Raw genomic sequence first — 57671 nt, 5'->3', positions numbered from 1 at the left:
GCAGACGAGGGGGCCATTCCCGCCCGGTACAGTGCGGTCCGAATGACGCGTGAACACATCATCGCAACTTCTGCCGCAAAGGCAGGAGTTTCCAAGGCGTCGGACGGAACAGCCGAACCTGGTTCGTAGATGCTCGATCCAACTGATGAGTTCACCGTGCCGTGGACGATGGGTCCGTCGAAGCCGTCAGAAGCTGTGCCACGGCGCAAATCCGCGCGCCCGTTGACTCCTGCGACCGACGTCTCATGAGAATTACTATTGTCAGGATTCATCGTTAGGGTTGTACTCTCCGCGATAGTGCTCAAAACGCTACTGTCCAACGCGGCACTTCCGGCAGCTGCGCCAAAGGACGACGCATCGCACCCGGTCGTACCACGTGCTATTGCCGTACTGATCGCTTCTTTACTGAGAGGCTTCCCGTCATCCGCACCACGTGGGTCCTTCAATGGGTACCCCACAACTGCAGTTTCTGCTGCATCTACTGAGGGGTCATCGGACATCTGATGTCGAGGACCATTAAATTGTGGCGCAGTAACGGTGACAGACTTCATGTCAGTAAGTTCCTCCATGATTCGATATGGTCAGTGAGTTCAGCGAGACTCCCAGCGGGCCATGGTGACGCGATCAAGCGACCACCTAGCAACCACATGAATCAGTGAAGGTGCGATAGTACGTGTTCCTTGGTTAGAGGAACCTCACTTATTATTTCGCTTTTGCAGCTTTTTTGTTAACACCTGCAACCAATTTTTTGTGGTTAAGAACGGACTCCCCCAACATATTCTTACGAACCCGTGCGTGAGCCCTGTTGTAAAGCCAGGAACTCCACGAGTACGTGTCAGCTACAGGCAGTACTTTTGGAGTATCCCCCCTGAATAAAATTAACCATAGCACACAAAGACCGTTAAGGGGACCTACCTATGGTTCTTTTTTAGCCTCGTCACCGTGGCGCGCGCAGTGACCGTCATCGAGTCCGGCAAGGTCGCAATTCTCTCCTTTAAATCCTCCGGGCGAATATGACGGGCAGACGGACTCATCCCCACCTGAGCTTCAATAGCATCGCGGCCCAGATTCATCTCGAATTCAACCTCTTCAGGCTCGCCATCAGGGGTAAGGTGCCCCGACGCCTGCTGAATCATTCGGTGAACTTTGTTCTTTTCAACGTCAATAATTCCAAGGGGCTCGCGAAGCTCAACTAAATGACCGGGCGCAGCTGTCAAAACAACAACTTGACCTTCGTCGGTAAGAACTCGCGCAAATTCTTCCGCGTTACGCGGCGCGAAAACGACCGTAATCGTGTCGATCGACTTATCTTTGACGGGAAGCCTGGACCACGCGTCAGCAATAACAGCTCCCACACGAGGGTGGCAGCCAGCGATGCGCTTAGCAGCAGGAACGGAAACGTCAATTCCGATTCCGCGCGAACCGGGAACGGCGTCGAGTGTGTGGGCTAAGTAATAGCCGGTCCCCGCGCCCACTTCCATGACGACAGGATGCTCATGATCACCAACCCCCGCATCATCGAGAACATCCTGTACATTCCCCGTCACGGCCTCAACGAATGGGCCAAAGTGGCCACTGGCAAGAAATTTTTCGCGGGCCTGAATCATCGAGGCGTCATCGCCCTTATACCTCAGGCCGCGGCCACCCACAAGGGACACATACCCCTGGCGGGCAACGTCGTAACTATGGCCTGTATCAGAGACAAGGGTGGCTAAATTACCGCCATCGTGGAGCGAAGAGCCGTCGATGGGGTCAGATAAAACATCAAGAACGTCGGAGAGCAAGGTCTACCTCATCTTCAATCGATAACGTGTGGACTCTACTCTAGCCAGCGCACCAGACATCGGGCGATTACTGTGCCTAACCAGCAGCTTCTGATAATACCGAGGCAAGCTCACCGGCTTCCTCGTGGTTAAGTTCGACGACCAAACGGCCGCCACCGTCAGTTGGAATACGCATCACAATCTTGCGTCCTTCTTCAACTGCTTCCATCGGGCCATCACCGGTCCGGGGCTTCATTGCTGCCATGGGCGAAATCCCTTCACTATAAAAAGCTTGATAACTCCAGAGTAGCCCTGTTTTCCCGAAAGCGTTGCGACAACCGCCAATCCGGGCCTCTGCAGCCGTGCTCCTACCTCCCCCGATGCCACTGCCGACGTTGTTACCGACGCTTCGATTTCTTGCGCTTTTTCTTCCGCTTCCCCTGAGCACGGTTCGTCTTCGCGGAGTGCTGGTGCGCGGAGTTCCGGTGATGATCGTCGACGTGTGTGTCCCCGGACTGTGACACCTCTCCATGATCTGCAGCTGCAGCTGATCCATGCGTAGAGCGGGCCTCGTCCGGATGGAGTCCCACGGTTGCACTTCCTGCCTTCGCTGTACTCTCGGCAGCGTCCACGTCGTTGCTGGACGCCGTGCCCGCACCCGAGGCCTTCAACTGTTCTTCTGCGTCATCGGCACGACGTCGATAGCGATCGCGGTCGTGCTCCAGCTCGATCATGTGCTCCCTGGCGCGTTGCAGCGCCATATCAACTTCGCGCGGGGAATAACCACGGAAGGACAAGGAAAAGCGCATCGTCGACAATTCATCGGGGCCAACGGTGGCGCCGAGCTCTAAGTCTTTCCGCTCATCAGGGCGTTCGGCGGGGCCTAATTCTTCTCCCCGGCCGAACAAGGAGGAGAACACCCACCACAAACCGGCAGAGACAACGATGAGGACAATGAGGGTCACAATCCAATACAGCACGTGCATAGTCTACTGATTGCCGCGCGTTCGATATGTTCTCACTCCACACCGCGAGTCGTCGCATACGGCGGAATAATGCCTTGCACTGCCAATGCCATGCGGCACGCATCGAGGTTCTCGGCCACCTCGTGAACACGAAATACGGACACGCCCTGGGCCGCTGCCAGGGCAGTTGCCGCCAGGGTACCTGCCAATCGCTGATCCACCGGACGCCCGACGGTTTCTCCCACGAAGTCCTTATTCGATAGGGCCATGAGCACCGGCCACCCCGTCGACACGAGATCCCGAGCATGACGCACCAACGCCAAACTATGGAAAGTGTTCTTCCCGAAGTCGTGGGTTGGGTCGATGAGGACTTTATCCTCGGGAACGCCGCAGTTCACCGCATGTTCTGCGCGCTGTGTCGTGGAGCGGATAACGTCCCCGACTAGGTGGTCATAATGAACACGACGCGGCAACGTGCGCGGCTCCATCCCTCCCGTGTGCGAACACACATAGCCCCGGTGATAATGACCAGCGACTTCGACGAGCTCGGGGTCTGCCCCCGCCCACGTATCGTTAATCAGGTCCGCACCAGCGGTAATCGCGGCCTCCCCGACGGGGGCACGATAGGTATCCACGCTGATGTGAACCGAGGGGAATTCCTCACGCACAGCAGCAACGAAGGGCACTACCCTATCGATCTCCTCGGCGATCGAGACCGGATCACCCCGGCCCGCTTTAACGCCACCGATGTCAATGATCTCAGCACCGGCGTCGACGCACCTTCTCACCCGTGCCAGGGCTGCCTCGTCGGTAAACGTTGCTCCCTTGTCATAAAAAGAGTCGGGAGTGCGGTTAACGATCGCCATCATCGCTGGTAAAGCGCTAGATTGGTAAAAACTGCGGGGGCGGTCTCCAGGGTCCGACGCGTTACTCACCCCTTGGGTGGTGGCGGAATCCGACTCCCCGTGATCGGGCTCGGCACCACGATGATTATGCGTCACGGGAGGAGCCACCATCAGAGGGGTCTTGGTCAGACGCATCGCCGGTAGACGGCTCCGAGCTGGACGCATCGCCGTCCTCAGCGAGCTTCCCTACACTGCGCAAAATTCCAGCCCGCTGCGAATGGGAAAGACTGTTTTCCTCTAACCGACGCCCCAATTCCTCCACAAAGCCTTCGTGCTTCGTCGTAATGTAGCCCACGGCCTCCTCGACGTCATCCGTCACGAGGAAGAGATCTGGGTCGTCGGGCGACACCATCTTTTCACTAATCAGGCGATCCCGAATCCAGTCCACCAAGCCCGACCAGAACTCAGTCCCGATCAGCACAATGGGGTATCGAGTCACCTTCCCGGTTTGGACTAGAACCAGGGCTTCGAACAGCTCGTCCATCGTCCCGAAACCACCCGGAAGGCACACGAATGCCTGGGAATATTTCAAGAACATTGTCTTGCGGACGAAGAAGTAGCGGAAATTCAAACCAAGATTGACCCAGGCATTCAAGTTCTGCTCATGAGGAAGCTCAATACCCAAGCCAATGGACAATCCACCGGCCTCCGCGCAACCACGATTCGCCGCTTCCATCAGCCCCGGGCCACCGCCGGTAATGACGCCGTACCCGGCTTCATGCAGCGCGCGACCGACCTCGACGCCCTTCTTATAGTACGGCGAATCGACTTCAGCACGTGCCGAACCAAATACGGTGACCGCACGGGGAATCTCGGCCAGAGCGCCGAATCCTTCGACGAACTCACTTTGGATACGCAGGACACGCCACGGATCGGTGTGCAGCCAGTCCGCATCCTTCTGAACGTCCAAAAGGCGCTGGTCGGTGGTGGATCGTGCGTGCGTGTGGTCATGCGCTTTACCGCCGCGGTCGCGAAACACCACTGGGCCGCGGAACCGCAGATGGCCTCGATCGTCGTCCTTCCCGCCCATCATGCGGGATGTCTTCCGCCCCATCGTGCTGTCCTTCCCGTCACTTACTCGTCAGATAAGCCATGATCTGATCTGATACGTCGGTAATCATCTCTACCGGGCACTGCTCATCTTTTTTATGAGCAAAGGCCGGATCACCCGGGCCAAAATTCACCGCGGGAATCCCCATCGCAGCAAAGCGGGCAACGTCCGTCCACCCATACTTCGCGCGCACATTCCCACCGGTCACGTCAATGAGTTCAGCAGCGGCGGCATGGTGCAAGCCCGGTAGCGCACCCGGCGATTCGTCATCGATATCAAGGCGGAAACCAGGTTCCGAATTATCGGGAGTGCCGACGCCGATAATCGCGAAGGTCTCATCCAACGCTTGCTGCGTCGATTTTCCCGGCGCGAAACGGTAGTTCACGAACATCCACGCCTCGTCGGGGATCGTGTTCGTCGCCACTCCCGATTCGCACATCACGATGTTGAAGCCCTCGTGGTACTCCAAGCCGTCGATCTCAACGATTTTGTCCCCATCATGGGAGGCAGCGCGCGCGATGACCGGGGCCAGCTTGTGCATGGCATTGTCCCCCAGCCACGATCGGGCCGAGTGGGCGCGCTCCCCCAAGGCGGTCACTTTGACGCGGACACTGCCTTGGCACCCCGCCTCGATCACGGCACCCGAGGGCTCGCCCAAGATGGCGATATCGCCCTGCAACCACTCGGGGGAATGTTCAGCTAGTTTCCTTAGCCCATTTTCTGTGGCCGCGATTTCCTCCGCCTCATACATGATGATCGTCATGTCGCGGGTCAGGTCTGGTGACTCGGCTAATTGGGCAAAGGCGTGGAGGAACACCGCATTGCCCGACTTCATATCGACCGTTCCACAACCGAAGAGTGTATCGCGGCCGTCCTTGTCCGTGCCCCGCGTGGAGGGAACGTTGTCGGCAATCGGCACAGTGTCCAGGTGGCCTGCCAACACCACACGCGACGGCAAACCGCGGTAGGTTTTGGCCATCACGGTGTTATTAAAACGCTCAACCGTTATGCTATTCGCCTCGTTGGCGGACGCAGCAACGGCTCGCAACGCTGCCTCGACGGCGTCGGCAATATTTTTTTCATTCTTAGAGACACTCTCAATATCAACGAGCGCCCTGGTGAGATCAATAGGGTGCTGAGTCAGGTCAATCACGCCACCAGACTAACCGCCGGGGCGGACACGCGCATGCGCGATGTATTCGCGCGGGATTCCCGTGCTTGACCGACGCCGTGGTCACCCCTGAGTAACGAACCGGCTATTCTGAACAGATCGAATAGATGTATCAGCATGGGCGCGTAGCTCACTGCTCCCCCAATACCAAAGGGCACTTCATGACGAACAATGCTTCACAGGGCGATGAATCTTCCGATTCCACCTCGCAACTGGGACATGGGTTGAAAGTTCGGCACCTCACGATGATGGGGTTGGGATCTGCCATCGGCGCAGGGCTCTTCCTTGGAACAGGCGTCGGCATTAAAGCCGCGGGACCGGCAGTCTTGATTTCCTATATCGTTGCCGGATTCCTTGTTGTTCTGGTGATGCGGATGCTGGGTGAACTCGGTGCCGCCCGCCCCAATACAGGAACATTCTCTGCATATTCTCGACAAGCTTTCGGTCAATGGGCTGGTTTTTCCACCGGCTGGTTGTACTGGTTCATGCTGGTCATGGTCATGGGCGCCGAAATCACCGGTGCCGGTGCGTTTATTGGTAATTGGTTCGGTGTCGACGGCTGGATTCCAGCGCTTGTCTGCGTCATCATCTTCACCTTCATCAACATGGCTAAAGTCCGTGGTTTCGGTGAATTCGAATACTGGTTCGCGTTTATCAAAGTCGCGGTCATTATCTTCTTCCTGGTCGTCGGCATTCTTCTGATCTTCGGGCTTCTCCCCGGGCACCCCATGGTCGGATTTGAGCATGTGAGGGAATCCGGTTTCGCCCCGAACGGAGTGGGCGGGATCGCTGCCGGTCTGCTTGCCGTCGCCTTCGCTTTCGGCGGCATTGAGATTGTGACCATCGCGGCTGCTGAGTCTGAGAACCCCAGCCGTGCCATCGCCACGGCTGTGCGCTCGGTTATTTTGCGCATCTCGGTGTTCTACCTGGGATCTGTGCTGGTCATTATCTTCCTTCTGCCCTATTCGACACTGGGCCAGGCTGAAGGCGCTGCCGATTCCCCCTTCACTCGCGTCCTCGCCCAGGCCGACATCCCCGGTGTTGTTGGGTTCATGGAGATAATCATCACGTTGGCGCTGTTGTCGGCATTTAACGCGCAGATTTACGCTACCTCCCGCGTGATTTACGCCATGTCCAAAGAAGGCGACGGCCTGAAATTCTTCACCAAGACGAACCACGAGGGCGTCCCCACACGCGCGGTGTGCCTCTCGATGGCGCTGGCTTACTTGTCCGTGGCGCTTCAGATCTGGGGACCAGCGAACCTCATCGAGTTGTTCTTCAACATCGTCGGTGGTTCGCTCTTGGTGCTGTGGTTCATGATCGCCGCCTCAGAGATCAAGCTGCGGCCCGAATTGGAAGCAGAAGGCACACTCCCCGTGAAAATGTGGGGATATCCGTACATGAGTTATGTCGCGCTGATTGGTTTGCTCGCGTTGACTGTTCTCATGCTTTTCGACAACTCAGCGCGCCCGCAAGTCATTGCCGTTGGTGTGTTCTTCGCCGCACTGGTTGCCTTGTCGGCCGTCGCCCGTCGTCGGAATGCGGCGGCGGTTCCCGCGAAGTAGACGCTTCACCGGGGCCACTGCGCACCTCGGCGTCGTACGTCGCACCGCTTGGGTATTGTGGCCCCTATGACTTCATTTTTAACTACAGGTGCCGTTGCCGATGGTCTTGCCACCATCACCGACGACGGAATCGTGCTGGATTCGTGGTTCCCATCCCCGTCCCTCAGCGACGACATCAGCGAAACCACCACCACTGAGCTCGGTTCCAAAGCCCCCGAGGAACTCGCTGCGGCGGCACACAGCGACGAAGATCGCCACGTGCGTCGCGTCGCGATCCGCACTCAGATTAAAGACCTCTCAACCCCGCCGACCGATGCTTACGACGCCTACCTGCGCCTTCACCTTTTATCTCACCGCATCGCACGCCCCCACACCGTGAACGTGGAGGGAATCTTCGGCAAGTTGACCAACGTCGTGTGGACGAATTACGGCCCCTGCTCCACCGAAAACTTCGAATCGACGCGCGCGCGGCTATCAACCCGCGGCCCCGTCACCGTATTTTCCGTGGATAAATTCCCGCGCATGGTGGATTACGTCATGCCCAGCGGTGTCCGAATTGGCGACGCCGACCGCGTCCGCCTGGGGGCACACTTAGCGCCCGGCACCACGGTCATGCACGAGGGCTTCGTCAACTTCAACGCCGGAACACTCGGACACTCCATGGTGGAGGGACGTATTTCCGGCGGCGTCGTCGTTGATGACGGCACCGATATCGGCGGTGGAGCATCCATCATGGGGACGCTGTCCGGCGGCGGCAAAGAGGTCATCTCTATTGGGCAGCGCTGCCTCCTGGGCGCCAACTCCGGTGTCGGGATTTCCCTCGGTAATGACTGTGTTGTCGAAGCCGGGCTGTACATCACCTACGGCACTAAGGTCGTTGCCCGCGGGCCTGTTGCAGACGCGATGGGGCTGAAAGACAGCTCACCGATTAAGGCCGCTCAGCTCTCCGGTGCGAACAACATCTTGTTCCGCCGCAATTCCCTGTCGGGATCCGTGGAGGCCGTTGCATGGCAGTCCTCCACGGTGACACTGAACGACGACCTTCACGCGAATTAAGCCATAAAGAGTTTTGAAAAACATGGCGAAGCAAACTAAGCCCCCACGCCCCACTGAATTAGACCGAGCACAAACAACCAGTCTGATTGTTGTGCTGGTGGTGTGCGTGGCGTGTGCATTCGTCCCCTACACCGCGGTAAAAATTATCGCTGCGATCGTGATGATCAGCTTGGTCGTGGGGCTCGGGCTGCGGGTGTGGAGGGACCGGTCAGGGCGCTGGTGACCTCTACCTCTACCCCGCGATCCGCTGGGCTGCAGCGGTGATCTGGTCATCGGTGCCCGTCAGGGCAACGCGGACGTGCTTCACACCTTTCGGGCCATAGAACTCGCCCGGGGCCACGAGGATCCCACGCTCTGCAAACCAATCGACGGTGTCTCGGCACGGCTCGTCGCGAGTGGACCACAGGTACAGGCCAGCCTCGGAATTGTCGATAGTAAAACCAGCGTCGCGAAGAGCCGCGGCAAGGATCTCACGACGGTTCCGGTAAATCTCCCGCTGGAGCTGCTCAAAGCCGTCATCCTTCAAAGCGGCAACAGTGGCGGCCTGAATCGGCTGAGGGACCATGAACCCCGCGTGCTTGCGGACAGCCAGCAGCTCGTGGATGAGCTTCTCGTCGCCCGCCAACCAGCCCGAGCGATACGATGCCATGTTCGACGTCTTCGAGAGCGAATGAACCGCAATCAGGTTGGTGGTATCCCCATCGCACACATCGGGATGCAAAAGAGACACCGGTTGCGTGGGCCGTTCACCACGAACACCGTTGGCATTCGTCGTCCAGCCCAGGCCGAGGTAACACTCATCAGAGACGACGATGACGTCACGTTCCCGAGCCCAGGACACAACTTTCCGTAGGTGCTCAAGGCCCAAGACCTTGCCCGTCGGGTTTGATGGCGAATTGATGTACATCAGCGTCGGCGCCTGCGGGCCAAGCTGGAATGTGGAATCCGCCCGGACAATCGACGCCCCCGCCAACAACGCACCGACCTCATAGGTCGGGTAGGCGAGCTCCGGGATCACGACGGTGTGCCCTTCGCCCAACCCCAAAAGATATGGCAGCCACGCAATAGCTTCCTTCGTCCCGATCACCGGCAATACCTGCCGCTCAGGATCAAGCGGGATGATGCCGTAGCGACGAGTCATCGCCTCGACAATGGTCTGCCTTAACTCCTGCGTGCCGACGGTTTGCGGATAGCCGGGAGCCCCAGAATTTTCTGCCAGGCCCAGCTGAGCAGCAGGAGACACCGGATCGACGGGTGTTCCCATCGACAAGTTGATGAACCCATCCGGGTGAGATTCGGCCTTCGCGCGAGCATCCGCGAGGGAATCCCACGGGAAATCCGGAAGCAAAGACGAACGAACAATACGGGGCGGGTGCGCCATACAAAGCCTCACAGCAGAAACGGACGCGACACAGGGACGCGAGTGTACAGGAAGAAAAATACGATCATCGGACAGCCAGATACTATCCCAACAATAGCGTTCGGGAACCCGAGTGAAATCCTAGGCTTGCGGCGGAAGCTCTGCGACGAGGGGCGCGTCGAAATCCTGTGGCCCCAGCCGGGCAGCACCACCCGGCGATCCGAGATCGTCGAAAAACGCGGCGTTCGCGTCGTTGTAGTCGATCCACTCATCGGGGACGTCGTCCTCGTAAAAGATCGCTTCCACGGGGCACACCGGTTCGCACGCCCCGCAATCGACACATTCGTCGGGGTGGATGTACAAACTGCGAACACCCTCGTAGATGCAGTCAACCGGGCATTCCTCAACACATGCCTTATCCTTCACGTCAACGCAGGGTTCCGCGATGGTGTAAGCCATAGTCTCCTCCTCTTTCGCCTTTTCTTCCCGTTGTCTTCCTGTTGTGCAGCGTTGCGACGTCGTCACCGTCGGATCGTTGCGCCGTGGCTGGTCTTGCCATACCTGTTCTAGTTGTCCGAACTGGGATCAGGGGGCACCCAATGTCGTCAAGCGGTTCCATGATGCCACGCGTCAAACAAAAAATGAACCTATCTGTCTACTTTTCGTCTGTGGGGGCAGTGTTTTATGGCCACTACCAGGCTATTTACTTTTTCTTTGTGGGGTTATTTTTCTCCTTGGGACGTTTGCCACCCGTCGTCGTGGTGGGCGGAGGTGGATTGACCTGATCCATCGACGAGACCACCGACCTCATCAGCGGCCACGCCGCGCCCGCAACACCGGCGATCATGAACAGGACTCCCACGAGGTTGGGCACGATCCACGTTGTTCCCCGCGTTCCCGGCAGCGACGGCCACGTGACGGCAATGAAGTAGAGCACGATCCAGGTCACACCGGGGATGCTGGCCCACGTCAATTTTTTCGTCCACAGCAGCGCCGTCGTCCCGAGGACATAGTTGAAGCCGGCTGCGATGAGAATCATGTAGGGGAACGGATAGGTGTGGCCGCCGATGGTGATTCGGCTGCCCAGGTACACCATTTCCAAGAAGAAGGACAGCACAGACCCGACGGTCAACCAGGTGATGCCTGCAATGCGTTCACCCTTGCTCACGTCTTCACGCGGCTGAGAATGGTTGGGGTCTCCCCAATGTTTTTCCATAGTTCTTCCCCGCTTATCGACGCTGACCAGACTGCTCGGATGTATCGTGCTCTGCTCCCTCATCTGTCTGATCTAATGAAAACGCGCTCCGTCCTCGTGCGCGCACGACTGAGGAATCATACGCGGAGGGGGCAGGAGTGGTCTTCGCCCACGGGCCGCTTCCACCGTACGCCACCACATAGTGTTCTTCTCTCATCAGCGGTTGAGTAATACGGTTGGACAGTGCAAATACCTTCGGAGCCACAGTGGAGTCGCTGACAGCCCAAGCGGACTCAGGGTTCGTCCAGCTCTGCCGACCATCGGCGATCCACAATTGCGTGGCGTGAGCAGCCATCGCGTTCGCTTGCGCCTCGATATCCGCATCACTTAACTGCACTGCAAGGTCCACCAGATCGTCGGGGACGAAGGCAAGATCTGGCTCAGTGATCTTGGCCGGGGTTTTCTCCGGGGACGTAGAGTCGACGGCCCTCGCAGCGTCGTCGACAAAACTGAATTCCATCCCGCTGGGAGAAACCCATCCATCGGGAATACGGGAGATCGCACGTCCCGCCTGTTTGAGAGCTGTTTCGCCACGGACTGCCCAGAGAATAACGGGATCCGGAATGCCGTGGTCCGCAGAAGTCTCGCGGCCACCGTGACGGCGGGCCAGCACGGCAGAAAACAGATCCTCATCATCGCCACCTAATTCAGGTGCGGACCCATGGGGCAGCTCTGCAACAGCCGCATGAGTGATCTCATGAGCACGGATATGATCGGGATGCCCGTAGCCACCATCAGACCCATAGGTGACCACGATGTCGGGGCAGAAGTCGCTCATCAGGGCCTTGAGCGCGTCAACAGCTTGCTGCCCCGACTTCACGAATGCACGAGGATGGTCCGCCGACGGCGTTCCCACCATCCCCGAGTCCCGCCAGCGGCCCACACCGCCCAACACACAGGGGCGATGGTGAACACCATTCACCCCCAGGATGCGGAGCGAATCCTCGAGCTCCCGATAACGAAAGCCGCCCAACATATCGGCTTCATCAGCAATGAGGCCCTGCATCGGCTCTCCAATGACCTCACCTTGCTCCCCCAACGTACACGTGACCACGCGAACATCAGCGCCGCGCCGGGACAGGTGCGCTAACAATCCCCCCGTCCACAGGGCTTCGTCGTCAGGATGGGCATGAACGGCCATCACTCGGAGGCCACGCAAATCACTCATTACTGGAGGCATCCTCCTTGTCGTCCTTGTTCTCGTCTGCTTTATCGTTGTCGTTCTTCTTCTCGCCGTCCGTATCGCCTTTGTTGTCGGTAGTCGGACCGCTACCGGGCTGGAGCACCGAGTAGTCCTCGTTCCGCGTCCACAGCGGCGCAGTGACAAAAATTCCGCCGCGTTCCGTCGTCGGGAGCTCGCCCGACTTCAGTGGCAAACGAGGGGCCTCCAGGGCCGGCGTCGTCGCGAATACTTCGGTGTCTTGGAGGAGAGCAAGGCTAACGGCCTGGGAGTTCACCTTCTCAATGACCTTCTGCTTCGTGTCATTGACATCGGCGAACCCCTCGGCGGCTTCCCTCACCTGGGTATCGATCTCCGGATCACACAACCCCGACATATTGGCTGCTCGGGCGTACTTTTTCTCTATAGACTTGCGTGCGTCCCCGGTATCCGTGGCACTAGGCGCGGCACTATCCGACGTCGGTTGTGGTTCAGACGATGGCGATGACGGCGTTGAACTCTCCGGCTCCATCAACTCCGAACTCTTATCGGAATCCATCTCTCTCGACGGGCGATCAGCCGACGTGCAGCCGTAGTGGCTGGCTAACGCGGATGCGGTGGTATCACCCGATTGCCATGCAACGGTCGCGTCGGCAAGGCCGAGAGGGAGGACAGATTCGACGATGCCCAGCGCCGGCATAACAAGCGCTTTCGCGGGAAAACCGGCCTGGGTGAGCTGGTCCGCCACCGTGCGCGCGGCCGTCACTGCGGCGTCATCCGACTGATCAACGGCGATCCGGAAAGGCCTGGATAACGATGGGAATGCGGACTCCGACCCGGGAACAGAGGTGCCCGAAATCGTGGCCTCATCATGCGGTGCGCTCACTTCCATCCGCTCCCCGGCGATGCGGGCAACGGTATCCCTATCCACACTGTTGAGTATCCGCGCGCGCTCCCCCACATCATCCATATGCGGGGCGGCCGTGTTCAGCGACAACATGAGGTACCGGTTTTTCGGCGACAGCTGCACCACAGAATGCGGCACCGAATCCAGCGACAGCTGCGTGGTTGCTTTCGGACGCAACGCAGCCCCCTGGACCTGGCCATTGCGCAACATTTCCGCAGCCTCAGCAGCATTATCCTGGGCCTGGAGGACGATCTTGTCCGTCTTCGCGAGGTTGCTTCCCCAATAGCGGTCATTGCGCACCAGTGTCACAATGCCACGGCCACTATCAATCGACTCCACCGAAAACCGGTTGCCCGAGACAGGGACCGAGTCCCTCAACATCGTTTGGAAATTACTGGATGAGCGGTACAGGTGGCTGGGCAGCAGGTTAGTGAACAGCGACCGCCACGCCACGTACGGCCGATCAAAATGCACGTCTACCTGATGGCCACTCTCCGTCGAGGTCACGCTGCTGATCGCTTCATACCCCGCCGGGTCTTCCACCCCAGGCTGCGAGATCATTTGCTTCCACAAATACTCAAAGTCGGCTCCCGTGATCGGAGTGCCGTCCGACCACTGCGCATCCGACGCGATCGTATAACGCACCGTAAACGGCTGAGACGACGCTGCCTCAGAAGGCGCCGACGATTCTGATGATGGCGTCGATGCTGACGATGCTCCCCCATTGCCTTCCACCACGTCGGCAGAATCAAGCAGGTCCTGGTTCAGCTCCAGTTCACCGTCATCTTTTTCGACGAACGGGCTGGGCAGCACCAGTGAGGCCATGTGATCGACCAACGGGGTGTCGTCGGAAACCAAATGCGGATTAAACCCCGGGCTGACATCACTGACCGCAAACGTAATTTTTTCCGACTGCTGGGACACGGTGTCGGCATTGTTTTTATTCCCGTCGCCGGAATTGACGACGGGCGCCGACCCGGGGCGCGCGCTACACCCGGCCAGTAATGATGTGGACGCAACCCCCACAGCAACGCCCGTGGCCACGACCGCCCTCACGGCAGTGGACATCACACCACACGGGTGAGCATAAGAGCGCACCCGCATGGTGGATCGATGTCGTTTACGCGTTGTGTTCATTGTCCATCGCGGCCATAAAGGCCACCGTCGTTATTTCTTACCCTGCTTCGCTTTCTGCTTAGCGTGCGCAGCAGCACGTCCTCGCTCTTTGGCGTCCAAGATCACCTTACGCACACGGATGTTCTTCGGTGTGACCTCGACGCATTCGTCGCCACCACAGAATTCCATGGCCTCGTCCAAAGAAAGGGTATGCGCTTTGGCCAGCGTGACCGTCGTTTCCGCCGTCGCGGAGCGCATGTTGGTCAGCTTCTTTTCCTTGGTGATGTTGACGTCCATGTCTTCTTCGCGGTTATTCGCGCCAACAACCATGCCTTCATAGGCCTCAACACCAGGTTCGACGAAGAACTGACCCCGGTCCGCCAGCTGCTGCAAGGCGTAGGCGGTGATCTGCCCGGCGCGGTCAGCGACCAAGGATCCCGACGCCCGGTCCTTAATATCGCCGGCCCACGGCTTGTACCCGTCGCTGTAGGAGTTCGCGATACCCGTACCCCGGGTTTCCGTCATGAACGTGGTCCGGAATCCGATGAGCCCACGGGCAGGCACGGAGTATTCCATGCGGATCCATCCGCCAGCACCGTTGTCCATGGACAGCATCGTGCCCTTACGCGAGGCCATGAGCTGTGTGACGGCACCTTGATGCTCCGACGGAACATCGATAACGAGGTGCTCAAAGGGCTCATGCAGTGTGCCGTCGATAGTGCGGGTCACCACTTGTGGCTTGCCGACGGTCAGCTCGAAGCCTTCGCGGCGCATGGTTTCGACCAGCACGGATAGTGCCATTTCGCCTCGGCCTTGAACTTCCCACGCATCTGGGCGCTCGGTCGGCAAGACTTTTAACGAGACGTTACCGATGAGTTCTTGCTCCAGACGGGACTTCACCAGCCGAGCGGTGAGCTTGTCACCGCCACCACGACCGGCCAAGGGCGAGGTGTTGACACCGATGGTCATCGAGATCGCTGGCTCGTCGACGGTGATCGGTGGCATTGCCTCGGGGTGCTCTGGATCCGCGAGGGTGTCGCCAATCATGATTTCGTCGATACCAGCGACGGCTCCGATGTCGCCGGCGATGACCTGGTCGGTGGGGACGCGCTTCACGCCGTCCTGGCGCAGAAGTTCCGAAATTTTCGCGGTCTTGGTGTGCGGGTTGCCGTCGCTATCGTGGTGGATCCAGGCGACCTGCTGGCCCTTCTTCAGGATGCCGCGGAACACGCGCACGAGGCCGATACGCCCCAGGAACGAGGAGGAGTCCAAGTTGGTGACGTGTGCCTGCAGAGGAGCGTCGATCTCAGCAGAGGGCTCCGGCAACACGTCATACAACACGTTGAAAAGGTCCTGCAGATCCTCGGCCTCCGGGACATTGCCGTTGCCGGGGTTCTCCGTGGACGCCTTCCCGGCGCGACCGGACGCATAAAGAACAGGCAGCTCCAGGTTCTTTTCGGCGGCTTCCTGCGCCTCCGGATCGTCCAAGGACGCGGCCAGTTCGAGCAAAAGGTCCTGGGCTTCGTCGACAACCTCGTCGATACGAGCGTCGGGACGGTCGGTTTTATTGACGACGATGATGACGGGCATCTTCGCTTCCAGCGCTTTGCCCAACACGAAACGCGTCTGAGGAAGCGGCCCCTCGGAAGCGTCGATAAGGAGGACAACACCGTCAACCATGGACAGTCCGCGCTCAACCTCACCACCGAAGTCGGCGTGGCCGGGGGTGTCGATGACGTTGATAATCAAATCGGTGCCATCTTTGCCCATCCCCTTGCGATGGATAGCCGTATTCTTGGCGAGGATGGTGATGCCCTTTTCCTTCTCCAAATCCCCCGAGTCCATGACCCGGTCGACGACCTCGTCATGATCGCCGAACACGCCTGACTGCTGAAGCATGGCATCAACAAGTGTGGTTTTACCATGGTCAACGTGGGCGACAATGGCAACATTGCGAAACTCTGGATGGCTCACTGAGCAAAATCTCCTGGGGTAGAAAAGCTCACCGTAGGTCAAGGGCGATGAGCGAGCGTGACGCGGCATCTCCACCGGTCACACAATGGGGCACCCGAACGTGCGAATCGTGCTCAGGCTACCACCTCCCCCCCATCCCTTTCATCTTTCCTATGCTGTGTGGTGGTACAGCCTTGGTTCGCTCTCGGTTCGTTGTCACGCCAACTTCTTGTTAGGACACTGTCATGCGCATTCTTTTTCTCGGATTCGGTGGGTCCATTGCGCTCACAATGCACTCCGCATGGGACGAATTCCGCGAAAAGTATGCCGCAGACACTGCGACTCCCGACGACGAGACCGCTGCGGGCACGAGTGCCGACGCCGGGACTGATGCTGGTACGAGTGCCGACGCGACCACACCGGTTGATTTACGTCACCGGCCTTTCGATGCCGGGATGCTAGCAACGGCCGACGATCTTGATGCAGAACTGGCTGCTGCTGATGCCGTGTTTGTGCAAGGTCCGATGACACCGGAGGATATCGACGCTCTGGGTACGGCCCTTGACAGGGCCATTGAAGAAGCGCACGAGTCTGGGCGTGCGTTCGTCGTTTCCGCATCGGTTCCCTGTGCCGACCCCATTGTTGACCGCTCAACCTCACCACGGCCAGGAATCACAGCGCGTCTGCGGGAAGCGCTCCGGCAACTCACGCCCGGTGGAATGTGCCACGCCATCCGCCTGGTCCAAACAGTCTTAGCCGGGGCACCCGATCCTGGTTCTCTCGCGCGGTCGCGCCCACACGGCATCATTTCTCTTGACGACGATAACCTCTTGCGGGCCTGCGGATATTCCGTGGCTCCGGCCGATGAGGAAACTTCGGCCGACGGGGATGACCGCCCCCACATCGTTCACGCTCCTAAAGGCGTACGCATTGGAATTGCCGCCAGCCCGTTCCAAGTTGCCAGCCACGACACGCTCGCGGTCTCGTATATCGCGAAACTCGTTGAGTCCAGTGGTGCTACAGCCATCGTGTGGGCAGGCGATCCCACCGACGTACCAGATAGCGTCGAGCCTCCGCCAGACGTGGACGCATGGATGAACCTCACTGGTTTCACGCTTGCGGGAACGCACGCGAACCCCCGCGTCGATAATGGCGTCGAATTCCTGACAGACTCCGGTGTTCCCATGATCACCCCGGTCCCCCTCTTGCGGATGGCATTGGATCGGTGGCAAACGTCGGATCTGCCTGGTCTGACAGCGGGCCAGGTATCAATGAATATCGCTATCCCTGAATTCGAATCAGGGCTAGCTCCGTGGGTGATCGGCGGGCGCGGCATCCCGGCCGTTGAAACCGACGACCCCGATTGCCCCGTCGACCCGCGCCTCGCCGTCGAGCGGATGCTCCCCGACCCCTACATGTGCGCACTCGTAGTGAGCCGCACCATCAGAACAGTGGCACTCCGCCGCCTACCCGCGGAACAACGAAAACTCTCCATCACCATTTTTGGCCACGACGCCGACGGCACAATCGGTACCGCCGCGCACCTCGATGTATTCCGCTCGCTGTGGAATTTCCTCCACCACCTCCGTGCGGAGGGCTATACCGTCGAGATTCCCAAATCTCCGGAGGCCCTCGTCGATAGTCTCTTTGATTCCGACGCGGGTAACCGCAGTACGTGCCATGTCGCAGCAACATGGCCCGCCACGGAGTACAACGAGGCGTTAACGTCGTCGCAGGTCAGCCGGATCGACCGACTATGGACGCGAACCCCGGGAATGATCGACACGGACGGCCGCGAGCTTTTCATCCGCGGCGTTCGTCTTGGCAACGTGTTCATCGGCGTCCAACCCGACTTTGGCGACGTTGCCGACCCCCTCAACGTCCTCATGGCACCCGAGGCGTCCCCCTCACACTCTTTCGCCGCCTATTACCTCTGGCTCGAACACGAATTCAGCCACGACGTCATGCTCCATTGGGGAACCCACGGGGCTCTGGAATTCATGCCGGGGCGCTCCACCGGCCTGATCAGGGACGACTGGCCCCTGCTCCTCACCGGCAGCGTCCCGCACTCGTACCTGTACGCCATGAGCAACCCCGCTGAGGGCACGATCGCGAAACGTCGATCCTTCGCCGGTTTAGTCAGCTACCTCACTCCTCAACTTATCGACGCTGGGCTCCACGGCGCCCTGGCCGCCGCCGCCGAGGAAGCGTTCCGGCTGCTGACGTCGGCAAAGGATGGCTCGGTGGAGCTGAATGCTGACACCTGTTCTGAATTAGTCACGCTGGCCGCCGAAGCGGATCTGACTGACTGTCCACCGCCCAACAGCGGTGATGAAGCGAATGGCGATGCGGGCGAGGACGACGGCTCCCACAACCCCTGGCACGAATGGGTCAGTAACGTTTCCGCTACCGCAGAGAGGATCCGCCGTACCCCTATTCCAGAAGGTCTCCACACACTCGGCGAGCCTCTCAGCCATGACAAAACCGCGCGGATACTGAGCCTCGCCTGCACCTACCCGCTGGCGACATCCGATCCCCTTGCTGATGACTTGGACGAAGAACACATCACGGAGGCCGTCGACGCCGTCGTCAACGATGATTTCGCGCGATTTACTTCCCTCGTGGCGGGCGCATTCGATAATGATGCGGAGGCTACAAACGGCTCCGAGTCCGCGAACGGCTCTGAGGCCACAACTGCAACCCCAACGTCGTGGTTCCGCCACCTCCGTCGGCTCCACTCCCTATTAACGTCCTCACAGGAAACCGACGGGCTCCTCACTGCGCTATCCGGGGCTTATGTTCCACCCGCGCCCGGCGGAGAACCCGCATCACGTCCCGAATCCCTCCCCACCGGCCGGAACACACACGGCGCTGACCCGGCAACCATGCCCACCCCCACCGCGACCCGGCGGGGCGCCGCCACCGCCGACGCACTCATCGAACAATTGCGGCACGAAGAAGGCCACTACCCCGACTCCATCGCCATGGTGATCTGGGGAATGGACAACGTCAAAACCAATGGCGAGGGCATCGCACAAGCATTTCACCTGATCGGCGCAGAACCCCTCACCGACGAACGGGGGCGTGTGAGCCGATATCGGATCATTCCCCTCGAGGAGCTGGGACGCCCGCGCGTTGACGTCGTCTGCACGATGTCGGGCGTCGGCAGAGATCTTCTCGCCGGCCCCATGGAGCTGCTGGACGACGCCATCCACGCCATCGCGTCGCTACCCGAAGAACCAGAGGACAACCCCGTCCGCGCCCACGCCATGCAACAGGCGGAAGAGCTTGGCCTGGACCTGGATTCGGCCGCGACCCGCATTTATGCGACCGCGCCGGGCAATTATGGGACCGGCGTCAATAAGCTCGTGCAGTCCTCAGAGTGGGACGACAATTCCGATTTGGCCGAGGTGTATCTGCACCGCATGGGCCACGCGTGGGGCAAGCACGTGAAAGGCAAGGAGAACCGGGCTCTCCTCGAGTCAAGTTTGTCTCGCGTTTCCGCCACATTCCAGAATGTGGATTCGACTGAGATTTCATTGGCCGGCGTCGACCATTATTTCGAGTTCCTGGGCGGTGTGTCCAGCGTCGTCGAGACGGTATCGGGTGCGCGCCCGTCCGCGAAGGTCTCTCACGCCTGGCAGCATGAGACCAATGTCGAGTCGCTGGATGATGCGATGAGGTTGGAGTCTCGGACGCGCCTGCTCAACCCCGCCTGGTATGAAGCCCAGCTCAAACACGGTTATCAGGGCGTGGCGAACATCCGGTCTCGTTTTGAGAACACGTTCGGTATGCAGGCTACGGCCCGCGTCGTCGATAATTGGGTTTTCGACCGAACTGCTTCCACTTTTATTACCGACGACGACATGCGCGAACGGTTAGCCGACCACAATCCTGCAGCTGTTCTCTCGATGACGGAGCGTCTGCTTGAGGCCGCGGACCGTGGTCTGTGGGAGGCGGACGATGATGTGCTTGACCAGTTGGAAGATATTTCAGATAGCCTGGATGCGACCGTCGAAGGTGTTACTCCGATGTCTTCCGCCCGGCACTAACGCGAATCGTAGGTAACCGAATGAACCGCGTGTATCCCTTTACACACATCCACGGACAAGATGAGCTCAAAGAAGCACTGATCCTCTGCGCAATCGATCCCGGCATTGGAGGTGTGCTGGCTTTCGGCGATAGGGGAACAGGGAAAACGACGACGGTCCGCGCATTGGGGCAATTGCTGTCACAGCATGGTGAGGGTTCGTCCCCCACCACACCGGTTATCGACGTTCCTCTCGGCGCGACTGAAGACCGCTTGATCGGCTCCCTCGATATCGACGTCGCGCTGACCACTGGCGAGGCGCGGTTCCGCCCGGGACTATTGGCCGACGCCAACAATGGGTTCCTCTATATCGACGAAATTAACCTTCTCGACGACCACTTGGTGGACGTCCTGCTCGATGTCGCAGCGTCCGGGGTCAACATTGTGGAGCGCGACGGCATTAGCCACACGCACCCGGCGCGATTTGTGTTGGTGGGGTCGGGCAACCCCGAGGAGGGTGACTTGCGGCCACAATTGCAGGATCGGTTCGGTCTTGCCTTGCGCGTGGACACTCTTACCGACCCGACGGAGCGCATGACTATTGTTCGCGAGCGGCTTGCCTTCGACGCTGACCCTGAGGCTTTTCTTGAAGACGCTCAGGAGGAAGAGCAGGAGCTGGCCGCATCTATTGAGCAGGCGCGTGACCGCGTCCGTGATATTGAGCTCAGTGAAGATGCCGTGCTCACTGCTGTTGAGGTCTGTACTGAAACGGGATGTGTGGGGCACCGTGGCGAGCTGGTCATTACCCGTGCCGCACGTGCACGGGCTGCCCTCCACGGTAACGACACCGTGACCAGGGAGGATGTTGGTGCGGTGGCTCTCGCGGCGCTCCGGCACCGCGTGCCAACCGAGGCATTCGAAGCGCCGGGTGATGTTGATGCGCGGTTAAAGCGCACGATTCACCAGGTATGTGAATAACTATTTTCCGACCGATAATGAGCCCGACCATTAACGAGAGTGACACCATGGCATATCCTGACTCTTTGGCACACGCCATTGATGCACTGCAGGTATGGGTGCATTCTCGCCCTTCGTGGCTGTTGCTCACGGGCGATTCGGTGCGGATCAACGAATCGTTAGATGCGCTGGAGGAACTTTGGGCGGGCACGAAGCATGGATCAGTGATCCGTGTGAGTCCCAGCATGACGCCCGCTGATATCACGCGGGTGAGCACGTCGTTTAATCACGATCGATCCGACGCTACGTGGGAAGACGGGAGTGCACTCGGGGACGATGTGCCCGAACACAACGCGCCCCGGCACGATGGGCTCGTCATCATTCACAACGCTCATCTTCTTGAGGTGGATACCGCCGCAGCCGTCGCCCAGCACTTTTCGGCATGCCATGTCATCTCTGCCGTGCCCGATTCACGGCAAACCTCGACGATCGATGAGGTACCCGCCGTCATACTCGATTATGTCGGCCCGATTTTGTCGGCTCCTTACACCACAGACCCCGCCCTGATCACTGCGCTAGCGTCGCGGTTTATGCCCGCTGGCGCTTCCCGCACGACCACAGTCGACGAGGTTCGTGTTACCGACGAACGTGGCGATGCCGACGATGCCGACGTCGGCACTAAAAATTCTGATACCAGGAAGGACGACGTTCAGGCCGTCGATGGTGATGATGAGCTCAGCCAATGGGTGGCCAGAGCGCTCATGACGCATCTCGGGAGCCAGGCGACGCCGGGATTACTCCTCGACGCCATTTATATGGCACATGCTGCGCGGACCCTCGGGCACGCCACGGAACACGTACACGAAGCCATTGTCGATATGTTTATCCGGCCTCGGCTCCCGGAGGACGTTGACGACTCGGACTTTGACAATCCCCCACGGGATAACGACGAGGACGGCGACGACGAGAACCACGACGGAAACAGCGAAGAAGAGAATAACGAGCAGGATAAGAACGCCAATCCGGCCGCAGCACGACCGGACGATGTCGACACCGACTCCGATGAAGAGCCTGGCGTGGATGCTTCCTCCGAGGATTCATCGCCATCGGAGAGCGACTCCGGTAACACATCGCGCGAGGACCGCAACGATCCTCCCCACAATGACGACGCCTCCACGGGAGCGGAAGCCCGGAACACTGACCCCGTCGACAAGCCTGATGATCAGCCCTTAGCCATCCCCCACATCCCTCGCCGGGGGCGGACGTCAACCACGGTGTGGCCTGGACGTCATGGGCCTCGTGGGATTTCTCACCGCGGCCGTGTTCGTCGAGTCATGCCAGCGCGAACCCATGACACTGATCTCGCGATTCTTCCTACCCTTGCTGCAGCTGCACCGTGGCAGCGATTCCGGCATCGTCATCAGGACGGCCCGCAGAAGCAGAGTGGTCAGCGCAATCAGCGTCGTATCATCCTGACCCGCGATGACCTCCGTACGGCCCAACGCGAATCGGCCGGCGGCGAACTGGTCATCATCATCGTTGACGCATCCGGATCCATGGGCCGCGGCGCCATCCGCACGGCGAAATCCACCGCCCTGGAAGTGCTGCAATCGAGCTATCGGGACCGCAGCAAAGTCTGCATCATCGTCGCCCGAGGACATGAAGCAGCAATCGGGCTACCCGTCACCCGGAGCCTGTCACGCGCACGACGGTGCCTCACCTCACTGCCTACCGGTGGTGGCACTCCCCTTGCATCGGCGCGGCTTCGAGCAACCACTATCGCCCGACGATTCCCGCCCGAATTAGTCCGCGTGATCGAACTATCCGACGGCCGGGCCAACGTCGGCCTCCCCCACTCACACGGGAGCCCCGCCGATGATGCCCAGAAGGCGAAGCATGAACTCGATGCCGTGGTGTCGTCGGTGACGTGCATACCGGCTTCTTCCCGGGGCCAGTCTCGACGGCAACGCCGGGCCCGCAACCGAAATCGTCGAAACTAAGCCAACACAATTAACAAACCAGCACATTTCACTCAGGACGGCTATGCAATCACCAACGAATCAGCCCCATCACGAAGCTACCCACGCGCCTAAACACGAAACATTCGATATCGACAGCAAGACAAATATTGACCCTAAAGGTTTTACACGCAACGTCGATAAGTATTTCGAAACATCATTCGGGCTTTACATGGCCAGAGGAGCCGACCATCCACGGTTCGGATATATCGAAGCCTGGTTATTGCGCGATCCCGATATCCGAATTACAAAATTCCACTTTCGGCCAGAGACGAAAGCAACCGAGCCACTCACCGGCAGGCAAGAGTTTTATATCGACATCGCGCACAACGCGCGGGATAGCGAGCGCCCGATTTGGACGACCACCGACTACTACGCGGACATTGTCCTCTACAACCGCGAGTCGGGCGCGGACGCCCGCTATTCCATGGAAGTCCTCGATCTAGACGAGCTCGAGGACGCCTACACGCAGGGCTTTATCTCTGCCGCCGAATTGGCGCACGCTCTCTCCGTGACGGCCACCGTCGTCGACGGGCTGACGACCTACGGGGATATTGACTCCTGGGTAGAGCAGTTCAATATCGCCTTGACATGGGAAAACCCCGACGATATCTCATTGACACCTGCGCCTTAATCATCGCTAATAGACCCATTGCTCGGGCAATTACCCACAACAAACGGCAGCCACTGTCTGGCTCGTTGTACTAAAACTGACGGTTAAAACGGCTAGAAGTCAGGTGCATCGCGGTGTTCGGTAATCAGGGTTGCGATCCCGAACGACAGCGTCATACCAATTCCAGAAGCGACGACGGCCACGGTGGTGCGGTCATCGGGCCGCTCGAGAACAAGGTTGGTGTCCGGACTGTCCGCGTATCGACCCTGCCAGCGTTGACGCACCACGGGATGCGCGATGCCGAGATATGCAGACGCATTGTCCATAAGCAGGTCTGCGATGTTCTGCTGAATAAATGGCTCAGGCGACTGCGCATAATCGTGGGAATCGCCAATAAATATTCCGCTACCACTGGAGTTGAGACCAGGAATTGCGCCGTCCGGCAAAGCAGTAGCCATAAGGTTGGCAATACATCCCACTAATTCTGGCTTTGTGTCTAATAATTCTTCGCGCAGATCTGGCACACCGGGCATGGCAGCCACACCGTCATAGCGGGCGAGCGACGTTCCCGTCAGCATCGCGAGGTCCGCGGGAATGTGGTCGGGGCGGTCAATCAATGCCATGGTCAGGACGCAGGTTCTCAGCCCGTTGCGTTCCGCAATATCGGGGAAAATATTCCCGACATGGTGCCCCGGGCAGACAACGACTTCGTCGGCGGACAACGTTCCACGGGAGGTATCAACCTGGCCGTCCCCTACATGGTGAACGGCCGTGTTCCAGCTAAATTCGACGCCATTCGCGGCGAGCCATTCTGCGAGGCGCGGCGCAGCTTCCCGGGGGTTGACCCTCATATCGAGCGGTAAAAGTGCACCGCCAATGATGTCGCCAGTGCCGCTGCTTCTGGAGCCCGTGAGGCCCAACCGTTCAAGCGTGTCATCAGCGCTCAAGAGCGTGACCTGCTCAGACCCGCGGTGATCGTGGAACTGCCGGAGCACGGTCATCTCGGTCTCACTCACGGCGGGCACGACGGTGCCTGGTTGCGCTGCCCACAAGCCAGTTTCAGCGGCGGCTGCTTTCCACCCATTACGGGAGTCTGCCGCGACGTCCTGAATAGCATCGGCTTGGGCAGTGAAGCACGCGTGGCCGAAGTTTTGGATAGAGGCGCCGACCGGTCGGTTAGCGCGGTCAATAAGGTGAACTCGCCGGCCCTGGTGGTGAGCGCGCCACGCAGTAGCTAAGCCTACGATGCCTGCGCCCACGACAATAAGATCCGCTTTATTACCCACCACATTATCCCGAGACTGTGTTTCCTCGGCTGACCTAAACATATCCATAGTTTCTATGGTGGCCGCTATTACTGAGATCTGTCGAGTTTTCTTAACCACCCCGCGGAAACTGTTAGGGTTCAGGCATGACCCTCCTTGTATGCGATATTGCTGGCACCACGATCGGCGAAGGCGGAGTCGTGTACCGCCGATTGCGCGAAAGCGTGGAGAGACAAGGCATCACTGTCACGCCTGATCAGGTTAACCAGGTCAAGGGAACGGAAAAGCGCAGCGCGATTATCACGCTGCTGAGCTCTGGCGGTTTTACCCCGTCGGAAGAGACCATCAACACTGCATACAACGATTTCCTCGAAGGGCTGCAGACCGAATACACCAACAACCCTCCGACGCCTATCCCGGGGGTTGAAAAGCTTTTACTGGAGTTCCAGCGCAAAGGCGGAAAAGTTGCGCTGACCACCGGATTTCAGCGGTCGATTGCCGAGATCGTCCTCTCTGCAGCTGGGTGGGGCGCTCGTGCCCTGTCTATGGCTCCGGATGAAACGACCGTTTCGTCCCGACTTATCGACGAGGCGGACAACGCTCCATTTTCCGTCGACGCACTGGTAACCAGCGACACCGTACGGGCAGGGCGCCCCGCGCCGTATCTCATTCATCACGCCATGGAACTCACCGGCGTGACGAACGTCGCTGAGGTCATTTCTGCGGGAGATACCACAGCCGATCTGGATGCCGCCGCCAATGCAGGCGTGCGCGGAGTCGGCGTTCTCACCGGGTCATTATCACGTGACGTTTTGGAGGCCCGGCCCCACACGATCGTGCTGGACTCGCTGGCTGACCTGGACTCATCGGAATCGCTGTCAGCTCTCAATGCTGCGGGCGAAGCCGTAACCGAATTGGATGGCTAAACCGAAACGCTAAACGCGGAAATCTCACTTCACTCCGCCCGCACAGCCCGGGCATCCAACCAGCCCAAACGCCTCTAAAACAGCCCGGTAATGGTTCCGTCGTCGGTGACGTCGATCTCCATCGCAGCCGGGTGCTTCGGCAGCCCCGGCATGGTGAAAACTGTTCCGGTGAGGGCCACGACGAATCCGGGGCCAAGCTTGGGGATCAGCCGTTGAACATGCAGCGTGTGATTCTTCGGTGCCCCGAGCGCTGACGGATCGTCAGAAAACGAATACGGAGTCTTGGAGATACACACCGGCAAGGTATCCCACCCGTGGCGCTTCAGCTGAGCCAGGTCTTTACCGGCTTGCTGGGAGTATTCGACCTGCTCAGCGCCATAAATGTCGTGCGCAATGGTTGCGATGCTTGCCTTAACGCCGTCTTGCGGATCATAAATGCGCGTCCGCCCTGCACCTGATTGGCCCGTGTCGGTGCGCACTGGCTCGTCTGCCAAAGCCTCGCGAACCTCATCCACCAAGTCAGCGGCCCCGGCACCGCCTTCGCCCCACACATTCGCTACGGCCGCACGAAGTCCATGGTCGTCCGCCCACTCCTTGATAGCCGACAGTTCAGCGTCGGTATCAGTAATGAACTTATTGACGGCCACAATCGGCTGCATACCTAACCGTCGCAATGAGGAACAATGGCGTTCCACGTTAGCCAGACCGGAACGCACGGCCTCCACGTTCTCCTCGTTGAGGTCGCCGCGTGCCACACCGCCGTTGTATTTCAACGACCGGGCAGTCACCACAATGACGGCCACGTCTGCGGCGAAATCGCCGGCCACCGACGCAATATCCGTGAATTTTTCTGCACCCAAATCTGCGCCGAAACCGGCCTCCGTCACCACAACATCAGCCAATTCACGTGCTGCGTTAGTGGCGATAACACTGTTGCACCCATGCGCAATATTCGCGAACGGCCCCCCGTGGATCAGCGCCGGTGCCCCACCCAGCGTTTGGACAAGGTTCGGCGACATCGCATCTCGCAAGAGCGCGACAAGCGACCCCTCCACACCCAAATCATGTACGAAGACCGGATCATTATCGTGCGTATAGCCGATGAGCATACGGCCTAATCGTTCCCTCAAGTCCGCCAGATCCCGCGCTAAGCACAGAACCGCCATCACCTCGCTGGCCGCCGTGATATCAAAACCGGCTTCGCGTGGCACACCGCCACCTTTGCCACCCAAACCAGTGATGATGTTCCGCAGGACGCGATCGTTCACGTCCAGGCACCGTCGCCACACGATCTTTCGTGGGTCAAGGTTTAGAGAGTTACCTTGTTGAACGTGATTATCGATCAGAGCGGCCAGCGCGTTATTCGTCGACGTGATCGCATGAAGATCACCCGTGAAGTGCAGATTAATGTCCTCCATGGGGACAACCTGCGAGTATCCCCCACCCGCAGCGCCACCTTTCATACCCAGCACTGGACCCAACGACGGCTCACGAAGAGCAGCCATCGCTTTCACACCGGCCGCGGCCAACCCGTCGACCAGACCAATGAGGACAGTCGATTTCCCCTCCCCTGCCGGCGTCGGAGACATGCCCGTCACCAGGACGACCTTCCCCTTTTTTGCACTCTGTGCTAACTTTCCGACGGTCACCTTAGCCTTCGTCGTTCCATAGGGCACCGTAGCTTCTACGGGAATGCCAGCACGCTGAGCGACGTCGGCAATAGGTTCTAATTGGTGAGCTTGAGCGATGGAAACGTCGGAAGGCTGGCTGCTGGGGTGAGCAGACGTCCCTGTGTGACCAGACGAGGACGGATTCGAGGGTTTTTGTTCAGTTGCAGACACGGTTCCCAGGATACCTAGGGCCATGCCTACCCGAGGGCAGATGAAGAAATAGAGAGGTAACGGACACCATGGCGTGGATCATCCTGATTGTCTCTGGCCTATTCGAGACCACCTGGGCCGTAGCGCTTCACGAGTCGCAGGGATTCTCCCGGCTTGTGCCCTCTATCATTTTCGTCGTCGCCGCCGCGCTGAGCATGGTGGGACTATCACTGGCGATGCGCGATGTCCCCGTCGGCACGGCCTATGCAGTATGGGTATCCATTGGGGCCGTCGGCACCGTCGTATGGGGAATGGCCACGGGACAAGAGGCCGTCTCTCTGCTCAAGATCATGTTCCTGTGCATGATCATCGGCGGTGTGGCAGGACTCAAAGCGACAAGTTAGCTGCTATTTCTCTCCACGCAGATCATTGATAGATTCTGCGAGCGTAGCGGTCGGGTGGCGCTTTTGGTGCTGGGCAATCTCTTCGCTACTCGGCATGGGATTATCGCTCTTTTTTACATTTTGACTGAGCAGTTCCGGAACCGCGACAACGAGCCCAGCCACCAGTCCAAGGTTGGTAGCCATGGCATAGTTAGCCTTCAATGCAAACCAGATCGCTCCTACAACGCATACTGCGCCGACGAGCCATAAAAATGGTCTGATCTTACGAAGAACGGATTGAAGTTTCTTCATCGTTTCCCAGTTTAAGCACCTATTTCAGTATCTGTCGCCCCATGACCATGCGGCAGATTTGGTTCGTTCCTTCGTAGATCTGCGTGATTTTGGCATCGCGCATCATGCGTTCAACCGGGAAATCGCGGGTGTATCCGTAACCACCGAATAACTGCACGGCATCGGTCGTCACCTGCATAGCGACGTCCGACGCGAAGGCTTTCGAACCCGCCGCAAGCATACCTAAGCGCTCCCCGCCCTCGGCGTGACCGCGCTCAGCATTCGACGCCGCCGTGTACACCATGAGGCGCGCAGCGTCGATCTTCATTTTCATGTCAGCAAGCATGAATTGCGTGTTTTGGAAATCGGCAATCCGACGACCGAACTGCTCACGCTCTTTCACGTACTTCACCGTTTGGTCAAACGCCCCCTGCGCGATGCCGAGAGCCTGCGCACCAATCGTCGGACGCGTGTGATCCAGGGTCTCCAGGGCCGTCTTGAAGCCTGTCCCCTCGTCGCCAATGATGCGGTCAGCGGGAATACGACAATCTTCGAAGTACAGCTCTGTCGTCGAAGACCCCTTGATCCCCAGCTTCTTTTCTTTGGGGCCAACGACGAATCCTTCATCATCGGCGTGGACCATGAATGCGGAGATGCCGTTAGCACCTTTGTCCGGGTCGGTGACCGCCATCACGGTGTACCAGGTGGACTTGCCTCCGTTAGTGATCCAACATTTCGACCCATTGAGTACCCACGAGTCGCCATCTTTGCGGGCACGTGTCTTCATCGATCCCGCGTCGGAGCCTGCTCCTCGTTCCGACAGCGCGTACGAAGCCATCTTCCCGCCGGCGATATCCGGGAGGACCTGCTGTTTCAGCTCCTCCGAGCCCTTCAAAATGAGCCCCATCGTCCCCAACTTGTTCACGGCCGGGATCAACGAGGACGAACCACACACGCGCGCGACTTCCTCAATGACGATGCACGCCATGACCGAATCCCCGCCGGCTCCGCCGTACTCCTCTGGAATGTGCACAGCATTGAAACCCGTCTCTACCAGCGCGTCCAGGGCTTCCTGAGGAAAACGCTCGTTCTCGTCGACATCGGCGGCGTGCGGGGCGATGCTTTTCTCCGCAATCTCCCGGATGGCGTCACGCATCCCTTGGTAATCCTCCGGTAGCTGGTAAAGATCAAAATCAGAGTTCAGAGCCATGACGGTTCCTCTCACACATAGAAATCGGTAAGACGCACGCCCGCAATCAGACATAGATACGCCACTTTTTTAACAACGAATGACTGTGATTTTAAAGGTTGCCGACGATCTATGAGACATAGTTCACGTAATTGGGTGCTAATTCGGTTTCCTCCACCCAGCCCCACCATTGCCGACAGCTACACTCGGACATATGAACCACTCACCGATGGCCCAGCGACACGCACGCTCTCATGGATCGGCCCGGCGCGGCGTATCAGCCCGGCGCGGCGTCACCTTCGCTGCGCTCACGGTGAGCGCATGCGTCCTCGCAGCATGTGGGAGCGGGACATCCTCCACGAACACGGGCTCAGAGTCGACGGTTCCTTCCGCGAGCTCACAGACACAGGGCACTCCATCAGACTCGTCCGCCACACCGTCGCCGTCGTTGTCTGGTTCATCGGCAGCAGTAGAGCCGTCGACGAAGAATGGTTCAGAACCTAACGACGCAGCGGCGCACAACGTGGCGGGTGCGGCGTCGACAGGACGTGGCGATCGGTGCCACACCGCGGATATCTCAGCTTCCCTGAAGACTGAGAGCGGAGCAGCCGGGTCCAGCTATCTCACGATCACGCTGACTAACCAGTCCGATCATTCCTGCACGTTTTATGGGTATCCCGGCGTGAGTGCCGTCGGCGGGAATGACGGGCACCAGATCGGTAAGCCGGCTGACAAGGACCGTAATGCCGCAGCGTCTCTGGTCAGCGTAGCCCCTGGTGAGGCTGCCACCGTGACGGTTAAGAAAGCGCAGGCGGGGAATTACTCGCCGGAGTCGTGTAAGCCCCAACAGGCTCGTGGCCTGCGGATATATCCGCCTGACGAGAAGGCTGCGCTCTTTGTTGATTACCCCACCGACGCATGCTCTGGCGATACCGTTGACATGCATGTTGGGCCGATCACTAAGAAATAGGGATTTGCCGGAGCTGCCGGGGAGCTAGGCCAGTAAACGCGGCCAATGTGAACAGTGAAGTCTTATCCAGCAGTGAGGTCGTTCCATATAGCGACGGTTGGCTTTCCGCGGGAGGCTTCATATTCGTTTTCCTGTTCAGCCCACATCGCCCAAAACTCTTTAAATCCTGGGTCGCGATGGAGTGCCCGCTGCTGTCGACGGTGTGCATCCGCACGCACCTCAATAGCCACGATGTCTGCATCTTCATGGGTTTTCGGCGGGTAACCACTTCGACGTGACCGCTGATCACGCAAATGCTGCTGATCACGGCCCTGATCTAATAGCCGCCGACGAGCAGCCTCCAGCGACGCGGGTGTGACCGCGCCGACGCCCTCAACGATGAGCGGCTCGGCGGGATCCACTGATACCCACTCTCCGGGAGCATCGGCAGTCCAATCCCACCGAAGATAACCAGCGTCGGCGGACGCCAACACGGAATCCGCCACGATCCGGGAGGCCTCCATCAGGCCAGACCATCCGGGATAAAACTCGTCACAATGGATCACCCGGGTCCTGGTCGCCTCCGCCATGTATTTCGCGAGCGTTGTTTTGCCCGAGCCCGATAATCCATCGATGAGCACTGTGCTCCCCGGCTCCGTCGAAAAACAATCGGGAATCGTTCCTTGGTCAACTAACCGACGCAGTTCGACAAGGCCTTCGTCGGTACTGGCCACTCTGATTCCAACAGCGGAGGCTAACCGAGATGACGCTGCCCCCGATTCACGGAACAACGTAGTGATGTCGTTTATCATCGCCGCCTCCGCATCATGCTCCCAAGAAGCGCAAATACCCGGTCATCCATGCCGTCACCAGAGCCATCAGCGCGACGAGGAGAGCGCCGATCATTAACACCCAGTCCGGCCACCGCAGGCGTGATTCTCGCGCCCAGGTGCGGGGCCGGCCCGAGCCGAACCCGCGGGCTTCCATGGCCGTCGCCAATTTCCCGCCACGCCGCAGCGCGAGCACTAACAACGCGAAGAAAATAGTGAGCGTTCGACGGATCCGGCCGGAATCCGCCAGGCCACGGGCGCGACGAGCACGGTGCATCGCCGAATAGTCACGCTCGAACAAACTCACCAAGCGCACTCCGGCCACGGAGCCGATGACGAATCGCTCCGGCAGATGCCAGATTTGCGCTAGGCCGTCGCCAAGGTCGGTGGGATCGGTATCAGCGGACAAGATGACGGCGGGCAGAGCGATGGCCAAAACCCTGACCATGATCGCTAGGGCCAAAGACACCGAATTGTCGGTGATGTGGGCGAACGCGAAGGACACGTATTCTTTGCCCTCGGGCCGGCCATAGAGCAGCATCGACACTCCCGTGAGCGGCGCGAGCATAAAAACCGGCCATCCACGGCGAATAATCCGGCCCCACCCCATCCCCAGGAACGGGGCGACCAGCAGTTCGCATATCAGCGCCACACCGGCTGACACGATATCGACCGAAATGAGAAGTGGCGTCGCAATAAGAGCCATCGCGGCAATCCGAGCCGTCGGGTTGAAGTTCACACTTCGGGGTGTCGCGCGGGTCATCGCTGGACCTCCATTCCTCCCGAGGCCAACCGGACGTGGCGCACACCGAGCAGATCCACTACCAGCGGATCATGAGTAATGGCGAGCACCCCCACCCCGTCATCGCTCATCTCACGCAGCAGCTCAATAAGCTGGATAAACGTGGTCCTATCCTGGCCAAACGTCGGTTCATCCGCAATCACCACATCGGGATGGGTGGACAGCACCGTCGCCACAGAAAGCCGACGTTTCTGACCGCCCGACAGGGTAAACGGATTCGCCTTGGCTAGGTTCTCCAGGTGCAGTCGTCGGAGCAGCTCATCGGCACGGCGCTCACCGACATCGGGATCAATCCCACACACCCGGGGGCCGACGAGCAATTCGTCGCGGACGGTGCGGGCCACAAATTGGTGCTCGGGGTCTTGGAACACGGTCCCGATGCGCTGAGCTAGAGCCCTCGATGACCACTCCATCGGGTTGCTGCTGGCGTCACGCTTCCTATGGATTGCTACCGACGTTACCTTGCCCGACCTTTCCCGGGCGACAAGTGCTGATGCATCGATGTCGCCCTCCACCGGCGCCAACAGCCCCGCGAGCGTCAAGGCAACGGTTGATTTACCGGCACCGTTCGGGCCGGTGATGACTGTCGGCTCGGGAGTCACATCCAGCGAGATTCCCGTGTTGACCGCGCGACCATCCCAGCCCACGGCCAGGTCATGCGTCCGAAGCAGGGTGTTCGTCGATGACGGCCCACGGCTCTCGCCTGCATCGCCCGACGCAGCGCGGTGCTGGTCAACCCCAGCGCGGCCCTGACGCTCCCGTCGCCACGAAGTATCAAGTGGCAGAGGAACGTCGGGAATCCACACTCCATCATGTGCGAGTTGCTCCCCCATCGTGCGAATAACTTCGTCGGTGGGACCGTCGGCACGAATCGTGGAATCGCCCACCACCATGATGCGGTCAACGACATCGCGCCAGACGTCGACGCGGTGCTCCACGATGACGACTGTTGCACCGGTGCTCTCGGCGGCGGCGATCACGGCTTTGCGGACATCGGCCACGCCCTCGGGGTCGATATTCGCGGTGGGCTCATCGAGGAGGATCAAACCGGCCCCCATGGCCAGAACGCCAGCAAGAGCCAAGCGCTGCTTCTGCCCGCCGGATAGCTGCTCAGTGGGGTGGTCGAGGGGAACAGTGAGCCCGACGAGGTCACGGGCCCACTCAACACGCTCCCAGATCTCTGCGCGGGGAAAACCCAAATTCTCACAACCAAAGGCAATATCGTCACCGACCCGGGAGGAAATGACCTGCGAATCGGGATCCTGCAGCACCAAACCGACCTGCCCGCGAACACTGCGTGCATCCATTCCGTTAATGAGCAATCGGCCGGCGTAATCGCCATCATCCGAGTCACCAAGGACCCCGGCCATCCCCGCCATCAGCGTCGATTTCCCCGAACCTGATGTGCCGAGGAGCAGAACTTTCTCGCCGGGGTCGATGTGAAAATTCACATCGGCCAGCGCCGGTTGCCGACGTCCCGCGTGCCGCCAACCGAAACCCTCGGCCACAACCCGCGCGGGCGTCCGAACGTCGTCGTGTACGTGCGCCACTAGACCAGCTCAGTGCTTTCCCGCCCAGCAGCGAACCGGTCCAACGCACCCGCACGCGCGAGCGCCCGAACCAGGAAGAAGCCCAGAGCGCCGGCGAGAATGGCCCCCGACACGGACAGGGAGACAAGGTAGATCAGGTTGTATTGGATGGACCGAGCATAGTTTCCCGACGCCCATTCGTAGCACCACTCGATGACCGACGCGCCCACCCCGGACAACATAGCGACGGTCAAGGTGTAGCGGGCGTACATGAACGCCATGAAGACGAGTTCGGCACCTATCCCCTGGGCCAAGCCGGAATACACCGTGGTGATCCCCCACTGGTTGCCCAGTACCGCAGAGATAATGGCGGCGATGACTTCCACCATGATCGCGGCACCGGGTTTGCGAATGATCAAGCCGCCCAACACACCACCGAGCAGCCAGATCCCGGTCACGAGTCCACCAAATCCGGGCAATAGTGAATCGATAGCGCTATACCATGCGCCGCCGAGGCCGTTCCAGACCCAGAAAATCAATCCTGTTGCTACGCCCAAAACGGCCGCCGTAATAATATCTACGACGCGCCACCGCCGGGCAGGACGGGCAGCACTGGTATTTTTATTTTTCCTCACAGCTTTACTCCCTATCGCCGGTATAACCCGGATCAGGTTCATACGGTCAACATCCTTCCCCCACACGTGGTATCCACACGGTGAAGGAAAGGGGTTTTCTCAGCCCTCTATAGTGGGCTCCCGCGAAGTACTGATCTGAGGATAACACTAGGGTTATGCTGAATTTATGACGTCATCTGCTGAAGATCCCTCTACCGCCCCGTGGGGAACGTCCGATTCTCCTCTCGACTGCCCCGATGTGGCCGTTGTTTTCGAAGGTGGTGGAATGCGGAACAGTTACACCGTTGGAGCAGTTCAGGCACTTATTGACCACAAGGTCAATCCGGGGTGGGTCGGCGGAATATCAGCAGGAACAACGCATGTTGTCAATTTCCTCATAAAGAACCGGTGGAGAGCCAAGGCCTCTTTTGTGGATTTTGTTGAGGATCCACGGTTCGGCGGTTGGAAAACTTTTGCTAAAGGTAAAGGCTATTTCAATACCGATTTTATCTACACTGAATCCGTTATGCCCGGAGAAATAGCAGAAATGGATTTTGACGCTTTTATGAAAAGCTCTCCTCAATTCGCTTTCGGAGCATTACGTGCTGACACCGGGGATATGACATGGTGGCGCCGCGACGATGTACAAACGATGAAGCAATTGTCGGCCTACACCCGCGCATCCTCAACGATCCCTTTCTTTATGCCTGTTGCGCATGTCGATGGGCACGACTATTACGACGGAGCGATGGGTCCAACTGGCGGATTCGCGTATGACGCCGCAATCGAAGATGGATTTTCTAAATTCCTATTCATTCTTACTCGTCCGCAATCATTTCGGCGAGAACCTATGTCACAGGCCCGTCTGATTCGTAATTATTTCCGCAAACAGCCTGCAGTTGCGGAAGCTATTCTTCAGCGCGCGGACCGTTACAACCGTTCAAAAGAAAAAATAGCGCAATGGGAAAAAGAAGGGCGGGCAATGGTGTTCTACCCCGACCAGATGCCTGTCCACAATAAAGAGAGAAACGTGGAGAAATTGCAGAAGTCCTACGAGATGGGTGTGGACCAGGTGGCACGCGAATGGCCACGGTGGGAGGAGTTTTTACGCAGCTAGGCTGCAAGCCGGTTCACCGCCCACGAGTCCGAGCTCACTTCCAGGTTTGCCTTTCCAGTCCTCCTAAAAGCAGCTCTAAGCCATATGAGTATTCGGCAATGTCATCATGCTCGGTAAATTCCTCCGCGATATCGTGGACGAACGGGAATTCTTTTGGATCTAGCTGTTCCCATTCGTTAACTTGAGCATGCATATCTTCTTCAGCTTCAGCTGGATCCACATTTTTATGCCCTGTATGGCTCGACGTTTCCGCACCAATTCCCGATGCATAATTGACGACGGCGTTGGTGGCGAATAGCTCTTCGCGTTTGTGTAAACCAAGCCGTTGAATTTGTCGGCCAATCAGCTCCCAAAACCGGAGCGCATACCACTGGTCGGGGCCATTATTCATTAGTTGAAGGGCTAGCCAACGGTGCTCAATCATTTGTTCAAAAAGGCACAATAATAAGCGCCGAATCTGAGCCAAAGCCTCGGCCGCTACGTCGCTCGTCGAGGGATGAGGTTCAGCAAAGGACACTTCAGAGAAAGCGTCTGGCGCCAGTAGTCCGTGCTGCTCAAGTTCTTCACTCTTTGCGATCGCTCTGCGGATGAGTTCATCCGACACCATAGCGAGAAGTTGATCTTTTCCGCTGGCGTACCAATACAAACTCGCAACACCAGCGTCGAGTTCGGACGCAATCTTGCGCAAGGTCAGCTTGTCCGCGCCATCACGGTCCAGAAGCGCAATTGCCACGCGAATAATGGATTCTTCTGACAGCACCGCGCGCCTGGCCGATCCGCGTGCCGATGGTCGTTGCACCGAGGGGGGCAGCTTTTTACCTGGTGAACGCTTCCGATCGGTTGTCTTTTCGCTGCTGGGCATGTCTCGATCGTATCAGCCGTCCTCAGCCCTTGACACCAAACGAACGCCGTTCTATATTCGAACGCAATTCGAGTAACCGAACACCATTCGATAAGGATCAACCCCGATAGGGATCGCCGCTCAAAATGCGCTACTCGAACACCCTTGTCACGAATCTGTTGCACGAACACGAACTCACAACCACGAACAAAGGACACTCATGACAACCATCACAGCTCCTCCTCGCAAGGACAGAAAAGCTCAATCGCTACTCGAAGCGTGGCCGGCCCTCCTCGGCCTCTGCCTCACGATGCTCGTCGAAATGCTCGACAACTCAATCTTGAACATCGCCCTCCCCGTCATCGGACGCGACCTCGGCTCCACATCCACAGTTTTGCAATGGATCGTCAGCGCCTATTCACTCACCTTCGGTGCGTTCCTCATGGTCGGCGGCACCCTGGGAGACAGACTCGGTCGTCGACGGACATTATTGTGGGGATTAGCCCTCTTCGGCATCGCCGGGTTATGCGTAATGCTCTGCCACTCCACAGGACAGCTCATCGCCATCCGCGCATTATCGGGTGCCTTCGCCGCCGGCATTGCACCACTGACCATGTCTCTGGTTTTTAGATTGTTTGACGACGACGCCCTGCGCGGAAAAGCCATCGGCGTGATCATCACCGTATCGATGGCAGGCTTCGCCATCGGGCCGGTACTGTCAGGTTTGGCCGTCGAAAACTGGGACTGGCACTGGCTGCTGATGCTCAATGCTCCGACAGCGCTAATCGCCTGGTTAGGCGTCTACTTCGGACTGGCCCACGACGACACCCAAACGAAAAAGAGTGGACCGATCGATTTCGCCGGAGCGATCTTCTCTGGGTTGGCCGTTAGCCTGTTGCTCTACGCGTTGACGAACGGTGCAGAACTCGGGTGGGGTGCTCCACGAACCCTGATGTCCCTTGGTGGATCCGTTCTCGCGCTCGTCGCGTTTATTTGGCGAGAACACACGGCTAAAGACCCGATGCTGGACCTAACCTTCTTCCGGATCCCCACCCTGACTGGCTCCGCTATCCTGCAGGTCGCAACCCAGTTGGCCATGGCCGCGGTCATGTTCGCCTCGGCCGAACTGTACCAGTACGCCTGGGGATGGCGGCCCTGGGTCGCGGGCGTCGCAAACCTGCCGTTCGTCATTGGCATGCTGGCCGCTGGGCCCGTCGTCGATAAGATGGTTGAAAAGTATGGACAGCGTTTCACCTGTGCCGTTGGTACTGCATTCGTCCTGGTCAGCCTGGTTGTCTGGTGGGTCGGTGTTGGCACGAACTACGCCTGGTGCGCGACCGGAATGCTGCTCATGACCATTGGCATGCGGACCGTGATGACCACGGCTGCTGTGGGATTGATTGGCTCACTGCCCGAGGAGCACACCTCGATCGGCGCGGCTCTGAACGACACTGCGCAGGAGCTTGGCAACTCGATCGGTGTTGCGGTCATCGGTACTGTTATGGCGATCGTGGTTGGTGTGGACCTTCCGCATGGTGCATGGAGCGATACCGTCGTCGACACATTCGTTCACTCGCAGCGCATCGCCTTCACGATTATTGCCGGATTGCTCACGATCACAGCAGCTATCGGACTACGGACGCTCAGCAATTCACATGACACCGAAGGGCTGTAGCGGGCTGCAAGGAAAGCAGTGCGCTGGTTGGCGTCGGGGTCCCAACAATCGCGCCGGTTCCCATCGGGTGCAGCGAGGGGTGGAAAATAGCTCGTGGGGGTTGTTCGTCGGCTCTCCGGATAGACAGAATAAATATATGACCGCACCGGAACTGAAAACCCTTCCCCTGCCTTCACTTGAACAGACTGTCACAGCGCTCGTTTCTGCTGCTAGCGCAGTCGCCCCCGCGGACGTCGTGACCACTACGCGCACCGCGGGTTCAGTTTTCTTGCACCGATCGGGCCCAAAAATCCAGAAAGAGCTTGAAAGATTCGCGGCCACAGAACGGGAGGCGGGCCAAAGCTGGTTTTCGGCGGAATGGTTACGCGGCTACCTTTCCACTCGCACCTCGTTACTTCACAGTACGAACGTGTCGTTCCAGATCAACTCGTGTTTTTTACCCTCTGCCCCAGGTGTCGGCCGGGCAGCTGAGTTCATCTACCGCGCCGCCACCATTCACCTCGCCCAAGCCCGGGGAGCCACTCCTCAGGAAACCGATGCGCGAGGAAACCCCACCACCATGGACCAATGGGAGTGTTTCGATGGCAGAATACGCCATCCACAGCCCGGCCTCGACACCATCCATCGCGCCGACTTGGGTGACCGCGACAGGGAAATAGGTGTGTTCTGGTTGGGGCGCCTCTTCTCCGTGCCCGTAACCGGCCATGACGGCTCACTCCGCGATGTCGGTTCCCTCGCGGCGTCGATCAACGCAATTATTCACCCCGGTGAGGACAAACCTGAATCACGTGAACAGACCCCAGCTGACCTGGACTTTGCCGTTCCGTCAGCCGTTGGTAGCGAGACTCTCGCCCCCATCCTGGAGCGGGCACTCAAGCAGCCCCACAACCAACACACCTACCGACGCCTGACGAACTTCCTCTTCACCATCACCCTCACCGACGAGCTCCGTGACGACGCCGACCACCTCCGTCACTCCGCATTCGAACCCGGACACAGCTGGGCATACAAACCCATTAGCTACGAGATGAGCCTGGCCGACTCCTGGTTGAGCCTGAACGTGGAACACTCCACCGTGGACGGCGCGACACTGGTCACCGCGATACGTCGTATGCACGATGTCACCATTCCCACTCCTCATTCTTATAAGACTCCCCCACCACCGGAAGAATTGACCTGGGACTGGTCGGATGAGGACATCCCCACCCTGAAAGAAGCTGCCAGTGACGTGTCCCGAGATTTCACCGATATCGCCACGCGCATTGTGACGGTCCCCCACCCACCGGCAGATCAGCTTCCCTTCCGAATTAGTGCCGACGCTGCGCAGCAGCTTATCTTGACGATTGCACAACTCCAGACCTACGGACGAGCGCGAGGAGTGTACGAAGCCGTTGACATGCGTGAATATCGCGCCGGGCGCACAGAGTGTTTGCGTGCGGTCACTCCGCAAGCTGTGACATTCGCGTCATTGTTACTTAGTGGGAACGCAACGCGTCAGCATCTTGACGATGTCCTCGACGCCCATCGAGCGTGGGTCAAGGCGTGCAAGCGTGGGGACGGCGTTGACCGCCACCTTTTGGGTCTCCGGTTTACGGCCGCCACGATGGAAGCGGAAGGTCAGGAGCTCACCGGGACAGAGTTTCTAACCGATCCGGGTGTTGTTGCCACCACATATGATTTTCTTTCCACGACGTCAATTGGTGGGGCCGATTATTTCGTCCGCTACGCCTTTGTTCCCAGTGTGCCGGAGGGGTTTGGGATCAGCTATACGCCCCGGCCCGAGTCCTTCGAGTATTGCGTGACATGGCATCCGTCACACGCTGATCGGCCTGATGACTTTATCCACGCGCTTCCGCACGCGTCGGACCTATTGTGGTCTTTTGTTACGTCGCTGCACGAATAAGTGCCCTAGAACGCCGGCACTATAACGGTCACGTATCAATAATGGGTCATAGCACTAAATAGAGGGTTATATGCTCCCACTTTTGGTGAACTAACTACTAAACTTGCTTCCGGCGATCGCCCTAACAATCTGGACTTAGAACTCAGGAGAATTATTCGTGTCAACGTCATTCATCTATAGAGATCCTTTTACCCACACTAAGCATCAGGTATCTGCGCCAGACGCCGCCACCTATGTGGTCGTTAAGAATAACGGTGAAAAGAAATCAGATAGTGACGTACTCGGCTTTTTTGATGACTACGACGGAGCACGCGAAGCGGTCATGGCGGAGCTGAATAAAGAACTCCAACAGCCCACCGGTGATCGCGAAGTGTTAGTCACTCATACGAAACTCTACAACCCCATGGCGTGACATTGGCATAGCTTTCCTTCGGGATCCGGTGGCGCACCACTCCGCTCGGATCCATAGAGTCGCGCTAGCCACATTTCGGAGCTGGCCATATCCCGACGCTGTCTGTCTTTCGACGCAGCGATTCCCCCTCTTCTGCCACTCACGCGTGTGAGCATCGCGGTTCCCAACCCCGCCCTTCGTCGGCACGTCGACGATACACACGTCGGCAAGTAATCCACGAAGTTGAATTGCCATGCCTGAACAATGGTTCGCCGACAATGGTGCGCAATAAAAGTGAACCGCTACCAACGTAAAAAGTGTCGTATTACAGTGGGCGTATTAGAGGTATAGAACAGCGAAGTATAAGAAATAAAAGAAGAGGGATCATGCGTTCATTACGCCGCCGAAGCCGTATTGCCTCACTACTCACTGTGGGCGCTGTCAGCACTGCACTCGTCCTCAGCGGGTGCACGGTCGATGAGGATTCTGATCAGTCATCCGAGGACACGACCTCAGCAACCACCACTGCGTCTCAGCAGTCGTCATCATCCGAAACGGGCACGTCAGAGTCGTCTGCGCCGAGCGATTCTCAGGACAACGACGCTCACCAAGGGATGGATCATTCCATGGACGGCGGTGCTGCACCGGAAGGTATCACGGTTGATGCTCATCCTACCTACCCCGTTGGCAGCACCGTCACGTTGACAGCTGACCATATGAAGGGAATGAAGGGCGCGAAGGCCACGATCGCGGGAGCGTTCTCCACATATACATATGAAGTGGATTACACGCCGACGGATGGTGGCAAGCCAGTGAAAAACCACAAGTGGGTGGTCCAGCAAGAAATAAAAGATGCTGGCACCGAAAGAATTCCTGACGGCACCGAGGTCACTATCGAAGCAGACCATATGAAAGGAATGAAGGGCGCCAAAGGAAAAATTGTGTCCTCTACAGACCAAACCGTGTACATGGTGAATTATGAAGCCGATGGCATGAAAGTCACCAACCACAAGTGGGTCGTCGAGGACGAAATCAAGCCCGCTAACAACTAATCTCCATCAGTTAATTAATCCTGGTTAGCTGGTTCCCAGCCGAGCTCAGGCGCGACATATAAAGCGAAGGACTTAAGAATTTTCTTATTCGCTTCGACGCCGAGTTGGCTCGGGATGGTCAGCATGAGCGTATCCGCATCCATCACGGCTGCGTCATTACGCAGTTGTTCGACGAGTTGGTCTGGCTCGGCCGCGTAGGTCTTTCCAAAGGTTGCATTCACCCCGTCGATCACGCCAATACCGTCTTTGGATTGGCCCCCTAAGTACAGTTTGCGGTCATAGCCGTCGATAATCGGGAAAATAGTCCTGCTTACCGACACACGCGGGGTCCAATCGTGGCCCGCCCGTTTCCACGCTTCGTGATAATGCTGTAGTTGCTGCGCCTGGAGATCCGCGAAGGCTTCGCCGGTGGCCTCAGTAAGGAGTGTGGAGCTCATCAGATTAACGCCTTGTTCCGCAGCCCACTCGGCGGTTTCACGACGGCCAGCACCCCACCAGATGCGGTGATCCAAACCGGGCGACTGAGGCATAACCGGCAGACCAGCGCCCGGCCGGTACATCGCCGGATACTGATCCTCCGCGGCAGTGGCCATGGGTTCCCCGCGCACTGCACGGAGGAACGTATCGAAATGCTGGTGAGCAATATCAGAGCCACGGGGATCTGTTGAGCCGGTGTACCCAAAGGACTCCCACCCGCGGTCAGCAGCTTCAGGTGATCCCCGTGACACGCCGAGGGCAACACGGCCATTACTGAGTAAATCGAGGGCAGCGGCCTCTTCTGCCAGGTAAAGCGGGTTTTCGTAGCGCATATCAATCACGCCAGTGCCCACTTCGAGATTCTTCGTTACAGCTGCCATGGCGGACAATAACGGAATGGGGCTCGCGTGCTGCGGAAGATAGTGATGCACACGAAGATATGCACCATTAACGCCTAACTCATCAGCGGCTTTCGCTAATTCGACGGCTTCTTGCAAGGCATTGCGTGCCGTGTATCCGTTGCCATCGGTCGCGCGTCCCGAATAATGGCCGAAACTCAAAGATCCAAATTTCTTCATACTTATAGGAACACCGTTGATTAGTAAGACATTCCTCATGAAGAAATGAGGGGATACATGATCCCCTGATCGTGGCCACGGTTCAGCCGCTTCTTACTCAATCACTCGCTGCTAAATCACGCCCTGTGCGAGCATGGCATCGGCAACCTTCTTGAAGCCGGCGATATTGGCGCCGACAACGTAGTCACCAGGGACTTCATACTCATTGGCGGTATCGTTGCAGGCCCTGAAGATGTTATGCATGGTGTCACGCAAACGCTGATCGGTGTAGTTGAACGACCACGAATCACGCGACGCGTTCTGCTGCATTTCCAGCGCGGAGGTCGCCACACCACCGGCGTTAGCCGCTTTACCAGGCGCAAAAAGTGTGTGGCGGGTATTGAAGACGTCGATCGCTTCCGGCGTGCAAGGCATATTCGCACCCTCGGCCACATACTTGCAGCCATTGTCCGCGAGCATCTTGGCGTCTTCCTCACCCAACTCGTTCTGCGTTGCACACGGGAGCGCGACGTCGGCCTTAACTTCCCAAATGTTGCCCTTTTCGTGGAACGTCGCCTTATCGGTTTCGTTGGCATAATCCGACACACGGCCACGACGCACTTCTTTGACGTCTTTGAGAAGCTCGACGTCCACCCCTTCGGGGGTAGAGACATACCCCGACGAATCGGAAAATGCGACGACCGTGGCACCAAGCTCTTGCGCCTTCTCAATGGCGTAAATAGCTACGTTTCCCGAGCCAGAGACGATGACTTTCGCGCCATGAAGCCGCTCTTTGTTCGACGCCATCATTTCCTGCATGAAGTAGACAACGCCGTAACCTGTGGCTTCCGTGCGGACGAGAGATCCACCCCAGGTCAGGCCTTTACCAGTGAGAACTCCGGACTCATGACGGCCCGTGATGCGTCGATACTGACCGAAAAGGTAGCCGATTTCGCGCCCACCGACGCCGATGTCACCTGCAGGAACGTCGATATCCTCGCCGATATGGCGCTGGAGCTCCAGCATGAACGACTGGCAGAATCTCATCACTTCGTGTTCGGACTTACCTTTCGGATCAAAGTCCGAACCGCCTTTACCGCCACCGATGGGTAGGCCGGTCAAGGAATTTTTAAAGATCTGCTCAAAACCAAGGAACTTGATGATGCCCAAGTTCACAGACGGATGGAAGCGGAGACCACCCTTGTATGGCCCGAGGACAGAATTAAACTGAACACGGAAACCACGGTTGACCCTGACATTCCCCTGGTCATCAATCCACGGAACACGGAAGATAATTTGACGTTCAGGTTCAGCGAGACGTTGGATGAGGCCTTCATCTGCGTAGTGATCGTCTTTTCGGAGGACGTACTTCAGACTGCTGAGGATCTCCTGAGCGGCTTGATGAAATTCAGGCTCACCCGGGTTCCGCTTGAGAATCTGCTGGTAATACTCATCAACTGTTTTGTCGACGTCCATGATCTCCCTTCCGGGGTTGATTTCAAACATGCGTCGATCAGTGTAGTGCACGAAATTCCAGCGACGATCGAGTTGTGACTTATCCCTCAGGGCAGACCACACCATTGGTGGAGTCTGGCCGCACCAATGGTGTGAATGAAGTGCGAATAGTCGCAAGGGGGTGGACTATGCACCCAGCAGCGAGCTTTACTTCCCGGAATACACGGGGAATTGGCTGCTCTCGCCATAATCCCGAGCATCTAATTTCTTCAGAGCATCCATACCCTCATCTGAAATGACGAAGTCAACGTCTGCATTGCTCTGCATATGATCCGGATTGGCGGTCTTTGGCAGCGATACCGTTCCCAATTGCAGAGTGTAACGAATGCACAGTTGCGGAATACTTACGCCATATTTCTCCGCTATCTCGGCAACGTCTTTATTCTTCAGCATTTCGCCGTGAGCAATTGGCGAATAGGCTTCAACAAGTATGTCGTTAGACGCGCAGAAAGACAGCAGTTCATGGGGTGTATTTCCCACATGCACAAGCAGTTGATTAACTAATGGCTTGACCGAACAAGAATCTAAGATTTTATTAAGGTCTGACTCCAAGAAGTTCGAAACGCCGATAGCTCGAATTTTCCCCGCTTGATATGCTTCCTCCAAAGCACGCCATGCTTGGCGGTTCCCCTCGGAGTAGTCGCCACCACGGAAATCATCCCACGGTTGTGGAGCATGAATGAGCATCAGATCAACATAATCTAAACCCATGGTCTCCAGGGACCCATCGATCGCCTTAACTGCTTCATCATAATTTTTAATTTCAGCAGCTAGCTTCGTTGAGACAAATAAATCTTCTCGTGGAATATCCGCCGTCCGTATTCCTTCCCCGACGCCACGCTCATTTCCATACGCTTGAGCAGTGTCGATGTTGCGGTAACCAATCTTCACGGCGTCGCGAACAGCTTGCGCTGCTTTGTCGTCGTCAATAAACCAGGTACCAAGCCCTAGTTTCGGGATCTCAACCCCATTGGCCAACGTATATTTCTCTTCTATGACGCTCATGTCGTCACCTTTCTCCAATAAATGAAACTATTACAACAATTAGGAGCCACTTCGCGAACCACATGGTTTTCTACAACGAATAAGTATGAACTGACTGAAATAACCGAAATGCCAGAGTGGCCGACAATATAGTGATAGCTAAAACCGCGATTCATCTACGTCACGGTCAGGAAAAATCCTTCCCGAGTTTCGACGGTACACCCTTCGAGCCCAAGAGGGCGTGGGCTTGCTCCGTGGTTAAAGGATCGACGGGCAAGGGCGAAACACCATCACGTGCGGGTTTGAGCCCGTCAAGCATGATCCACAGAGACCGTCGATACACCTCTGCAACGTCATCGCGTTTACTCACACCTTCTCGATCTGCGCAGGTCAACGCCACTGATACGACGGCTATCTGAATCATGACAAGATCCGTTCCGACAATGTCATCTCGGATCACCCCTGCCCGACGAGCACGGTCAGCGAGGGAATTAATCAGCGGAGCAAGCCGATCCCTCTCACGGTCGAAGCTCTCGGGTGACATATGACGTCCAGAAAGCAACTGCGCCATCGCGCGGTCGTGCGTCTGGAGGACCAACGACCTCTCTAAATATGTAACGATACCCGCCCATGGGTCGTCTTCCTCGAGTGCATCGTGAAGAATCTCTTCCAATTCGTCTACCTGTCGTTCGACGATCGCCTCCAGCAGCGCTTCCTTATTTGGAAAACGGCGATAAGCAGTTCCAACCCCTACCCCGGCATGATGAGCAACATCATTAAGAGTGACGCGCAAGCCCCGCTGAGCGAATAAGTCACGCCCCGCTTTGAGGAGCAATTCCCGATTGTGAGCAGCATCTTTTCGCAATTTTGATTGAGCCATCAGGGTAGGTTTCCTCCACTGTTTTCCCATTAAGAGCTAAGGAAGGTATCGGTTCGCGCGTTTTTCTCCACAGCAACCATAACAAGTGGATGCACGATATCCACATCTTTGCTACGCTACATGGTAGCGGATACTTGATATCCACTTAAGGCCCTGCACCGAGCTCACGTCCGACAATGACTTCGTGGAGGTGACATTAGTGAGCAGCAAACCAACAGCGACGATCGTCAAAGGCCGATGAAACCCTGTCGGGTAAGCAACTCGAGATCCCAACTTTTTGCCAACAATTCCACCAAGATCCACAACGTTTTTATCGTCGTCGCGATTGTGTAAAAAGAATTTATTTTCTCAGCGAGCATTTCCGACGAGTGCTTGTCAACGCATACGGCGATGAACAGCTATCAAATCTGATTGGAGAATCATGACGAATTCCATCCCTACCCTGACTTTGAACAATGGTGTTGAACTCCCATCCCTGGGTTTCGGCGTTTTCCAATCCAGCCCGGAAGACACCGCGCAAGCTGTAGAAACAGCGTTACGAACCGGATATCGCCATATCGACACGGCGGCCATCTATGGCAACGAGCGCGAAGTTGGTGAAGGCCTCCGGAACTCTGGTGTTCCCCGCGATGAGGTTTTCTTAGAGACCAAGGTGTGGATTAACGACTTCGGCTACGACAAAACCCGCCACGCTTTCGATAAATCCGCCGGGAAATTGGGTGTTGACACTATTGACCTGTTGATTTTGCATCAATCACTGCCTTCGCACCTTGACCTCACGCTCGATGCATATCGTGGATTGGAATCCCTCTTGAAAGAGGGACGTGTTCGTGCCATCGGCGTCAGCAATTTCCTGCCCGAGCACCTCGACAAACTTATCGAAGAGACAGAGGTAGTTCCCGCGGTTAATCAGGTGGAAATTTATCCTTATTTCCGAAACACGGAGACACTCGAGGCGGACGCCAAACATGGTGTTCTGTCACAGGCATGGTCACCGATTGGTGGAATTACGTTCTACCCGGGATGGGGAGAAAACCGGACTAGTACTCTTGATAACCCCACTCTCAAAGAAATTGGGGCGAAGTACGGTAAAACTGCGGCGCAAATTATGTTGCGGTGGCATATTGATGAGGGTCGTTCTGCAATTCCAAAGTCAGTGCATGAGTCTCGTATCAAGGAGAATTTCGACGTATTCGATTTCTCGTTAACGAAGGATGAACTGACCACCATCGACGCGTTGGATACCGGACACCGTACTGGCCCGGCACCCACTGACATCACGATCGAAGAATATGGCGCAGATATTCCCGAAGCATAGGGTTTCATATCACCCAATTGCCTCCGAACCCCGATCGACGAGCATATCGTTGTAGGGCAAGGACGGTGATTGTTATGCCTCAACAAGCATGGAATAAGAAACGCGAACGGCAATACGAGCACATTAAGGATTCACTCAAGGACAAGGGCCGCTCGGAGAGTACTGCCGAAGAGATCGCAGCCCGCACGGTCAATAAAACCCGTGCGCAGCAGGGTGAATCTGAACAGGCTTCATCGACGTCTGTCAATGACAAGTCTCCCTCTGAGCGAGGGGGACAGCGCTCCCATCAGGGTCCACAAGGTCGGACGAAAGCTCAGCTCTATGAAGACGCTAAGCGACTGAATATCGGGGGCCGATCCGACATGGATAAAAACGAGCTCGAGCACGCCGTCAAGCAGGCAAAGCGTCAGAAAGACGCTAAGAAGGATTAAGCGTCCAAGAAATCAGCCATTGTTAGTTCAGCACGGAGAAGTCCAAGTGCTGAGCTAACGACACGCTGTCCGTGTAATCGACGGATACATCAACGATGGATACTCCGTCGTCCTCCATCGCTTGGGAAAACGCGGTGGAAAAGCCTTCCAGCGTGTGAACGCGGTACCCTTTGGCTCCGAATGCTTCTGCGTATTTCACCGCGTCATAGTCGCCTAATTCAACGGCTGATGGGCGGCCAAATTTGTTCTCCTGTTGGAACTTGACCATGTCATACGAATTATCTCGCATAATAACGTGGACAAGATGAAGTCCTAAACGTGTCGCTGTCTCCAATTCCTGCGCTGAATAAAGGAAACCGCCATCGCCGGACACAGATACAACCGGATGATCCCGGTTAACTAAAGCCGCTGCGATTGCCCACGGCAACGCAACGCCGAGGGTCTGCTGCCCATTAGAAAACAGCAACGTCCGGGGCTCATACGTGCGGAAATACCGCGCGAGATAAATGGAATGGGTTCCGATATCCGCCGCCACCGTTGTTTTGTCGTCGGTAATAAGCTCCCGAAGTGTAAGCACCAGCCGAGCAGGATTAACACCCGAATCACTCGTCGCCTGCTCTGCACCCTGACGCTGAGTACGAGCCAAGGCTTCAAGCCGTCGGTCAATGAATGAGCGCTCAGTCTCTTCAACGTCAATCGGATCCATCACACTATTTAGCTCATGAAGTGTGCCCGAAATATCACCGACGAGTTCTAAGGTTGGACGGTAGTGAGTATCGATGTCGGCCTGAATGGAATCGATGTGGATAATGTCGTGCTGGCCATTGAAATTCCACACACGCGGATCATATTCCACCGAATCGTAACCGACAGAAATAATTAAGTCTGCCTTATTGAGCAGAACATCGCCAGGTTGGTTTTTAAACAAACCAACACGCCCAAGGAAGTTATTCTCTAATTCACGAGAAATAACTCCCGCCCCTTGGAAGGTTTCGACGACAGGAAGATTCGTCGTTTTCACTAATTGGCGGAGTTCGCGGACCGCGCTCTCCCCAGCCCCTCGCATTCCAACGAGCAGCACCGGCAATTTAGCGTTTTCAATACGTTCTTTGGCCTTATCGACGAGCGCCTGCGATGCCGGCCCCAGCGGTGCCGGGTCAGGAAACTCAAGAAGAGGCGCAGATGTTTCAGACCCAGCGACGTCCGCCGGGACCATGACAGCAGCGGCACCGCGCGGCTCTTGCTGGGCCTCGCGGAATGCGTTGGTGATAAGTTCCGAAACGTCATCGACACACGTCGATTCAGCAGTGAATTTGGTGACCGGCGCTAAAAAGTTCACAGCATCGAGAGATTGATGCGTTCTCTTCAACCTGTCTGGCAACCCGACGGTGCCCGCAATTGCAACCACGGGATCCTGCTCGGTATTTGCAGTCACGAGCCCAGTGGCCAGGTTCGTCGTCCCTGGACCCGAGGTAACCAAAACAACCCCCGGTTTCCCCGTTAATCGGCCGATAGCCTGGGCCATAAACGTGGCATTTTGCTCATGACGGCATACAACGACCTCAATATCGTCCGCGTCGACAAGAGCGTCGTACACTTCATCGATTTTGGCTCCGGGAACCCCGAAAATATACCGGACACCTTGAGCTCGAAGGGTCTGGACAATGAGCTGTGCGCTTTTCACTGAGTCACACTTTCTTATCAAACAGGAGAAAAGATAAGGATGAGCCGTTTGTTCCTCACATCAGACGCGAGAGCCGACGTGATTAAGAGACTGCGTTGTACCGTCCGCCGATGGTACACCATCCAGCATGACCGGCTATAACTTATAGCTAAGCAGTTCAAACCGAAAAGCAGTAGATCGGCTATTTAACCGAAAATAGAAATCCTTAACCTTGATGCCGGAAATAAAACAAGCCTGAAGTAAATAACTATCGCGACAATCGCAGCACCTAAGAACGATTACAGTTGCCTCATGCTGTGCCAATAAACGTTTTCCGTCGATACGTCCAATAACCCAGGTTTCGCTAAAAAGATGCGCTAAAAAGTCAGCATCGCGGCTTCGTTGAACTACCGTCGGCGGCAACCTTAGAGCACGGCGACAGTTTTCCCTCCCGATTTACCCTCGGCCATTTCCGCGAGCCGATGCGGCACTTCATCGAGACTAATCGTCGACGTCACGATCGGATCGACCTCTCCGTCGCAAACAAGAGCAAAAAGTTCTTCCAACATCAACCCCAGTTCCTCGACATCACTATCGGTCCCATGCACATACGCCAGCCCGGTGGCCAGCCCAAACCATGACAGCCCAGTATCAAGAGAGTTCACTGTGCTGAAATCAGGGTCGCCCGCCGTCGTCGCAATCCGGCCAGCAAACGCCAGGAGCTGAAGCTTTTCAGTCGCTGAATCGGCCCCACTACGTCAAGAACGGCATCAACACCTTGCCCGTCCGTGATCTCCCTGACCCGATCACCAACGTCGGTAGTCCGGTAATCAATGAACTCGTGAGCACCCAAAGACCGCACACGATCTTCATGCTTTCCCGACGCGACCCCAATGACATGAGCACCTCGGCTGGCCGCGAGTTGGGCAGCGAAACCGCCCACGCCCCCACCCGCACCAGTAATCAGAACCGTATCACTGTTCGTCACCTGCAGTTTCCGGTCAATCGCTTGATAAGCGGTCAGGCCGGCGGAAGGAACAGCAGCTGCAGACGTGAACGACACATTATCGGGAATGATCGCGGTAGCGCGCGCGTCCACCACCGCATATTCCTCAAATCCACCACGCCGACGAATATCGTTATGGACAGCTACGCGATCACCGATCTCACAACGGCGAACATCCGGGCCGATCGCATCAACCACGCCGGCAACGTCGATTCCCAGAACAAATGGGTATGGAGCACCAGGTAGCTCGTGACCAGCTCGCTGGAAATCAGAGGGATTGAGCCCACTCGCCCGAACCTTCACCCGGATCTCCCCCGGTCCCGGCTCGGGAATGGGGAGCTCGCCGACGGTCATCGTTTCACAATCACCGGGCTTCGGAAGTAATAAAGCCTTCATTACTCTTCTCCCATGAGGTCGAGATCCGTGCGGACAAATTCCGTGCGGACACGCACCGTGCAACCAAGCGCCACACAGCACACCCATTCAGCGATAACGAAAAAACGCGAATCAGTTAAACATTGAACTTGAATTCAACAACATCGCCATCTTGCATGACATAATCTTTACCTTCTTGACGAACCTTGCCATGCGCCCGGGCCTCCGCCATGGAACCCAACTCATTCAAATCGTCATACGAAACGATCTCTGCCTTAATAAACCCGCGTTCAAAGTCGGAGTGAATAACGCCGGCAGCTTGAGGCGCAGTATCTCCTTGGTGGATCGTCCACGCGCGAGCTTCTTTAGGTCCAGCAGTGAGGTACGTCTGCAACCCCAGCGTGGCAAAACCAGCACGAGCCAACTTGTTCAGACCGGGCTCGTCCTGTCCCACGGATGCCAGCAGTTCCGCGGCTTCGTCGTCGTCAAGCTCAAGTAATTCAGCCTCGGTCTCGGCATCGAGGAACACCGCTTGAGCCGGAACAACCAACTCCGTCAATTCTTTCTTCTTTGCCTCATCGCTCAGAACGGCTTCATCTGAATTGAAAACATAAAGGAACGGCTTTGCCGTCAACAGGTTCAATTCTTTCAACGCCGATAAGTCAAGCGAATCTTTCGCAGAGAACAACGTGTGGCCATCTTCAAGCACCTTCAAAGCCTCGCCGACGGCATCGCGTTCCGCCGCCTTGTCTTTATCCTTCTTCGCTTCCTTCTCCAAACGAGGAAGAGCTTTTTCCAGCGTCTGCAGGTCCGCCAAAATCAGCTCAGTCTCAATAACGTCAATATCGCTCGACGGATCGACCTTTCCATCAACATGCACCACGTCGTCATCCGTGAAAGCACGAACAACCTGGCAAATCGCGTCTGCCTCGCGAATGTTCGCCAGGAACTGGTTGCCCAGCCCCTCCCCTTCAGAGGCACCTTTCACAATGCCCGCAATGTCAACGAAAGAGACCGTCGCCGGGATGATCTCCGCAGAATCGAACATCTCTGCCAAGCGTTTCAGGCGCGCGTCCGGTAACTCGACCAGGCCGACGTTGGGCTCGATCGTCGCGAAGGGGTAATTAGCCGCCAGCACATTGTTGCGGGTCAGGGCGTTGAAAAGGGTGGATTTTCCTACATTGGGTAGACCGACAATTCCGAGGGTAAGACTCATGCCACACATCCTACGTGCAGTAAAAATCGCCATCGATGCGGGGACCTCGACTCGGCGGGGCAGCACACCAGCGACACACTGTCGCACGTCACGCGCCATTCGCGCCGACAGAACACCGACAAAACCTCGGCGGAACGCCGTCGGGACGTCGGACACAGGGTGATAGTATTTTCACGGTCGAGCACGCCACCACCCCCGGCGTGATGCCGGCTTGCGTCCCCCACCCGTACGGACCAATCCATTTCTCCCCATCACGGCAACTCCCGTCGAGCCATGCAGACGCGCTTACTAGCCGCCTGACTCGATTGGGTCGAAGCCTTAGCGGAAAGGCATCTTTTATATGTCTCATTCCCCCTCAGAGAGTGACGCTTCCGCTGCATCGCGCGAAACGTTCTCTTCCCGCTCAGCTTTTCTCTTGGCTGCCATCGGTTCAGCCGTCGGTTTAGGAAATATTTGGCGCTTCCCATATGTGGCGTATTCCAATGGTGGCGGCGCGTTCCTCATTCCGTACATCATCGCGCTGCTGACTGCAGGAATCCCTCTACTCTTCCTCGACTACACCCTGGGGCACCGGTTCCGCGGGTCAGCTCCCCTTGTGTTTAAGCGCATCAGCGGTTGGACCGAGCCCATCGGCTGGATCCAGGTCGGCATCGCATTCTTCATTTCGATTTACTACGCGGCCATCATTGGGTGGGCCGGGTTGTACACCATCAAATCATTCACCCGAGCATGGGGAAGCAAACCCGACGCCTATTTCTCCGACGAGTTCCTTCACTCCGAAGCAACACAAACATTTTCGACGTCAATCGTGTGGCAAATCGCTATCGCCCTAGCTTTAGTGTGGGTAGCGACGATCATTGTGTTGGCAATGGGGGTCGACGAGGGTATCGGCAAGGTCTCTAAGTTGTTTATGCCCTTGCTCACTGTACTGTTCCTCATCGTTGTGGTATTCGCACTCTTTATGGATGGCGCGTCAAAGGGATTGGACGCACTTTTTACCCCGGATTGGTCCGCGTTGACGGATACGGAAGTCTGGGTCGCTGCGTATGGGCAGATTTTCTTCTCACTGTCCGTAGGCTTCGGGATCATGTTGACCTATGCGTCATACTTGAAACCACGAACTAACCTCACCGGAACTGGCCTGGTCACCGGCTTCGCGAACTCTGGGTTTGAACTTCTGGCCGGCATCGGTGTCTTCGCTGCATTGGGATATATGGCGAGCCAAGAAGGCGTTCCCGTGGACAAGGTTGTGTCCAACGGTATTGGCCTCGCGTTTGTAGCTTTCCCAACCATCATCAATTCCATGCCTGGTGGCGCCCTATTTGGTGTCCTCTTCTTTGGTTCACTCGCCATCGCGGGCTTCACATCGCTCTTCTCACTGTTGGAAGTGGTTGTCTCAGCGGTGAAAGACAAATTAAACCTTGATCGAAAGAGCGCAGCCATCGGCACTGGTGTGGTCATGGGCATTATTTCTTTGGCCCTCTTTTCCACGACATCAGGCTTATCCACGTTGGACATCATGGACAAGTACACAAACAACGTTGGCATTGTGTGTATCTCCTTGATCACCATCGTGTGCGTGGACTGGATTTTGCGCCGACTCGACGAGTTTTCCCTGCACCTTAATGCAGTGTCGTCATTCCAAGTGGGCAACTTCTGGCGAATTTGCGTGACCAACATCACACCGATCATTCTTGGCTACACTCTGATCCAGGAACTTCATAACCTGTTCAAGTCCAATTATGGTGGCTATTCCGACCAGCAGATTGACATCTACGGATGGGGGGTTGTCACACTGATCGTGGTGGTCGCCTTCATGATGTCTGTTGTTCCCTGGCGTGGAAACCCGTCTTTATCTGGACCACCCGGTACTGACTTCGGTGTGGAGTTCAACGTACATCAGCGGATCGTCACCCCTCAGAACCACGAATTACGCAAAGCCGGATTCGCTGCCGAGCAACGCCAACGCCAACGCCGCAGCCGGGTCGAAGCTGTCACGCTCGATACACACCGTGACACTTCAACAAGCCAACCTCTCACCAGCGGCCTTGCAGCGCACACAACTTCGACAACCAGCGATGCTAAGAACGGAAAGGATGAAGACCAATGAGTGGAACAGCAGTCATGATGATGGTCCTGTTCATGTTGGTCATATGGGGTGGCCTAGCGACGAGTACCTACTCGCTCGTGAAACATCCTGATGAGACTTCGGGCAAGCTCGGTAACGACCCCGAAGCCACGGATGAAAAGCTTTATGATCAGGGTTATTAAAGCAATTGTGCTTCAGAGATCACACTAACCGGGCTGAATAGTGCACAATAGTCCGTGATGATGAAATCCTCTACCGAACCAGAACCGGGAAACGTGCCCGGTTCGCTCGCTCCCCTTAGCCGCAAACATGCAAGTCAGCTGGCCAATCGTGATAACGCTGACGAGGTCATGGGCGTTCCGTATTACGCCCATGCGCCCTTAACGGAGGCAAGCCGTTCGGCATCGATAGCCGTTAATATCAAGCGATTGGCCTTGTGGTGCTTACGGTTCCTTGCCATCGCGCTGGCCGCGTTTCTTCTCTGGTATGGATTAGGACTGATGTGGAGTGCGCTCCTGCCAGTAATGATCTCAATCATTGTCTGCACTCTGCTGTGGCCGCCAGTTCACTGGCTAACTAAGCACAAGGTCCCCCAGGCCCTGTCAGCGATCGTGGTTATTTTGGGCGCTGCAGTCATTGTTGTTGGCACGCTCAGCCTCGTCACAACAAGTGTTATCGACCAGTCTGAATCATTAGCTCACCGCGCCTCCCACTCCTTGCGGGAAACTAAAGAAGCGCTCAATGGGCCACCGCTCAACATCAAAGACGCCCAGCTCAACCAAGCCCTTGACGAAGCCGCCGCTCACATTCAGGAGCATTCCGGCTCCCTTGTCAGCTCCGTGCTGTCAGGAGCGTCGGCTGCGTCGTCGGTCGCTGTCACCTTGGGCATTGTCCTCATGCTGACCTTCTTCTTCCTGAACGACGGCCACAAGTTTTTACCGTGGATTGATCGTCAGTTTTCAGGCTCGATTGGGACGCACCTCCACGAGATATTCGCCAGGTCGTGGAAAACTCTCGGAGGGTTCATCCGCGCACAAGCAATTATTTCCTTCCTGAACTCCGTCTTTATTGCCATCGGGTTATCGATCCTTCATGTCCCGCTAGCCCTTGCGCTCGCTGTACTCAATTTCTTCTGTGGGTTTATCCCGATCTTCGGCGCACTAGTTGCGGGTGCTGTGGCGGTTGTCATCGCATTCGTCGCCAATGGGTGGATTTCGGCGCTGTTGACCGCGCTGCTCATCCTGTTAGTGCACCAAATCGAAGGCAATGTCCTCTCCCCCATCCTGCAATCGCGAGCAATGAACCTGCACCCAGTCATCATCCTGGCCTCGGTAGCCATCGGTGGAAGCGTTTACGGAGTCGTCGGCGCCTTTCTTGCCGTTCCTCTCGCGGCCGTGGGCGCAGTCTTACTCCGGTACGCCAGTGAGCAAGTGGACAGTCACGTTGTTGATCCCGTGCAGCCCATCGTCGTTATTGATCCAGAAACGAGCACTGCGGCGAATCACAGTTCGGTGACGGCACAGCCTGGGCCAGAGCCGACACACTCGGACGCACGCAGTAACACATCTACTACCGACGACGGCATGGAGGAGAACAAATAATGTCACTCTTCAACCGCCGCAAAAAAAACGGTCAGGAAGCAACCGACTCCGCTCCATCGGCCGGGAGCCGCAAGATAGACCCGTCAACGAACGCGGAAGGCCACTCGCACAACCCCAGTACGCCATTCCGCGGCAGCGAACTCCACCCCGAGGTCGACCCCTCCGACGCCCCCAAAGACCGTCTCGCAGTCATTGGCGACGTCGTCTCCATCATCGCAGCCTGGTCAATACGGCTGATCCTGCTCATCGCCGGCGGCATCGTTGCATGGAGAGCGATTGGTCTGCTGTGGAGGGGTGTTCTTCCCATCTTGATCGCCCTCATCATCTGCACGCTGCTCTGGATTCCTACAAATTGGATGCGCAAAGCGCACTTTCCCCGATGGCTCGCAGCCTTGGTCTCCGTCTTAGGCGCCTTGGCTATCATCGTCGGCCTCTTCAGCCTCATCGCACCGAGCGCCGTCGAACAATCCTCTCAATTGGCAGATCAATCGATCAAGGGGCTGGAAAAGGTTCAGAACTATGTTCAAGGTCCACCCCTTAATCTTGATGATCAACAGATCAACGACTATCTGGATGAGGGAATCGACAAGATTAAATCCAGCTCGGATCAAATCATTGCGGGCGTCGTAACAGGTGTAAATAAGGCATCAGAATTGGCGGTGATGCTCGGCGTTATTCTGATGATCACCTTCTTCTTCCTGAAAGATGGCGATCGTTTCCTCCCTTGGCTAGGCAAAATTTCAGGCAAACGGGGTAAAGGGCACATCGTTGACCTGCTGCAGCGGTCCTGGAATACGCTCGGGGGATTCATCCGTGCTCAGGCGATTGTTTCACTCATCGATGCTTTCTTCATCGGACTTGGGCTGGTCATCCTCAACGTACCGCTTGCTCTACCGCTGGCAGTCATCACATTCATGGGTGGTTTCATCCCGATCGTTGGCGCGATCGTAGCGGGAGCTGTCGCCGTCCTTATTGCCCTTGTATCGAATGGCTTCACGACGGCATTAATTGTGCTCGCCATCATCATCGCGGTTCAGCAACTTGAAGGAAATGTCCTCTCCCCAATCCTGCAATCAAAGGCGATGAATCTCCACCCGGTCATTGTTCTTCTATCCGTCACCGTCGGTAGTAATTTGTACGGAATTATCGGTGCGTTCCTGGCTGTACCCGTCATGGCTACAATTGCCGTCTGGTTGCGATACTTCAGTGAACTTATCGATAAAGAAGTCACGACCCGAAAGAAAGCGCTAAGCAATCGTCAATATACTGAAAATGTACGACGAGACTCCGAAACAACCCCAACAATGCCCGTTACCGGTCTGCCTACCAATAAATAGGACTTAAACGGGTACCCTAATTCCCTGTGTCAGAATATCGAACTCCTGCTGCCTCCCCGAGAACTTCTTCGGGGCGCTCCAACAGCAACGACAATCGGTTCTGGGGACTGCTCTGGTGGGCTCCCCTGGCGATCATCGCTGCCTCCATGGCGACCGGCATGCTCATCAGTTCGGCCGGTGACGGAACCCTGGGCCGGTGGTACTTCATTTTCTTCGTTGCATCGTCGCTCATCACGACGCTGCTCGTCCAGGTACAAGGGCTGCTCGTCACTGTCTGTGCGCAACCCATCCTTTTCACGGTGCTCACGCCCATCTGTTCCCTCCTGGCCGGAAAGCTGAGCGGGCATTCCGAGGGCGTCGGGGTGTTTTCTAAGACCTCGCTGTTGGCGAACTTCTTCCCGGTTGTCCAGCACTTCTTCGTTCTCTTCTGGACGGTCGTGATCAGCGCCATCATTGCGGTTGTGCGATGCTGGTTGTACCGACGGCAAACCGCACGCGTCACGGAACGACGTCAAACTGCCTCATCGCGGGCACCGCGGAACGGGCAACAAAAGCAACGAGCTTCTGCTTCTCGTGCCCACCGGTCGCAAGAGTATCGCTCGGACTCGACGAGTACATCGATAGATTCGGCACGCACCGATTCTCGACGGTCCTCCTCACCGTCGCGGCGTCACCAACCGCGTTCCTATGAGACGAACCGATCCTCGCGAGTGAGTAGCCGATACGAGGATCGATATGAAGGCTCCGATGTATCTCGTCGGCAGCATGACGCCCCGTCCCGGCCGACGCACCAAGGGGATC

At 57.3% G+C, this 57671-nt stretch carries 50 protein-coding genes and 1 pseudogene (2 of these 51 running past the window's edge); 22 read left to right on the top strand and 29 right to left on the bottom strand.

The genetic code is table 11. The features are described 5' to 3' along the window. The 7 genes from JMN36_RS06245 to dapE all read right to left on the bottom strand — a co-directional run. On the bottom strand, window positions 1–569 hold the 5' portion of the coding sequence (locus tag JMN36_RS06245) for a MarR family winged helix-turn-helix transcriptional regulator (RefSeq protein WP_204088268.1). 331 nt of this gene lie to the left of the window's left edge; the window shows 569 of its 900 coding nt (coding positions 1–569); the start codon lies at window positions 567–569; its stop codon lies off the left edge, out of view. A 342-nt stretch (window positions 570–911) separates the two neighbouring features. Then, window positions 912–1784: a methyltransferase domain-containing protein gene (locus JMN36_RS06240; RefSeq protein ID WP_204088267.1), complete on the bottom strand. Its 873-nt coding sequence runs from the start codon at window positions 1782–1784 to the stop codon at window positions 912–914. Between the two features lie 76 nt (window positions 1785–1860). After that, window positions 1861–2028, bottom strand: coding sequence for a DUF3117 domain-containing protein (locus JMN36_RS06235; protein WP_012731287.1), 168 nt, complete (start codon window positions 2026–2028; stop codon window positions 1861–1863). Between the two features lie 133 nt (window positions 2029–2161). Then, complete coding sequence (locus JMN36_RS06230) at window positions 2162–2743, bottom strand: DivIVA domain-containing protein (protein WP_204088266.1); 582 nt, start codon at window positions 2741–2743, stop codon at window positions 2162–2164. 38 nt (window positions 2744–2781) lie between these two features. Further along, window positions 2782–3594: a dihydropteroate synthase gene (folP, locus tag JMN36_RS06225; protein ID WP_221924103.1), complete on the bottom strand. Its 813-nt coding sequence runs from the start codon at window positions 3592–3594 to the stop codon at window positions 2782–2784. Between the two features lie 124 nt (window positions 3595–3718). Then, on the bottom strand, window positions 3719–4666 hold the full coding sequence (locus tag JMN36_RS06220) for an LOG family protein (RefSeq protein WP_412728569.1): 948 nt from the start codon (window positions 4664–4666) through the stop codon (window positions 3719–3721). A 37-nt stretch (window positions 4667–4703) separates the two neighbouring features. Beyond that, on the bottom strand, window positions 4704–5837 hold the full coding sequence (gene dapE / locus JMN36_RS06215) for a succinyl-diaminopimelate desuccinylase (protein WP_204088265.1): 1134 nt from the start codon (window positions 5835–5837) through the stop codon (window positions 4704–4706). 179 nt (window positions 5838–6016) lie between these two features. Here dapE and JMN36_RS06210 point away from each other — a divergent pair, with 179 nt between their 5' ends. From JMN36_RS06210 to JMN36_RS06200, 3 genes are all read left to right on the top strand, one after another. Then, window positions 6017–7420: an amino acid permease gene (locus tag JMN36_RS06210; protein WP_204088264.1), complete on the top strand. Its 1404-nt coding sequence runs from the start codon at window positions 6017–6019 to the stop codon at window positions 7418–7420. A 66-nt stretch (window positions 7421–7486) separates the two neighbouring features. After that, on the top strand, window positions 7487–8476 hold the full coding sequence (gene dapD / locus JMN36_RS06205; protein WP_204088263.1) for a 2,3,4,5-tetrahydropyridine-2,6-dicarboxylate N-succinyltransferase: 990 nt from the start codon (window positions 7487–7489) through the stop codon (window positions 8474–8476). A 22-nt stretch (window positions 8477–8498) separates the two neighbouring features. Beyond that, on the top strand, window positions 8499–8699 hold the full coding sequence (locus JMN36_RS06200) for a hypothetical protein (RefSeq protein WP_012731280.1): 201 nt from the start codon (window positions 8499–8501) through the stop codon (window positions 8697–8699). Between the two features lie 9 nt (window positions 8700–8708). Here the strand turns inward: JMN36_RS06200 and dapC are convergent, their stop codons facing one another. The 6 genes from dapC to typA form a co-directional block, all read right to left on the bottom strand. Further along, window positions 8709–9857 carry a succinyldiaminopimelate transaminase gene (gene dapC / locus JMN36_RS06195; RefSeq protein WP_204088262.1) on the bottom strand — a complete coding sequence of 383 codons (1149 nt, stop codon included), beginning with the start codon at window positions 9855–9857 and terminating at the stop codon, window positions 8709–8711. Window positions 9858–9977: 120 nt separating this feature from the next. Then, window positions 9978–10295 (bottom strand): ferredoxin, encoded by a 318-nt coding sequence (gene fdxA / locus JMN36_RS06190; RefSeq protein WP_204088261.1) that lies wholly within the window; start codon window positions 10293–10295, stop codon window positions 9978–9980. 244 nt (window positions 10296–10539) lie between these two features. Continuing rightward, window positions 10540–11052, bottom strand: a complete 513-nt coding sequence (locus JMN36_RS06185) for a hypothetical protein (RefSeq protein WP_204088260.1) — start codon at window positions 11050–11052, stop codon at window positions 10540–10542. 13 nt (window positions 11053–11065) lie between these two features. Beyond that, on the bottom strand, window positions 11066–12259 hold the full coding sequence (locus tag JMN36_RS11090) for a PIG-L family deacetylase (RefSeq protein WP_412728565.1): 1194 nt from the start codon (window positions 12257–12259) through the stop codon (window positions 11066–11068). Next, on the bottom strand, window positions 12252–14225 hold the full coding sequence (locus JMN36_RS06175; RefSeq protein ID WP_204088259.1) for an ABC transporter family substrate-binding protein: 1974 nt from the start codon (window positions 14223–14225) through the stop codon (window positions 12252–12254). Before JMN36_RS06175 ends, JMN36_RS11090 begins: the two co-directional genes overlap by 8 nt. A 99-nt stretch (window positions 14226–14324) precedes the next feature. Continuing rightward, window positions 14325–16247, bottom strand: coding sequence for a translational GTPase TypA (gene typA, locus JMN36_RS06170; protein ID WP_204088258.1), 1923 nt, complete (start codon window positions 16245–16247; stop codon window positions 14325–14327). Window positions 16248–16471: 224 nt separating this feature from the next. Here typA and bchH point away from each other — a divergent pair, with 224 nt between their 5' ends. The 4 genes from bchH to JMN36_RS06150 are packed head-to-tail and all read left to right on the top strand — an operon-like array spanning window position 16472 to window position 23865. Next, on the top strand, window positions 16472–20278 hold the full coding sequence (gene bchH, locus JMN36_RS06165) for a magnesium chelatase subunit H (RefSeq protein ID WP_204088257.1): 3807 nt from the start codon (window positions 16472–16474) through the stop codon (window positions 20276–20278). Between the two features lie 20 nt (window positions 20279–20298). Then, window positions 20299–21234, top strand: a complete 936-nt coding sequence (locus JMN36_RS06160) for a magnesium chelatase ATPase subunit I (protein ID WP_204088256.1) — start codon at window positions 20299–20301, stop codon at window positions 21232–21234. A gap of 47 nt (window positions 21235–21281) precedes the next feature. Then, the gene (locus tag JMN36_RS06155; protein WP_204088255.1) at window positions 21282–23213 is read left to right on the top strand and encodes a VWA domain-containing protein; all 1932 of its coding nucleotides are present in this window, start codon (window positions 21282–21284) and stop codon (window positions 23211–23213) included. A 43-nt stretch (window positions 23214–23256) separates the two neighbouring features. Beyond that, complete coding sequence (locus tag JMN36_RS06150) at window positions 23257–23865, top strand: DUF402 domain-containing protein (RefSeq protein ID WP_221924024.1); 609 nt, start codon at window positions 23257–23259, stop codon at window positions 23863–23865. 92 nt (window positions 23866–23957) lie between these two features. On the opposite strand, the gene JMN36_RS06145 is transcribed toward JMN36_RS06150, so the two are convergent. Beyond that, a complete protein-coding gene (locus JMN36_RS06145; RefSeq protein WP_221924102.1) occupies window positions 23958–25172 on the bottom strand; it encodes a TIGR03364 family FAD-dependent oxidoreductase in 1215 nt (404 codons plus the stop codon). An 83-nt stretch (window positions 25173–25255) separates the two neighbouring features. On the opposite strand from JMN36_RS06145, the gene JMN36_RS06140 reads away from it, so the two are divergent. Next, complete coding sequence (locus JMN36_RS06140) at window positions 25256–26035, top strand: HAD hydrolase-like protein (RefSeq protein WP_204088253.1); 780 nt, start codon at window positions 25256–25258, stop codon at window positions 26033–26035. 74 nt (window positions 26036–26109) lie between these two features. Here JMN36_RS06140 and JMN36_RS06135 read toward each other — a convergent pair whose 3' ends face one another. After that, window positions 26110–27900 (bottom strand): formate--tetrahydrofolate ligase, encoded by a 1791-nt coding sequence (locus tag JMN36_RS06135; protein ID WP_236881628.1) that lies wholly within the window; start codon window positions 27898–27900, stop codon window positions 26110–26112. Between the two features lie 44 nt (window positions 27901–27944). On the opposite strand from JMN36_RS06135, the gene JMN36_RS06130 reads away from it, so the two are divergent. After that, the gene (locus tag JMN36_RS06130; protein ID WP_204088252.1) at window positions 27945–28259 is read left to right on the top strand and encodes a DMT family transporter; all 315 of its coding nucleotides are present in this window, start codon (window positions 27945–27947) and stop codon (window positions 28257–28259) included. 3 nt (window positions 28260–28262) lie between these two features. Here JMN36_RS06130 and JMN36_RS06125 read toward each other — a convergent pair whose 3' ends face one another. Together JMN36_RS06125 and JMN36_RS06120 are read right to left on the bottom strand one after the other, a co-directional pair. Next, window positions 28263–28550: a hypothetical protein gene (locus JMN36_RS06125; RefSeq protein ID WP_204088251.1), complete on the bottom strand. Its 288-nt coding sequence runs from the start codon at window positions 28548–28550 to the stop codon at window positions 28263–28265. A 19-nt stretch (window positions 28551–28569) separates the two neighbouring features. Then, window positions 28570–29739 (bottom strand): acyl-CoA dehydrogenase, encoded by a 1170-nt coding sequence (locus tag JMN36_RS06120; protein WP_221924023.1) that lies wholly within the window; start codon window positions 29737–29739, stop codon window positions 28570–28572. A gap of 193 nt (window positions 29740–29932) precedes the next feature. Here JMN36_RS06120 and JMN36_RS06115 point away from each other — a divergent pair, with 193 nt between their 5' ends. Next, a complete protein-coding gene (locus tag JMN36_RS06115; protein WP_204088249.1) occupies window positions 29933–30688 on the top strand; it encodes a DUF4232 domain-containing protein in 756 nt (251 codons plus the stop codon). 62 nt (window positions 30689–30750) lie between these two features. Here JMN36_RS06115 and JMN36_RS06110 read toward each other — a convergent pair whose 3' ends face one another. From JMN36_RS06110 to JMN36_RS06095, 4 genes are read right to left on the bottom strand one after another with little or no spacing between them, the layout of a single operon-like run. Continuing rightward, window positions 30751–31479: a nucleoside/nucleotide kinase family protein gene (locus JMN36_RS06110; RefSeq protein WP_236881626.1), complete on the bottom strand. Its 729-nt coding sequence runs from the start codon at window positions 31477–31479 to the stop codon at window positions 30751–30753. 13 nt (window positions 31480–31492) lie between these two features. Further along, on the bottom strand, window positions 31493–32260 hold the full coding sequence (locus tag JMN36_RS06105; RefSeq protein ID WP_204088248.1) for an energy-coupling factor transporter transmembrane component T family protein: 768 nt from the start codon (window positions 32258–32260) through the stop codon (window positions 31493–31495). Then, window positions 32257–33849 (bottom strand): ABC transporter ATP-binding protein, encoded by a 1593-nt coding sequence (locus JMN36_RS06100; RefSeq protein WP_204088247.1) that lies wholly within the window; start codon window positions 33847–33849, stop codon window positions 32257–32259. The genes JMN36_RS06105 and JMN36_RS06100 overlap by 4 nt, the downstream gene beginning before the upstream one ends. Continuing rightward, window positions 33849–34463, bottom strand: a complete 615-nt coding sequence (locus tag JMN36_RS06095; RefSeq protein ID WP_204088246.1) for an ECF transporter S component — start codon at window positions 34461–34463, stop codon at window positions 33849–33851. The genes JMN36_RS06100 and JMN36_RS06095 overlap by 1 nt, the downstream gene beginning before the upstream one ends. Window positions 34464–34629: 166 nt before the next feature. On the opposite strand from JMN36_RS06095, the gene JMN36_RS06090 reads away from it, so the two are divergent. Further along, on the top strand, window positions 34630–35559 hold the full coding sequence (locus JMN36_RS06090; protein ID WP_221924022.1) for a patatin-like phospholipase family protein: 930 nt from the start codon (window positions 34630–34632) through the stop codon (window positions 35557–35559). Window positions 35560–35593: 34 nt separating this feature from the next. On the opposite strand, the gene JMN36_RS06085 is transcribed toward JMN36_RS06090, so the two are convergent. Further along, window positions 35594–36421 (bottom strand): TetR/AcrR family transcriptional regulator, encoded by an 828-nt coding sequence (locus JMN36_RS06085; RefSeq protein ID WP_204088244.1) that lies wholly within the window; start codon window positions 36419–36421, stop codon window positions 35594–35596. A gap of 199 nt (window positions 36422–36620) precedes the next feature. On the opposite strand from JMN36_RS06085, the gene JMN36_RS06080 reads away from it, so the two are divergent. From JMN36_RS06080 to JMN36_RS06065, 4 genes are all read left to right on the top strand, one after another. Then, entirely contained in the window at window positions 36621–38075 is a 1455-nt protein-coding gene (locus tag JMN36_RS06080; RefSeq protein WP_204088243.1) for an MFS transporter, read from the top strand. Between the two features lie 136 nt (window positions 38076–38211). Beyond that, entirely contained in the window at window positions 38212–39978 is a 1767-nt protein-coding gene (locus JMN36_RS06075) for a choline/carnitine O-acyltransferase (protein WP_221924021.1), read from the top strand. A 157-nt stretch (window positions 39979–40135) separates the two neighbouring features. After that, window positions 40136–40390 (top strand): hypothetical protein, encoded by a 255-nt coding sequence (locus tag JMN36_RS06070; protein WP_204088241.1) that lies wholly within the window; start codon window positions 40136–40138, stop codon window positions 40388–40390. A 365-nt stretch (window positions 40391–40755) separates the two neighbouring features. Beyond that, window positions 40756–41421 (top strand): YdhK family protein, encoded by a 666-nt coding sequence (locus tag JMN36_RS06065; protein WP_204088240.1) that lies wholly within the window; start codon window positions 40756–40758, stop codon window positions 41419–41421. Window positions 41422–41435: 14 nt separating this feature from the next. Here the strand turns inward: JMN36_RS06065 and JMN36_RS06060 are convergent, their stop codons facing one another. From JMN36_RS06060 to JMN36_RS06045, 4 genes are all read right to left on the bottom strand, one after another. Further along, complete coding sequence (locus JMN36_RS06060; RefSeq protein WP_204088239.1) at window positions 41436–42476, bottom strand: LLM class flavin-dependent oxidoreductase; 1041 nt, start codon at window positions 42474–42476, stop codon at window positions 41436–41438. 111 nt (window positions 42477–42587) lie between these two features. Then, on the bottom strand, window positions 42588–43931 hold the full coding sequence (gdhA, locus tag JMN36_RS06055) for an NADP-specific glutamate dehydrogenase (protein WP_204088654.1): 1344 nt from the start codon (window positions 43929–43931) through the stop codon (window positions 42588–42590). A gap of 186 nt (window positions 43932–44117) precedes the next feature. Further along, window positions 44118–44975 (bottom strand): aldo/keto reductase, encoded by an 858-nt coding sequence (locus JMN36_RS06050; protein ID WP_204088238.1) that lies wholly within the window; start codon window positions 44973–44975, stop codon window positions 44118–44120. Between the two features lie 166 nt (window positions 44976–45141). Further along, on the bottom strand, window positions 45142–45834 hold the full coding sequence (locus tag JMN36_RS06045; protein ID WP_204088237.1) for a TetR/AcrR family transcriptional regulator: 693 nt from the start codon (window positions 45832–45834) through the stop codon (window positions 45142–45144). A 421-nt stretch (window positions 45835–46255) separates the two neighbouring features. Here JMN36_RS06045 and JMN36_RS06040 point away from each other — a divergent pair, with 421 nt between their 5' ends. Together JMN36_RS06040 and JMN36_RS06035 are read left to right on the top strand one after the other, a co-directional pair. Beyond that, window positions 46256–47152 (top strand): aldo/keto reductase, encoded by an 897-nt coding sequence (locus JMN36_RS06040; RefSeq protein ID WP_204088236.1) that lies wholly within the window; start codon window positions 46256–46258, stop codon window positions 47150–47152. 74 nt (window positions 47153–47226) lie between these two features. Next, window positions 47227–47583 (top strand): plasmid stabilization protein, encoded by a 357-nt coding sequence (locus JMN36_RS06035; RefSeq protein WP_204088235.1) that lies wholly within the window; start codon window positions 47227–47229, stop codon window positions 47581–47583. A 22-nt stretch (window positions 47584–47605) separates the two neighbouring features. Here the strand turns inward: JMN36_RS06035 and alsS are convergent, their stop codons facing one another. The 3 genes and pseudogenes from alsS to ychF form a co-directional block, all read right to left on the bottom strand. After that, window positions 47606–49267, bottom strand: coding sequence for an acetolactate synthase AlsS (alsS, locus tag JMN36_RS06030; protein WP_204088234.1), 1662 nt, complete (start codon window positions 49265–49267; stop codon window positions 47606–47608). 404 nt (window positions 49268–49671) lie between these two features. Beyond that, window positions 49672–50606 (bottom strand): annotated as a pseudogene (locus JMN36_RS06020) (zinc-binding dehydrogenase). A 157-nt stretch (window positions 50607–50763) separates the two neighbouring features. Beyond that, window positions 50764–51843: a redox-regulated ATPase YchF gene (gene ychF, locus JMN36_RS06015; protein WP_221924019.1), complete on the bottom strand. Its 1080-nt coding sequence runs from the start codon at window positions 51841–51843 to the stop codon at window positions 50764–50766. Window positions 51844–52183: 340 nt separating this feature from the next. Between ychF and JMN36_RS06010 the strand changes: the two genes are divergently transcribed. The 5 genes in view from JMN36_RS06010 to JMN36_RS05990 are tightly spaced (at most 57 nt apart) and all read left to right on the top strand, a layout consistent with a single transcriptional unit that may run on beyond the window. Further along, entirely contained in the window at window positions 52184–53953 is a 1770-nt protein-coding gene (locus JMN36_RS06010; RefSeq protein WP_204088230.1) for a sodium-dependent transporter, read from the top strand. After that, window positions 53950–54114, top strand: a complete 165-nt coding sequence (gene metS / locus JMN36_RS06005) for a methionine/alanine import NSS transporter subunit MetS (protein ID WP_204088229.1) — start codon at window positions 53950–53952, stop codon at window positions 54112–54114. The genes JMN36_RS06010 and metS overlap by 4 nt, the downstream gene beginning before the upstream one ends. A 57-nt stretch (window positions 54115–54171) precedes the next feature. After that, window positions 54172–55533 carry an AI-2E family transporter gene (locus JMN36_RS06000; protein ID WP_204088228.1) on the top strand — a complete coding sequence of 454 codons (1362 nt, stop codon included), beginning with the start codon at window positions 54172–54174 and terminating at the stop codon, window positions 55531–55533. After that, on the top strand, window positions 55533–56870 hold the full coding sequence (locus tag JMN36_RS05995; RefSeq protein WP_204088227.1) for an AI-2E family transporter: 1338 nt from the start codon (window positions 55533–55535) through the stop codon (window positions 56868–56870). Before JMN36_RS06000 ends, JMN36_RS05995 begins: the two co-directional genes overlap by 1 nt. Window positions 56871–56896: 26 nt before the next feature. Next, a protein-coding gene (locus JMN36_RS05990; protein ID WP_204088226.1) for a DUF6542 domain-containing protein crosses the window boundary here: on the top strand, window positions 56897–57671 show its 5' portion. 131 nt of this gene lie beyond the right edge of the window; only the first 775 of its 906 coding nucleotides appear in the window; the start codon lies at window positions 56897–56899; its stop codon lies off the right edge, out of view.

Source organism: Corynebacterium pseudokroppenstedtii (assembly GCF_019754945.1).
Taxonomy (GTDB): domain Bacteria; phylum Actinomycetota; class Actinomycetes; order Mycobacteriales; family Mycobacteriaceae; genus Corynebacterium; species Corynebacterium pseudokroppenstedtii.
The sequence above is the reverse complement of the archived record's forward strand: the minus strand, read 5'-3'. Positions and strand labels throughout refer to the sequence as shown.

Bases quoted from the DNA above. Each gene is read 5' to 3' on its own strand.
- JMN36_RS06235 (WP_012731287.1), bottom strand. From the start codon at position 2,028: ATGGCAGCAATGAAGCCCCGGACCGGTGATGGCCCGATGGAAGCAGTT.
- folP (WP_221924103.1), bottom strand. From the start codon at position 3,594: ATGGCGATCGTTAACCGCACTCCCGACTCTTTTTATGACAAGGGAGCA.
- JMN36_RS06220 (WP_412728569.1), bottom strand. From the start codon at position 4,666: ATGATGGGCGGGAAGGACGACGATCGAGGCCATCTGCGGTTCCGCGGC.
- JMN36_RS06210 (WP_204088264.1), top strand. From the start codon at position 6,017: ATGACGAACAATGCTTCACAGGGCGATGAATCTTCCGATTCCACCTCG.
- dapD (WP_204088263.1), top strand. From the start codon at position 7,487: ATGACTTCATTTTTAACTACAGGTGCCGTTGCCGATGGTCTTGCCACC.
- JMN36_RS06200 (WP_012731280.1), top strand. From the start codon at position 8,499: ATGGCGAAGCAAACTAAGCCCCCACGCCCCACTGAATTAGACCGAGCA.
- dapC (WP_204088262.1), bottom strand. From the start codon at position 9,857: ATGGCGCACCCGCCCCGTATTGTTCGTTCGTCTTTGCTTCCGGATTTC.
- fdxA (WP_204088261.1), bottom strand. From the start codon at position 10,295: ATGGCTTACACCATCGCGGAACCCTGCGTTGACGTGAAGGATAAGGCA.
- JMN36_RS06185 (WP_204088260.1), bottom strand. From the start codon at position 11,052: ATGGAAAAACATTGGGGAGACCCCAACCATTCTCAGCCGCGTGAAGAC.
- JMN36_RS11090 (WP_412728565.1), bottom strand. From the start codon at position 12,259: ATGAGTGATTTGCGTGGCCTCCGAGTGATGGCCGTTCATGCCCATCCT.
- JMN36_RS06175 (WP_204088259.1), bottom strand. From the start codon at position 14,225: ATGTCCACTGCCGTGAGGGCGGTCGTGGCCACGGGCGTTGCTGTGGGG.
- bchH (WP_204088257.1), top strand. From the start codon at position 16,472: ATGCGCATTCTTTTTCTCGGATTCGGTGGGTCCATTGCGCTCACAATG.
- JMN36_RS06160 (WP_204088256.1), top strand. From the start codon at position 20,299: ATGAACCGCGTGTATCCCTTTACACACATCCACGGACAAGATGAGCTC.
- JMN36_RS06155 (WP_204088255.1), top strand. From the start codon at position 21,282: ATGGCATATCCTGACTCTTTGGCACACGCCATTGATGCACTGCAGGTA.
- JMN36_RS06150 (WP_221924024.1), top strand. From the start codon at position 23,257: ATGCAATCACCAACGAATCAGCCCCATCACGAAGCTACCCACGCGCCT.
- JMN36_RS06145 (WP_221924102.1), bottom strand. From the start codon at position 25,172: ATGTTTAGGTCAGCCGAGGAAACACAGTCTCGGGATAATGTGGTGGGT.
- JMN36_RS06140 (WP_204088253.1), top strand. From the start codon at position 25,256: ATGACCCTCCTTGTATGCGATATTGCTGGCACCACGATCGGCGAAGGC.
- JMN36_RS06135 (WP_236881628.1), bottom strand. From the start codon at position 27,900: ATGGCCCTAGGTATCCTGGGAACCGTGTCTGCAACTGAACAAAAACCC.
- JMN36_RS06130 (WP_204088252.1), top strand. From the start codon at position 27,945: ATGGCGTGGATCATCCTGATTGTCTCTGGCCTATTCGAGACCACCTGG.
- JMN36_RS06125 (WP_204088251.1), bottom strand. From the start codon at position 28,550: ATGAAGAAACTTCAATCCGTTCTTCGTAAGATCAGACCATTTTTATGG.
- JMN36_RS06120 (WP_221924023.1), bottom strand. From the start codon at position 29,739: ATGGCTCTGAACTCTGATTTTGATCTTTACCAGCTACCGGAGGATTAC.
- JMN36_RS06115 (WP_204088249.1), top strand. From the start codon at position 29,933: ATGAACCACTCACCGATGGCCCAGCGACACGCACGCTCTCATGGATCG.
- JMN36_RS06110 (WP_236881626.1), bottom strand. From the start codon at position 31,479: ATGATAAACGACATCACTACGTTGTTCCGTGAATCGGGGGCAGCGTCA.
- JMN36_RS06105 (WP_204088248.1), bottom strand. From the start codon at position 32,260: ATGACCCGCGCGACACCCCGAAGTGTGAACTTCAACCCGACGGCTCGG.
- JMN36_RS06090 (WP_221924022.1), top strand. From the start codon at position 34,630: ATGACGTCATCTGCTGAAGATCCCTCTACCGCCCCGTGGGGAACGTCC.
- JMN36_RS06085 (WP_204088244.1), bottom strand. From the start codon at position 36,421: ATGCCCAGCAGCGAAAAGACAACCGATCGGAAGCGTTCACCAGGTAAA.
- JMN36_RS06080 (WP_204088243.1), top strand. From the start codon at position 36,621: ATGACAACCATCACAGCTCCTCCTCGCAAGGACAGAAAAGCTCAATCG.
- JMN36_RS06075 (WP_221924021.1), top strand. From the start codon at position 38,212: ATGACCGCACCGGAACTGAAAACCCTTCCCCTGCCTTCACTTGAACAG.
- JMN36_RS06065 (WP_204088240.1), top strand. From the start codon at position 40,756: ATGCGTTCATTACGCCGCCGAAGCCGTATTGCCTCACTACTCACTGTG.
- JMN36_RS06060 (WP_204088239.1), bottom strand. From the start codon at position 42,476: ATGAAGAAATTTGGATCTTTGAGTTTCGGCCATTATTCGGGACGCGCG.
- gdhA (WP_204088654.1), bottom strand. From the start codon at position 43,931: ATGGACGTCGACAAAACAGTTGATGAGTATTACCAGCAGATTCTCAAG.
- JMN36_RS06050 (WP_204088238.1), bottom strand. From the start codon at position 44,975: ATGAGCGTCATAGAAGAGAAATATACGTTGGCCAATGGGGTTGAGATC.
- JMN36_RS06045 (WP_204088237.1), bottom strand. From the start codon at position 45,834: ATGGCTCAATCAAAATTGCGAAAAGATGCTGCTCACAATCGGGAATTG.
- JMN36_RS06040 (WP_204088236.1), top strand. From the start codon at position 46,256: ATGACGAATTCCATCCCTACCCTGACTTTGAACAATGGTGTTGAACTC.
- JMN36_RS06035 (WP_204088235.1), top strand. From the start codon at position 47,227: ATGCCTCAACAAGCATGGAATAAGAAACGCGAACGGCAATACGAGCAC.
- ychF (WP_221924019.1), bottom strand. From the start codon at position 51,843: ATGAGTCTTACCCTCGGAATTGTCGGTCTACCCAATGTAGGAAAATCC.
- JMN36_RS06010 (WP_204088230.1), top strand. From the start codon at position 52,184: ATGTCTCATTCCCCCTCAGAGAGTGACGCTTCCGCTGCATCGCGCGAA.
- metS (WP_204088229.1), top strand. From the start codon at position 53,950: ATGAGTGGAACAGCAGTCATGATGATGGTCCTGTTCATGTTGGTCATA.
- JMN36_RS06000 (WP_204088228.1), top strand. From the start codon at position 54,172: ATGATGAAATCCTCTACCGAACCAGAACCGGGAAACGTGCCCGGTTCG.
- JMN36_RS05995 (WP_204088227.1), top strand. From the start codon at position 55,533: ATGTCACTCTTCAACCGCCGCAAAAAAAACGGTCAGGAAGCAACCGAC.